The organism is Acinetobacter corruptisaponis (genome assembly GCF_030053775.1).
Classification (GTDB): Bacteria; Pseudomonadota; Gammaproteobacteria; order Pseudomonadales; family Moraxellaceae; genus Acinetobacter; species Acinetobacter corruptisaponis.
This window is the reverse complement of sequence record NZ_CP125669.1, coordinates 1,901,642-1,959,312: the sequence shown is the minus strand read 5'-3', so window position 1 is coordinate 1,959,312 and position 57,671 is coordinate 1,901,642. Positions and strand designations below refer to the sequence as shown.

General features: G+C 43.3%; 47 protein-coding genes and 3 tRNA genes (2 of these 50 running past the window's edge). 28 read left to right on the top strand and 22 right to left on the bottom strand.

Annotated elements, in window-relative coordinates; all coding sequences use genetic code 11:
- A protein-coding gene (gene fadB, locus QLH32_RS09295) for a fatty acid oxidation complex subunit alpha FadB (protein WP_283266021.1) crosses the window boundary here: on the bottom strand, nt 1-1,041 show its start. Its footprint begins 1,113 nt before the window's first position; the window shows 1,041 of its 2,154 coding nt (coding positions 1-1,041); its start codon is at nt 1,039-1,041; its stop codon lies off the left edge, out of view.
- Nucleotides 1,042-1,434: 393 nt separating this feature from the next.
- Here fadB and lpxO point away from each other — a divergent pair, with 393 nt between their 5' ends.
- From lpxO to pgsA, 5 genes are all read left to right on the top strand, one after another.
- Nucleotides 1,435-2,349, top strand: coding sequence for a lipid A hydroxylase LpxO (lpxO, locus tag QLH32_RS09290; protein ID WP_283266020.1), 915 nt, complete (start codon nt 1,435-1,437; stop codon nt 2,347-2,349).
- Between the two features lie 125 nt (nt 2,350-2,474).
- The gene (locus QLH32_RS09285; RefSeq protein WP_283266019.1) at nt 2,475-3,341 is read left to right on the top strand and encodes a hypothetical protein; all 867 of its coding nucleotides are present in this window, start codon (nt 2,475-2,477) and stop codon (nt 3,339-3,341) included.
- 107 nt (nt 3,342-3,448) lie between these two features.
- Entirely contained in the window at nt 3,449-5,248 is a 1,800-nt protein-coding gene (gene uvrC, locus QLH32_RS09280) for an excinuclease ABC subunit UvrC (protein ID WP_283266018.1), read from the top strand.
- A 95-nt stretch (nt 5,249-5,343) separates the two neighbouring features.
- The gene (locus tag QLH32_RS09275; protein WP_267981489.1) at nt 5,344-6,141 is read left to right on the top strand and encodes a thioesterase family protein; all 798 of its coding nucleotides are present in this window, start codon (nt 5,344-5,346) and stop codon (nt 6,139-6,141) included.
- 422 nt (nt 6,142-6,563) lie between these two features.
- Nucleotides 6,564-7,151 (top strand): CDP-diacylglycerol--glycerol-3-phosphate 3-phosphatidyltransferase, encoded by a 588-nt coding sequence (gene pgsA / locus QLH32_RS09270; protein ID WP_267981628.1) that lies wholly within the window; start codon nt 6,564-6,566, stop codon nt 7,149-7,151.
- A 235-nt stretch (nt 7,152-7,386) separates the two neighbouring features.
- Here pgsA and QLH32_RS09265 read toward each other — a convergent pair whose 3' ends face one another.
- Entirely contained in the window at nt 7,387-8,160 is a 774-nt protein-coding gene (locus QLH32_RS09265; RefSeq protein WP_267981488.1) for an IclR family transcriptional regulator, read from the bottom strand.
- A 428-nt stretch (nt 8,161-8,588) separates the two neighbouring features.
- Between QLH32_RS09265 and QLH32_RS09260 the strand changes: the two genes are divergently transcribed.
- The 3 genes from QLH32_RS09260 (at nt 8,589) to QLH32_RS09250 (ending at nt 11,946) form a co-directional block, all read left to right on the top strand.
- Nucleotides 8,589-10,682 (top strand): FUSC family protein, encoded by a 2,094-nt coding sequence (locus tag QLH32_RS09260; RefSeq protein WP_283266017.1) that lies wholly within the window; start codon nt 8,589-8,591, stop codon nt 10,680-10,682.
- Complete coding sequence (locus tag QLH32_RS09255; protein WP_279961128.1) at nt 10,675-10,881, top strand: DUF1656 domain-containing protein; 207 nt, start codon at nt 10,675-10,677, stop codon at nt 10,879-10,881. Before QLH32_RS09260 ends, QLH32_RS09255 begins: the two co-directional genes overlap by 8 nt.
- 63 nt (nt 10,882-10,944) lie before the next feature.
- Entirely contained in the window at nt 10,945-11,946 is a 1,002-nt protein-coding gene (locus tag QLH32_RS09250; protein WP_279961129.1) for an HlyD family secretion protein, read from the top strand.
- On the opposite strand, the gene ruvX is transcribed toward QLH32_RS09250, so the two are convergent.
- From ruvX to recN, 3 genes are all read right to left on the bottom strand, one after another.
- Nucleotides 11,947-12,390, bottom strand: coding sequence for a Holliday junction resolvase RuvX (gene ruvX / locus QLH32_RS09245; RefSeq protein WP_279961130.1), 444 nt, complete (start codon nt 12,388-12,390; stop codon nt 11,947-11,949).
- Nucleotides 12,383-12,937, bottom strand: coding sequence for a YqgE/AlgH family protein (locus QLH32_RS09240; protein ID WP_279961131.1), 555 nt, complete (start codon nt 12,935-12,937; stop codon nt 12,383-12,385). Before QLH32_RS09240 ends, ruvX begins: the two co-directional genes overlap by 8 nt.
- 135 nt (nt 12,938-13,072) lie before the next feature.
- The gene (gene recN, locus QLH32_RS09235; RefSeq protein ID WP_283266016.1) at nt 13,073-14,734 is read right to left on the bottom strand and encodes a DNA repair protein RecN; all 1,662 of its coding nucleotides are present in this window, start codon (nt 14,732-14,734) and stop codon (nt 13,073-13,075) included.
- A gap of 229 nt (nt 14,735-14,963) precedes the next feature.
- Here recN and ppnP point away from each other — a divergent pair, with 229 nt between their 5' ends.
- The 3 genes from ppnP to QLH32_RS09220 all read left to right on the top strand — a co-directional run bounded on the left by ppnP (nt 14,964) and on the right by QLH32_RS09220 (nt 17,164).
- Complete coding sequence (gene ppnP / locus QLH32_RS09230; protein WP_004680708.1) at nt 14,964-15,290, top strand: pyrimidine/purine nucleoside phosphorylase; 327 nt, start codon at nt 14,964-14,966, stop codon at nt 15,288-15,290.
- 182 nt (nt 15,291-15,472) lie between these two features.
- Nucleotides 15,473-16,222: a 23S rRNA (guanosine(2251)-2'-O)-methyltransferase RlmB gene (gene rlmB, locus QLH32_RS09225; RefSeq protein ID WP_283266015.1), complete on the top strand. Its 750-nt coding sequence runs from the start codon at nt 15,473-15,475 to the stop codon at nt 16,220-16,222.
- A gap of 30 nt (nt 16,223-16,252) precedes the next feature.
- Nucleotides 16,253-17,164: a DMT family transporter gene (locus QLH32_RS09220; RefSeq protein ID WP_283266014.1), complete on the top strand. Its 912-nt coding sequence runs from the start codon at nt 16,253-16,255 to the stop codon at nt 17,162-17,164.
- Here QLH32_RS09220 and coaE read toward each other — a convergent pair.
- From coaE to pilB, 4 genes are read right to left on the bottom strand one after another with little or no spacing between them, the layout of a single operon-like run.
- Nucleotides 17,161-17,766 carry a dephospho-CoA kinase gene (gene coaE, locus QLH32_RS09215; protein WP_283266013.1) on the bottom strand — a complete coding sequence of 202 codons (606 nt, stop codon included), beginning with the start codon at nt 17,764-17,766 and terminating at the stop codon, nt 17,161-17,163. The genes QLH32_RS09220 and coaE overlap by 4 nt on opposite strands.
- Before the next feature lies 1 nt (nt 17,767).
- Nucleotides 17,768-18,628, bottom strand: a complete 861-nt coding sequence (locus tag QLH32_RS09210) for a prepilin peptidase (RefSeq protein ID WP_283266012.1) — start codon at nt 18,626-18,628, stop codon at nt 17,768-17,770.
- Between the two features lie 12 nt (nt 18,629-18,640).
- Nucleotides 18,641-19,873 (bottom strand): type II secretion system F family protein, encoded by a 1,233-nt coding sequence (locus QLH32_RS09205; RefSeq protein WP_283266011.1) that lies wholly within the window; start codon nt 19,871-19,873, stop codon nt 18,641-18,643.
- A gap of 23 nt (nt 19,874-19,896) precedes the next feature.
- Entirely contained in the window at nt 19,897-21,609 is a 1,713-nt protein-coding gene (gene pilB / locus QLH32_RS09200; protein ID WP_283266010.1) for a type IV-A pilus assembly ATPase PilB, read from the bottom strand.
- A gap of 363 nt (nt 21,610-21,972) precedes the next feature.
- On the opposite strand from pilB, the gene tpiA reads away from it, so the two are divergent.
- From tpiA to QLH32_RS09120, 16 genes are all read left to right on the top strand, one after another.
- Nucleotides 21,973-22,764, top strand: a complete 792-nt coding sequence (gene tpiA / locus QLH32_RS09195; RefSeq protein ID WP_283266009.1) for a triose-phosphate isomerase — start codon at nt 21,973-21,975, stop codon at nt 22,762-22,764.
- A gap of 12 nt (nt 22,765-22,776) precedes the next feature.
- Nucleotides 22,777-23,106, top strand: coding sequence for a preprotein translocase subunit SecG (gene secG, locus QLH32_RS09190; RefSeq protein WP_283266008.1), 330 nt, complete (start codon nt 22,777-22,779; stop codon nt 23,104-23,106).
- A gap of 57 nt (nt 23,107-23,163) precedes the next feature.
- Nucleotides 23,164-23,248: transfer RNA gene (locus QLH32_RS09185), tRNA-Leu, on the top strand.
- Between the two features lie 41 nt (nt 23,249-23,289).
- Nucleotides 23,290-23,366: transfer RNA gene (locus QLH32_RS09180), tRNA-Met, on the top strand.
- 88 nt (nt 23,367-23,454) lie between these two features.
- Nucleotides 23,455-23,531 (top strand) — tRNA-Met (locus QLH32_RS09175).
- 203 nt (nt 23,532-23,734) lie between these two features.
- Entirely contained in the window at nt 23,735-24,259 is a 525-nt protein-coding gene (gene rimP, locus QLH32_RS09170; RefSeq protein ID WP_283266007.1) for a ribosome maturation factor RimP, read from the top strand.
- 37 nt (nt 24,260-24,296) lie between these two features.
- Entirely contained in the window at nt 24,297-25,781 is a 1,485-nt protein-coding gene (gene nusA / locus QLH32_RS09165; RefSeq protein WP_283266006.1) for a transcription termination factor NusA, read from the top strand.
- A 10-nt stretch (nt 25,782-25,791) separates the two neighbouring features.
- Nucleotides 25,792-28,506 (top strand): translation initiation factor IF-2, encoded by a 2,715-nt coding sequence (gene infB, locus QLH32_RS09160; protein WP_279961140.1) that lies wholly within the window; start codon nt 25,792-25,794, stop codon nt 28,504-28,506.
- Nucleotides 28,506-28,904 carry a ribosome-binding factor A gene (locus QLH32_RS09155; RefSeq protein WP_267981460.1) on the top strand — a complete coding sequence of 133 codons (399 nt, stop codon included), beginning with the start codon at nt 28,506-28,508 and terminating at the stop codon, nt 28,902-28,904. Before infB ends, QLH32_RS09155 begins: the two co-directional genes overlap by 1 nt.
- Nucleotides 28,905-29,163: 259 nt before the next feature.
- Nucleotides 29,164-29,919 carry a hypothetical protein gene (locus QLH32_RS09150; RefSeq protein ID WP_283266005.1) on the top strand — a complete coding sequence of 252 codons (756 nt, stop codon included), beginning with the start codon at nt 29,164-29,166 and terminating at the stop codon, nt 29,917-29,919.
- Nucleotides 29,920-29,950: 31 nt separating this feature from the next.
- Nucleotides 29,951-30,169 carry a hypothetical protein gene (locus tag QLH32_RS09145; protein WP_283266004.1) on the top strand — a complete coding sequence of 73 codons (219 nt, stop codon included), beginning with the start codon at nt 29,951-29,953 and terminating at the stop codon, nt 30,167-30,169.
- An 11-nt stretch (nt 30,170-30,180) separates the two neighbouring features.
- Complete coding sequence (locus QLH32_RS09140) at nt 30,181-30,714, top strand: hypothetical protein (RefSeq protein ID WP_283266003.1); 534 nt, start codon at nt 30,181-30,183, stop codon at nt 30,712-30,714.
- A gap of 246 nt (nt 30,715-30,960) precedes the next feature.
- Nucleotides 30,961-31,182, top strand: a complete 222-nt coding sequence (locus tag QLH32_RS09135) for a hypothetical protein (RefSeq protein ID WP_283266002.1) — start codon at nt 30,961-30,963, stop codon at nt 31,180-31,182.
- An 89-nt stretch (nt 31,183-31,271) separates the two neighbouring features.
- Nucleotides 31,272-32,096 (top strand): hypothetical protein, encoded by an 825-nt coding sequence (locus tag QLH32_RS09130; RefSeq protein ID WP_283266001.1) that lies wholly within the window; start codon nt 31,272-31,274, stop codon nt 32,094-32,096.
- A gap of 3 nt (nt 32,097-32,099) precedes the next feature.
- The gene (locus QLH32_RS09125) at nt 32,100-41,141 is read left to right on the top strand and encodes a calcium-binding protein (RefSeq protein ID WP_283266000.1); all 9,042 of its coding nucleotides are present in this window, start codon (nt 32,100-32,102) and stop codon (nt 41,139-41,141) included.
- 410 nt (nt 41,142-41,551) lie between these two features.
- Nucleotides 41,552-42,490: a 2OG-Fe(II) oxygenase gene (locus QLH32_RS09120; protein ID WP_267981255.1), complete on the top strand. Its 939-nt coding sequence runs from the start codon at nt 41,552-41,554 to the stop codon at nt 42,488-42,490.
- A gap of 109 nt (nt 42,491-42,599) precedes the next feature.
- On the opposite strand, the gene QLH32_RS09115 is transcribed toward QLH32_RS09120, so the two are convergent.
- From QLH32_RS09115 to exaC, 13 genes are all read right to left on the bottom strand, one after another.
- On the bottom strand, nt 42,600-42,986 hold the full coding sequence (locus tag QLH32_RS09115; RefSeq protein WP_267981254.1) for a Na+/H+ antiporter subunit G: 387 nt from the start codon (nt 42,984-42,986) through the stop codon (nt 42,600-42,602).
- 9 nt (nt 42,987-42,995) lie between these two features.
- Entirely contained in the window at nt 42,996-43,271 is a 276-nt protein-coding gene (locus QLH32_RS09110) for a monovalent cation/H+ antiporter subunit F (protein ID WP_267981253.1), read from the bottom strand.
- Complete coding sequence (locus QLH32_RS09105) at nt 43,268-43,795, bottom strand: Na+/H+ antiporter subunit E (RefSeq protein WP_283265999.1); 528 nt, start codon at nt 43,793-43,795, stop codon at nt 43,268-43,270. The genes QLH32_RS09110 and QLH32_RS09105 overlap by 4 nt, the downstream gene beginning before the upstream one ends.
- Nucleotide 43,796: 1 nt before the next feature.
- Nucleotides 43,797-45,608 carry a monovalent cation/H+ antiporter subunit D gene (locus QLH32_RS09100; protein WP_283269256.1) on the bottom strand — a complete coding sequence of 604 codons (1,812 nt, stop codon included), beginning with the start codon at nt 45,606-45,608 and terminating at the stop codon, nt 43,797-43,799.
- On the bottom strand, nt 45,608-45,976 hold the full coding sequence (locus tag QLH32_RS09095) for a Na+/H+ antiporter subunit C (protein ID WP_267981250.1): 369 nt from the start codon (nt 45,974-45,976) through the stop codon (nt 45,608-45,610). The genes QLH32_RS09100 and QLH32_RS09095 overlap by 1 nt, the downstream gene beginning before the upstream one ends.
- Entirely contained in the window at nt 45,977-48,820 is a 2,844-nt protein-coding gene (locus QLH32_RS09090) for a monovalent cation/H+ antiporter subunit A (RefSeq protein WP_283269254.1), read from the bottom strand.
- A gap of 252 nt (nt 48,821-49,072) precedes the next feature.
- Nucleotides 49,073-50,452 (bottom strand): AAA family ATPase, encoded by a 1,380-nt coding sequence (locus tag QLH32_RS09085; RefSeq protein WP_283269252.1) that lies wholly within the window; start codon nt 50,450-50,452, stop codon nt 49,073-49,075.
- Nucleotides 50,453-50,476: 24 nt separating this feature from the next.
- Nucleotides 50,477-51,985: an AAA family ATPase gene (locus QLH32_RS09080; protein WP_283269251.1), complete on the bottom strand. Its 1,509-nt coding sequence runs from the start codon at nt 51,983-51,985 to the stop codon at nt 50,477-50,479.
- 9 nt (nt 51,986-51,994) lie between these two features.
- Nucleotides 51,995-52,762 (bottom strand): bifunctional phosphoribosyl-AMP cyclohydrolase/phosphoribosyl-ATP diphosphatase HisIE, encoded by a 768-nt coding sequence (hisIE, locus tag QLH32_RS09075; RefSeq protein ID WP_279959802.1) that lies wholly within the window; start codon nt 52,760-52,762, stop codon nt 51,995-51,997.
- A gap of 80 nt (nt 52,763-52,842) precedes the next feature.
- Nucleotides 52,843-53,265 carry a hypothetical protein gene (locus QLH32_RS09070; RefSeq protein WP_283269250.1) on the bottom strand — a complete coding sequence of 141 codons (423 nt, stop codon included), beginning with the start codon at nt 53,263-53,265 and terminating at the stop codon, nt 52,843-52,845.
- Nucleotides 53,266-53,302: 37 nt separating this feature from the next.
- A complete protein-coding gene (locus tag QLH32_RS09065) occupies nt 53,303-53,689 on the bottom strand; it encodes a VOC family protein (RefSeq protein ID WP_283269249.1) in 387 nt (128 codons plus the stop codon).
- A 27-nt stretch (nt 53,690-53,716) separates the two neighbouring features.
- Entirely contained in the window at nt 53,717-55,030 is a 1,314-nt protein-coding gene (locus QLH32_RS09060) for an FAD-dependent oxidoreductase (protein ID WP_283269248.1), read from the bottom strand.
- A gap of 403 nt (nt 55,031-55,433) precedes the next feature.
- A complete protein-coding gene (gene exaC, locus QLH32_RS09055; protein ID WP_283269247.1) occupies nt 55,434-56,945 on the bottom strand; it encodes an acetaldehyde dehydrogenase ExaC in 1,512 nt (503 codons plus the stop codon).
- A gap of 140 nt (nt 56,946-57,085) precedes the next feature.
- On the opposite strand from exaC, the gene QLH32_RS09050 reads away from it, so the two are divergent.
- Nucleotides 57,086-57,671, top strand: partial view of a helix-turn-helix domain-containing protein gene (locus QLH32_RS09050; protein WP_283269246.1) — the start only. The gene runs 596 nt beyond the window's last position; the window shows 586 of its 1,182 coding nt (coding positions 1-586); it begins with the start codon at nt 57,086-57,088; its stop codon lies off the right edge, out of view.

Below are 57,671 nucleotides of genomic sequence, written 5' to 3'. Positions count from 1 at the left end.
ACCAATGTCTTTCATGATGATTGGTGTGCCTTTGCTTGCCGCCTGGTAAGCAATACCACCACCCATGATACCCGCACCTAATACCGCTGCTTGGTTGACTGGGTGAGCACCTTTCTCATATTTCTTGGCAGTTTTCTTCACAACTTGGTCATTGATGAATAAACCGATCAATGCGCCTGCCTGTGGTGTGATTGCTGCTTTGGCAAAACCTTGTGCTTCAGCTTTTAATGCGTCATCACGGGTTGAGTTCGCACCCGCCTGTAAAGAATCAAGCAAAAGTTTTGGCGCTGGATATTGCGCAGGGTTTGCTTTTGACAATACCGCACCTTTCGCAGTATTGAACGCCATCATTTGTTCCAATGTGTCCAACTTGATTGCGTCTAGTTTTTCCTGACGTTTTGCTTTCCAGTCAAAACGGCCAGCAATCGCTTGCTTAACCAAGTCAACCGCAGCGTCCTGTAGCTTGTCAGCAGCAACAACCGCATCTACAGCACCATCTTTCAGTGCAGCGGCAGGCTTCTTGGGATTCGCCATTGCCATCCATTCAACGGCATTGTCGATACCGATTAAACGGCTTAAACGTACGCTACCACCAAAACCAGGATAGATACCAAGTTTGATTTCTGGTAAGCCAACCTGTGCCTGTTCTGACATGACGCGATAGTCACATACCAGACACATTTCAAAACCGCCACCCAATGCTGTGCCGTTGATTGCAGCAACTTTAGGAATGTCTAAATCTTCAAAGCTGTTGAAGATTTCATGGACAGGCATAAGCCAGTCAACAATCGCCTGTTCACCTGCCGCGAAGTTGTCGCCAAATTCAGTGATGTCTGCACCCACGATAAATGTTGATTTACCAGAGGTAACAACTAAGCCTTTAATGTCGTTATTGGCTTTAACTGCAGCAATCGCTGCCTGGAAGTCTTCAATGGTTGCACGGTTAAATTTATTAACCGACTCACCTTGTAAGTCAAAGCGGAATTCTGCAATTCCGTCCGCAAGCATTTGGACGGTAATGGCATTGCCAGCGTGGATCATGCCTGATCTCCTTGTTGTGGAGGATTCTAAGTTGATGTCATAAAGCTTATGCGCCTGAAAGGGCGCAAAAATGCTTCGCTAATCTTACGATAACTATATCCAAAAAGAACATAACAAGTTGTATCAAGCCGTGACGCGAGGGTCATCAATTTGTTGTAACTCATCCATTGTGTGAATCAGCTAGGCCATAAAAATGGGATAACAATGTGTTCCACTTTCTTCAAAGATGGGTTGGGATAAAAAATGAATATCGTTTTTGTCCGATTTAAGTAAGGCAAATTGGTATTTAAATACTTAAATTTGGTAGAATAGTCGACTTATTTTTTGTGTGCGATTTGGAAGGTTTGCGATCAAATTGGCATTGGGTTTTCATCTGGGCAGATAGAGTAAGTTATGATTAAGTGGATCATATTAGCGATATTTATCATCTCTGCGCTGTATATTCAGCGCCGTGGTAAAGTGAAACATTCGTTTTATCGTCAGTTTTTTGACCATTCAACCATTCTCGCACCCATTAATTTTTTAATGTACCTTTTTTCCAGAGTGCCAAACCAACCGTATATCGACACCCAGTATTTCAAGGACCTAAAGGTTCTGGATGAAAACTGGGAAATGATTCGTGATGAGGCCAAGGCCTTATATGACAAGGGTGGCATTAAGGCATCCAGTAGCTATGATGACTTGGGTTTTAACTCTTTCTTTAAAACAGGCTGGAAACGCTTTTACCTGAAATGGTATGACTCGGCACATCCATCTGCGGCCGAACTCTGCCCGAAAACAACAGCTTTATTAAAGACATTACCTAGCATTAAGGCGGCAATGTTTACCGAGCTTGCACCAGATAGCCGTCTGGTACGCCATCGTGACCCTTATGCAGGTTCATTGCGTTACCATCTGGGTTTAATAACACCCAATGATGATCGCTGCTTTATTGATGTTGATGGGGAGCGTTATTCATGGCGTGACGGTGAAAGTGTGGTGTTCGATGAAACCTATATTCACTATGCGGAAAATACCACTGACCAGAACCGTATTATCTTTTTCGCTGACGTGGAACGCCCATTAAAAACCCGTTTTATGGAAAAGTTTAACCACTGGTTTGGAAAAAGTGTCATGACCGCAGCCAGTTCACCCAATGAAGCAGGTGACCAAACAGGTGGTTTAAACAAGGCTTTTGGCTATATTTATCAAATTCGTATCAAGGCCAAAGCGTTAAAGGCTAAAAATCGTCAGCTTTACTATTTCCTGAAATGGTTCATCATGCTGGGACTGTTTTTCCTGATCTTTATTCGACCTTACGTTTTTTAATCCTTGATTTAACGCCCAAAAGGGCGTTTTTTAATGCAGCAAATAAGTAGTAATTTGTTTAACCAGATTGTAACAGATGGTCTAATTCAGGATAATCTGACTGGTTTTTATGAAGAGAAATGATAATGAAAAAACAACTATTGATTTGCATGGGTGTGCTTGGACTTACAGCATGTGGCGGTGGAGATGACGCAATTTATGAGATCGTTGACCCATCCAGCAAGGCTTCTTTTTTTAGTTATGATATTGCCACTGCAAAGGCAGGAGATGATTTAACGAAAAAAACTTATCAGGTCGATAAAGATAAAAATTTCATCGTAAATTATTCTCAGGCACCAAAACTGCAAACGGAAGCAACCCGCAATTTCCTAACCAAAGATGAGCTATCCCAGATTTCCCCGCCGCAAAACACCACTGGTGCATATTGGGTTGGAGACAATGCAATATTCAATGATACAGTGCTGGAATATGAACCTTATAATTTTGGAAACAAAACGCCATTCAAGCTAAGTTATCAGTTGAAGAAGATTGATTTGTCTGGTCAGGAGATCGCGGATTATCTGGACTATTTCTATACACAAGCTCAGCGCTCAACGAAAGTGGGTGACACCACACTTGGCCTAATTAAAAGCTTAACCGTGGCAACCACAGACAAGTTCCCCAACAATTCTGTGTGCTGGCAGAAACAGGTACAACTGAGTACTCAGGATTATATCGAGTTTTATCCAACCCAGGCCCTTGACCATGTCAGCACCAACAGCACTGTTTTAGGTGCAGGAACTTGGCAAAATGCAGGCTGGACTGTTTACCAGCCAAGTGATACGCAGAACCTGGCCGATACACGTGTACTGTATCAAAACAAGGAGTATTGGGGATTTGCACATGCACAAAAGGAGGTGAATGATGCTCAACCGAATAGTGTGCTGGCCTGTGACTTCTTTAATGACACTGCATTCAAGAGTGTGGATAAGGTGCTGAATAAGGTTTTCTAATTCGATACTTGCCAGCTATGTCGGAAAGATGGATTTCAGTTGACCAGACTTGAAATTCATCTACTCAGGCTACATCATCAAAACATTACTGATGATGAAAGTCTGCTGTGAATTCAAACGCGCGTGAACACATTGAAAAAATCCTGACCCACATGACCCAACTGCCAGGTGTCTATAAGATGCTGGGCAAGGATGGCGAGTTGCTGTACGTGGGCAAGGCAAAAAACCTAAAAAACCGTGTATCAAGTTACTTTGTTAAAACCATTGAACATCCCAAAACACAGGCATTGGTTGCTCGTATCTATGATATTGAGACACTGGTTGTCCGTTCTGAAACCGAAGCGCTGCTGCTTGAACAAAACCTGATTAAACTGCATCGTCCGCCATACAACATTATGCTGCGCGATGATAAATCCTATGTCTATATCTTTGTTTCGGCAGACAAGCCCTATCCCCGCATTGCCAGTGGACGTGGCAAGGGCAAGCATCAGGTCGGCAAGTTTTTTGGGCCTTATCCAAGTGCCTATAGCGCAAGGGATACCTTACTGATTCTGCAAAAACTGTTTAATGTGCGTCAGTGTGAAAATAGCTATTTTTCCCAGCGCAAGCGTCCCTGCCTGCAATATCAGATCAAGCGCTGTACCGCACCGTGTGTAGGCCTGATCAGCCCAGAAGAATATAAAGAAGATGTCGATAACTCGATCCGTTTTCTACAGGGTGATACCAAGGAGCTGAATCAGGAACTGATTGGGAAAATGGAACAGGCTGCGGAAGCACTGGAATTTGAAAAAGCGGTGTTTTATCGGGACCGTTTGGCCTTGCTACGTGAGGTTCAGGCACAGCAGGCGGTATTTAAGATCAAGGGTGAGGCCGATATTTTGGCGATTGCCCATCAGGCAGGCGTAACCTGCGTCCAGATCATGTATGTGCGCAATGGACGTATGCTGGGCGGAAAAAGTTATTTTCCTGATATGTTGGGAGATGACTTGGGCCAGATGCTCAGTGATTTTATGGCCAACTTCTATTTTCAGGTGGCGGATGAGGTGCCAACTGAGTTGATTGTGAATGTCGATGTGCCTGACCGAATACAGCTTGAAGAGGCCTTGCAGCAAACCTTTAATAAAAAGGTGCAGATTAAATATAAAGTGCGTGAAACGCGGGCAGAATGGCAAGAGTTGGCACAGATGAATGTACAGCATGCCATTAAAGGCAAACTCAGCAACCATTTGGAGTTAAGTGAACGCTTTTATCAACTTGAGCAGGTGGTGGGTCGTCCCATTGACCGAATTGAGTGTTTTGATATTAGTCATACCATGGGTGAGGCACCGATTGCCTCCTGTGTGGTGTTTGATCAGGGCGGCGCGAGAAAGCGAGATTATCGTCAGTTTGCGATTCAGGATATTACAGGTGGCGATGACTATGCTGCGATGCGCCAGGCACTGATCCGCCGCTATAAAAAGAATATGTTGCCTGATCTGCTCCTGATTGATGGCGGTAAGGGGCAACTGCATATGGCAATGGACGTGATGCAGGAACTTCAGCTTGATGCTTTTATGATAGGTGTGTCCAAGGGAGAGGGGCGTAAGCCTGGTTTGGAGACACTGCACTTTACCGATGGCACCAAGATTCAGCTTTCGGAAGACCACAAGGCTCTTCACCTGATCCAGCAGGTTCGGGATGAGGCGCACCGCTTTGCCATCACCAAGCATCGGGCCAAACGGGACAAGCGCCGTAGCAGTTCTGTGCTGGAAGCCATTCCAGGGTTGGGACCTAAACGCCGTCGTGATCTTTTAACTCATTTTGGTGGGATTCAGGGTGTACTGAAAGCCTCGGAAAAAGAATTGATGCTGGTACCAGGCCTGGGAGAAGTGATGGCACGGACAATTTATAAAATTCTGCATGAGTAAATTGACTAAATTGCTCAGTGACTGGTGCGTCAATGATCATTCACAACCGTACAAAAACGTTTAAAGATAAATTTTTTAACGCTTAGGAAAAAATGATGTCATTGCTTCCGCTGTATCAACAGGTTGAACAACAGGAATGGGTTGATATTCCATCAGGCTGGCTACAGGGCCGCACCGTGTTTGGTGGTCTGATTGCTGGGCTTCTCATTCAAAAGGCGCTGAGCGTGGTGCAGGATACGGCAAAACAGTTGTTAAGCTGTAACGTGACCTTTGTTGGCCCTGTACAGGAGGGGCAGGCAAAACTCACGGCTGAGATTTTGCGGCAGGGCAAGTCAGTGACAACACTTGAGGTGCGTTTGTGGCAGGAAGATGCCGTACAAAGTATTTTGGTGGCAAGTTTTGGTTCAGCCCGTGAATCCCGCATCAATGTTCATAACCTGCCACAGGTTCCTGATTATCCGAGTCCTGAGCAACTGGATAAAACAGCCTATATTGAGGGCTTGATGCCACAATGTTTACAGCAATTTGAACTGTGTTGGGCTGAGGGAAGCTATCCAATGGCGGGAAGTAAACTGCCAGATTTTGGTGGTTGGAGCCGTTTTGCACCACATCGTCATGACAACCGTGAAATGCAGTTGGCTGACCTGTTTGCACTCATGGACGTTTGGCCACCTGGGGTGTTGCCCATGTTTAAAACCCCAGCACCTGCGAGTTCCTTAAGCTGGCAGATTACCTATCTGCATCCAATTGCCAATCAGGTTCAGGACTGGTTCAAATACAAGGTGGTGACTGAGTTTGCTGAACACGGCTATTCAACCGAATATGCCTACTTGTGGGACCGTGAAAACCGTTTAATCGCTGTGCTGAGACAGACAGTGGCTGTATTTGCCTGAACTAACGGTAGCATCGGATGAGTTAAAATATAAACGGGCGTTCATCGACACTGCGGTGTATTTCGTATAAAGTTGCTAAGGGTCTGTTGATATTTCAGCCATGCCTTGCGTTATAGGCTAAAACCACACAAACAAGGCATGAAACGCAGGCAATGGCGATTCCCTTGTCAAGTTTCATAACGAAGTTTGAGGTAGTTTTAGCCATAACCCTGCGGGACAGGGACATTTTTTGCCGCTACTGCGTTATGCCTTATTCGTTTAGAATAGCTAAATCTCATAAGTCATGCCTTGTACCGTCTAAAAAATGTCCTCTGTCGCAAGTATCTGTGAAATATCAACTGACCCTATGATGGATACAATCTCAGCACATCCTATATTTATAGCGAATATATGTATTGGATGCGAACAACATGGCGGTGTTTATGAGCACAGGGCGAATCCTGAACATTCCTAATATTTTAACTTTGGCGCGTATTGCCCTTATTCCCGTATTTTTGGCAATTGCCTATTGGCCGCCTGCCATTGGGATTGCTGAGCATCATGGGGGAATGATGCGTCATGTGATATTGACCGCCATATTTGTGCTGGCGGCTATCACTGACTGGTTTGATGGCTATCTGGCCAGAACACTGAATCAGACCTCTGCCTTTGGACGTTTCCTTGATCCTGTTGCCGATAAGTTGATGGTTGCGGCGGCATTGATTGTACTGGTGCAATGGCAACCGACCATTTCAATGGCTTTTGCGGCGATCGTGATTATTTCCCGTGAAATCACCGTGTCTGCGCTACGTGAATGGATGGCGGAACTGGGTGCCCGTACCAGTGTGGCAGTGTCGACTGTGGGTAAATATAAAACCGCTTTCCAGATGATTGCGATCAGTGTCTTTCTATTAAACTGGAAACCACTGGAAATGTGGGCCTATGCCTTGCTTTATGCGGCAGTAATTTTGACGTTGTGGTCGATGTTTATTTATATGAAAGCAGCATGGCCCTATCTGAAACAGCCTTAACTATTTTTCTGTAGAGCTGTATAAATGAAAGCCTTTCTTTTGAAAGGCTTTTTTATATTTGATCATAAAAAACAGACAAGAAAAAAGCCCATAACAACGATGAGCTTAGTTCTCTAACTCTAAGGAAAAGTCATGCTCTTTTGGGGAGAGTATGCTGAAGAAAAGAATCATCATATGAGAATTTGTTGATATTTACAACGCATAAAAATGTAAATATTTTTTAATATTCTCAGGTTTAATTTCCCTGACTTTCAGAAAGGGTGGCAAATTTATGCTCAATCTGTGCAGCATTGCCTTGCAAGATTTCAATCAGCTTTTGAATGTTCAGAAAGTCAAAACGGTTCTTTGAGGCAACCAACGTCAATGCAATGGGTGCTTCCTTGCTTGAGAAACGAATTGGCACTGAAAGGCCACAAACCATCGGGTCAATCTCACCCTGTGATAAATAAAAGCCCTGTTTCTTAATTTTTCGCATCTGCTGCATAAACTCATCAGCATTATGGGCAAAGCCAACCTGAGATAGTTCCTGGGTAAACTGTTGATAGTAGGCCTGAATCCGTTGCTTGGTTAAATGGGCAATCACGATTTTTGGAGAGGCTCCGACATATACAGGACGCGGACAGCCCCTGCCATATGAGATGAGTTCCGCTTCCTTAAAGGTTTCATGGTGCAGGTCGATGCAATAGTCATGGTTTAGGTAGGTCAGCAGGCAGCACAGTTCGGTACGTTCCACAATATCCCGCATAAAGGGGATGCTGATCTGCACCAATGGGTCGGTACTGTGTGAAATATAATCCAGTACGGCAATTTTAGAACCTAAAGTGTAGTCACCTGATGTACCACTGATCCGCTTTAACATATCAGTTGACACCAGTTCCTTGAGGTAACGGTAGGCGGTTGGTTTGGAAAGACCGAGCTCATCACAAATGATATCGACATTGATAATCGGGCGTGAAACTGAAAACAAGTCCAGCACGGTGAGAATTTTACCAAAACTCGAAATTGCCATGATGAGACATCTACTCCTTAAAATAACCTTAAAACCGAACTTTTATTGCTTTATAACAGAAAAATTTAAGGTCGGATATGGACTTTTGGACTTGATCGGCAGGCAAGATTAAATTAATGCTTCTGCTGAGAAAATCAGGGTGTTTTAAAAGTATTATTTTAAATTAAATTTGTAAATTATCAAATAGTGATAATTTGTCTTGACTAATGTGCTGGGTTTTGAAAAAATTGTCAGTGCAATGTCTTTATTGGATAATTATTTTTAGGCTCATGCTGCAAAAACTCCAATCATTGTGCATCACTTCAAATCATCAGTTCTCACCTTGTCAAAGCAATCTGGTTGTTTCCAGATTGGCTGATTCTGCCGTCACGTTTATATGTGAGGTAGATGATCGGGGCGGTAGACTGATCCTGAATTGAGACACGTTCATGTTATTTAAACAGTTGTTGGCTTTTCGCCCGAGCCGACTTGACCTCATTTTTGCCTGCAAAACATTTGTGGCAGGTATGTTGGCGCTGTTTGTCTCATTTGAGCTGGATTTGATTAATCCAATGTGGTCGATTGGAACAGTGATGATCATTGCCAATCCCTATTCAGGCATGGTGTCCTCAAAATGTGTCTACCGCCTGATTGGTACGCTTGCAGGGGCAATGATTGCCTTGCTGTTGACACCACATTTTATTAATACGCCGTGGCTGTTTACCGTTGTGCTGTCCTTATGGGTTGGCTTTGCTTTATATATTTCATTGCTGGACCGCACACCACGTAGTTACGTGTTTATGCTGGCGGGATACTCAACCGCAATGATTGTCTATAACGCCATTACCTATATGGACACTTACAATATCTTTGATATTGCTTTGGCCCGTGTACTGGAAATTTCAGTGGGGGTCATTTCAACCGCTGTGGTTTCAGCCACATTCTTTCCCGTTCATGTGGGTGCTATGATTAAGCAGCGTGTCAATAAAACCCTGAATGATCTGGAAAGTACTTTTGAGAAGCTGGTGATGATTCAGGAGTCGCCAGATAGTTACACTCAGGTTTTGTCCGTAATTACCCGTGATGCCTCGGATATCCATGCCTTGGCGGTGCATCTAGCCTATGAAAAAGGTGAACTCAAAGGCATGACCAAACCGTTGCAGGAAATGCTGCATCAGGTTTCACTGGTGGTTGCCAACCTTGTCGCCTTATCCCAGCGGGTCAAACAGCTTGAGCAAATGCAACTGACCAGTCTTTCGCCACATTTAAACGTAATTCGTCAGGATGCCTTGGCTTTTTTAAAGCAGGAACGAACATTAACGGCTATGGATTTGCAAGGCTTGCCAAACAGGTTTGAACAGGATTTTGCCGAACTGATCTTGATGGCAACGCCTGAGCAGCAAATTGTATTGGCTGCATTGAAGATGGATGTGCGCCATTTTATTACCAATATTCTGGCAGTGAAGCTGCTGTGGCAACAGATTCAGCAAGGCAATAAAGAGATTCCTGCGGAAATCACGGCAATGACCACCAAATATCCAAGTTTGCACCGCGATCATGGTATTGCGATTCGGGGTGGAATCAGTGCGGTCTTGATTACCTTTATTGTCACTGCCGCATGGATTCTTTCAGGCTGGAAAGCAGGTTTTATGATGGCGCAGATGGGTGCAATTACCGCCTGTATCTTAACGGCTTTGGACAATCCTGTGCCTGTACTGCGGATTTTCATTTGGGGCAGTATTGTCTCGGCGGGTCTGGTGTTTGTATATGCCTTTGGGATATTTCCGCATATCACGGCATTTTGGCAACTGGCCTTGGTTTTATTCCCAGTGTTTCTGGTGGCTGTCACAATGATGGCCAATCAGATGCTGATGCCGATTGGTATGGTGCTTGGAATTAACACCATGATGGGGCTGAATCTACATAATAAATACACCATTGATGCAGTGTCCTATCTGGACAGCTCATTTGCAATGATTCTGGGGGTATTGGTTTCACTGATTGTGATTGACCTTGTACGTGCCGTTTCACCCGACACCAGCGCGACCCGAATTTTGGCCCTGCATTACCAGGCCATGCGTCAGGCAATTAACCTGTCCTATGGCAGTGACTTCAAGATTCATTTACGCAGCATGCTGGACCGTGTTGGGGTGCTGAATACCAAGATGGTACAGAATCCAGAGATCAAGACCTCAATCCAGAATGCATTGATTGAGAGTAGTTCAATTATTGATTTGGTGCGTTTGCAGGAAATCAGCCAGAAGTTGCCTCAATTCGATGATTTACAGTATGCCGTCAAGCTATTGCAACAGCAGCTTGCTGAATACTTTCAATCACAGGAGGCGCAGCTTTCGCTGAATCATTTTCCAATACAGATTGTGCAGCAGATAGAGGTCTTACAGGGCATTGCAGAACAGATTGAAGATAGGCAATTGCGTCAACGGTTGCTGATTTCCCTTAACAATATTTGCAAAAGTATTGGGCATATTTCAACAGAACAGAAGTATTCGGAAATGTATGGCTTAGGTGTGTCCCATGGGTGAAATGAATATTTATGGGATCTATTTTCCTATCTTATTGGTGCAGGCCATTATTGCCTATGTGTTGTTTAAGGTCATGAGTCCATTGATTGACCGTCTAGTGGTGAAAGGCTGGATTGCACTGCCCAGTATTTTCAATCTGTGCTTCTACCTGGGGTTGCTATTGCTGGTGCATGGGCTGTTTGTCTGGTTGTGGATATAAGGTTTTTAAATAGATTCTTCATGAAATTGAACAAGCTGGAAATAAGTGTGAAAGGTGATCAACATGAATGCATTTGATGTGCGCAAAGTCATACGTCCGATTGTATTACTGGTGGCGGTTTTCATTGCGGTTTATGCGGTGGTGCATTTATGGAATTACTACAATGCCGCACCGTGGACGCGTGATGGACGTGTGCGTGGCGATGTGGTTCAGGTTGCCTCTGATGTCAATGGTCTGGTGACAGAGGTACTGGTACAGGACAACCAGACCGTGAAAAAGGGGCAGGTGCTTTTTAAGGTTGATGTTGCACGTCAGGCACTTGATGTTGAGCAGGCCAGGTCTGATCTGGCTAAAGCCAAAGCAGGATTGGCTCAGGCACATGCAAATCTGGCAGGTGCCAAAGCCAGTCTGGTCAAGACAGAAGCCAATATGAAATTGGCGGAAAAGAATGCGGCACGCTATGCCAGCCTGATGGATGGTGCGATTTCCAAAAAGGAACAGGATCAGGTTTTTGCAACGCGTGATCAGGCCATTGCCGAGCGAGAGCAACTGGTGGCAAGCATTGAGCAGGCCAATGCCGCTATTCAGCAGCAACAGGCCCTGATTGAGGTTGCCAATAGCAATCTACATTTGGCGCAGTTGAATTTACAGCGTTCAGAAGTGGTTGCACCAGCGGATGGTACCTTATCGAACTTTGATTTGCGTGTCGGTAATTATGTGAAAGTGGGGCAGGCGGTTGCGGCCTTGCTTGATCGTCATCAACTGTATGTGGTGGGTTATTTTGAGGAGACCAAACTCAATCGTATTCATGTGGGAGATCAGGCCACAGTACAGCTCATGGGAGATCACCAGAAAATTCGTGGGCATGTGCAGGGCATTGCAATGGGAATTGAAGATCGTGAGCGTTCAGGTAGCTCCAATTTATTGGCAAATGTGAATCCCACCTTTAGCTGGGTACGTTTGGCCCAGCGTGTGCCAGTGAAAATTGTGCTGGATGAGCAACCACAGAATCCGTTGGCCTTTGTTTCAGGACGAACAGCAACGGTTAGAATTATTGAAAAATGATCAAGGTATAATCCCAGCAGGATCACGATACCAGCTTTGAATCAGTAGTGCAGCAGCAAAACTATCCGCTGATAAACGTTTGGCTCGGCCTTGTTCCTGATAAAATTCGAGTTCTTGCCTTGCTTCACGGGTGGTGAGACGTTCATCCACCATCCATGTTTCAATATTGGTCTGATGGCGTAAACGCCGTGCAAACTTACGCGCACGCGCTGACAGTTCAGACTCAGTTTCATCCATATTCAATGGCAAACCCACCAAAAACAGATTTGGTTGCCATTCTCTGACCAGTTTTAACAATTGATTCCAGTCAGGAATACCATCTTTCATGGCAAATAATGGCAGGGGAGTGGCACTTTCAATAGTGGATTGACCAATTGCCATCCCCATTTTTTGGGTACCAAAATCAAAAGCCATGATGGATTGGGACGCTTGCATATCAGGCATGACCAATCTCGGAAGCAAACCAGATACGGTCTACCCCAATTTTTTTATAGGCGGCATCCCAGCGGTCGTCATAAGGCAAGTTGAAAATCAGGTCCATGTCGGATTCACAGATTAGCCAGTCACCCCGTGCAATTTCTTCCTCAAGCTGGTTTTTGCTCCAGCTCGCATAGCCTAACGCAATCTGGTAACGCCCCACACCTTCGTTATGGGCAATCGCATCCAGAATATCCTTGCTGGTGGTGATACAGACATTCTCTCCAACCGCAATCGACGAGTGCCAGGTTGGTTGGCCCGTATGCAGCACAAAGCCAGCTTCAGGACGTAAAGGGCCACCCTGCAAAACCGCATGTGGCTGTACGTTGTCTGCATCGATCTCCAAATCGTTGAGAAGTTCCCTGATCTGTAGGTTTGATGGGCGATTAATCACGATGCCCTGAGCACCATCCTCATCATGACGAGCAACATAAATGACTGTGTTTGCAAAGAAGTCATCTGCCATGTCTGGTGGAGCGATAAGACAACGGTGAGTTAAATATTGTTTCGTCACCTAGGCGGTTCTCCATCAAAACAAGTCCCACTTTAAAAAGGGGGATTTAGGGGGATTAAATAATAGGTTGTTTTTATCAACATACAAGAGTTGATCGGATTTCGCCAATCATTTTCTGATATTTTGTCGCATAAGCTAGGCTGACTGGAATTTGAGCTGACGTAACTGTCTGGCGTGCTGCAAGGTGGTTTCGCTAATTTCAACACCACCAGACATGCGGGCAAGCTCCAGAATACGCTGTTCTTCATCCAGTTCAATGATGGTGCTGCTGGCGGGGTCGGTCTGTTGTTTCTTCACCAGTAAATGCTGGTCAGACTGTGCCGCAACCTGGGCCTGATGGGTGATACAAAGCAACTGTACGTGCTGTGCCAAGTCAGCCAATAAACGCCCCACCACTTCAGCCGTACCACCACTAATCCCGACATCGATTTCGTCAAATACCAACACCTCAGATTCGGTTTTTTCAGCATTCATGACCTGCATCACCAGGGCGATACGTGACAGTTCACCGCCTGATGCAACACGGGCCAGCGGTTGTGGTGGAATACCCTTGTTGGCCGTGAATAAGAGTTGAATAAAACTTAGACCCTCGGCATTGGCTGCTTCCAGAGGTTCAAACTTAAACTCAAAATATGCTTCTGGTAATGCCAGTGGTTTGACTTGCTCAGTCAGTTGTTTCGCCAATGGAATGGCAGCTTCACGACGGATTTTATCCAGATGCCGTGCCTGTTGCATAAACTCCTGATAGGAGGTTTCAACCTGCTCCGCCAAGGTTTCAGGATCTTCCAGTTGATGTAGCTGCTCCAGTTCCTGCTGCCAGGTTTCATATTCCTGTTTGAGCAGTTCAGGCTGGGTACGGTATTTACGTGCAAGGCGGTGAAAGATTTCCAGGGTTGCATTGAGCTGTTCCATGCGCTCAGGATCAAAGCTTTGACGGTCAATAAACTGACGTAGGCTTGAGGTGGCATCATCAATCTCACTTTGTGCATTTAAGAGTGAATTGTAGATACTGGAAAGCTGTTCGCTGCGACCCGCATGCGACTCGAAACGACGAATAATGGAAGCGATTTCCTGCGTAATGTTTTGCTCAGCCTCATCCAGCACATTTAGGCCATAACCACAGTCCTGCATAATGTGTTCATGGTGGCTAAGGCGGTCAAATTCCTGTTCAATCTCTCGATAATCGGTTTGAATCACATCTTCCAGTTCTTCTATCTGTGATTCAAGGGATTGTATTCTTTGAATTCGGGTAGTTTGAGCTTCTAATGCGGTTTGATGTTGTCTAATATTTCTTTGCCATGTCGCATAGGCATCACGTACTGTATCGGCGGGAGCGGCAAAGTTGCTATAACGGTCGAGCCAGTGTTTCGGGTAGGGCGGTTCAAGTAACTGCTGTTGGCTATGCTGGCTATAGAGCTGGACCAACAAACGTCCAATTTCCTTGAGTTCAGCCAAGCTACTTGGACGGCCATTAATCCACGCCTTGCTGCGTCCAGTGGCAAAAATCACGCGTCTTAAATGAATCTCACCTGAATCCTCATCCAGTTCATGCTCAGCCAACCATTTAGCCTCTACACTATCGGGTTTATAGCTAAAAACAGCGGTCACATCGGCCTTATCCGCCCCATAGCGTACATAGTTGGTGTCGGTACGTTCCCCCAGACATGCGGAGAGTGCATCTAACAATAACGATTTGCCTGCGCCAGTTTCACCAGTCAGCACATTGAAACCCTGTTCAATGTCCAGTGCCAGATGGTCGGCAAGTGCAAAATTAATTAAAGTTAAATGGGTGAGCATAAATGCATCCAATGCACAGAATATTTTGCTTAAAGATAAAGAAGTTTTATCGTAGCGACAAGAGTGAATTACGCTTGGCAATATTAAAAAAATAAAATCAACAGGCACTAAATATGGGAATAAAAATTGCTAGTTTTGCATAAGGAAATGGATTGATTAGTTGCGATGGCACAATTAAACTACGTCCAGCATAATCTAATATAAATGCGGCATTATTTGGAGAGTACGCATGAGTTCAGTGCAGTTTGATCATGTAACGGTCATCAAAAAATCGAATGTGTATTTTGGTGGGGCATGTATCAGTCATACAGTACAGTTTGAAGACGGTACAAAAAAGACTTTAGGTGTGATTTTACCCACTGAACAGCCTTTAACCTTTGCGACCCATGTGCCAGAGCGTATGGAGATTATTTCGGGTGAATGTCGGGTTAAAATCGCTGACAGCACTGAAAGTGAATTGTTCCGTGCGGGACAGTCTTTCTATGTGCCTGGAAATAGCAAGTTTGACATTGAGACGGATGAAGTCCTTGATTACGTTTGCCATTTAGAAGGCTAACCTATTCCTGTCTAAATCGGGTACACTAGATTTAATGGAAATCCTGTAAAAGTCATTTTGCAGGATTTTTTATTAAGTTCCCTTGCGGAGCTATAACAGCTCCTTACCTGTAAAGTCACTTTGCAGGATTTTTATTTTTAGGAAATCTCCTTTTATATTCCGCTTTCTTAAAGAGGTCGTTCATGGCTAAACCTGAATATTATTATGGCGTTCATTCAGTGGAGTCATTGCTGGAGTTGGAGCCTGAACGAGTCTTGACCTTATTCACCTTGAAAGGGCGTGATGACCAGCGTTTGCAAAAGATTTTGCAGTTGGCTGAACCTTTTGGAATTAGCGTACAGAAAGCCAGCCGAGACAGTCTGGAAAAACTGGCAGGTCTGCCATTTCATCAGGGGGTGGTGGCGGCTGTACGTCCACATCCAACCTTAAATGAAAAAGATCTGGACCAGTTGATGCAGCAATCACCTGATGCCTTATTGTTGGCATTGGACCAGGTGACGGACCCGCATAATTTGGGAGCCTGTATTCGTACTGCGGCGGCAATGGGGGTGCAAGCCGTGATTGTGCCGCGTGACCGTTCAGCAAGTTTAACCCCGATAGCACGTAAAGTTGCAGCGGGCGGGGCCGAGAAAGTGAAGTTTATTCAGGTCACCAATTTGGCTCGCACTTTGGCACATCTCAAAGAGACAACACATACCCGTGTGATTGGCACAATGCTGGATGAAAAGGCATTGCCTATTCAACAGTGTGATTTTAACGGTCCAGTGGTGATTGTGATGGGGGCGGAAGATACAGGATTAAGACCTATAACCCAGTCGCAATGTGACCAAACCGTTTATATCCCTATGTCTGGTGATTTACAAAGTTTAAACGTCAGTGTGGCGACAGGGATGACACTTTATGAGGCATGCCGTCAGCGTAATGCTGTATAATTCACACAATTATCGTCAATGTAATTAAAAATGACTGCTCGCACGCAAGGCTATCTGTTTGTCTGTATCACCATGTGCATCTGGGGTGGTTTTACCATTCTCTCCCGTTTAAATCTGCACTGGCATGTCAGTGCCTGGGACTTGGTGGCAATGCGTTTTGCGATTGCTTTTATCATTCTCATGCCTGTGCTGGTGTATAAAAAAGATTTGGCATTCTTGTGGCATCCCCGTCCAATTATTTTGGCCTTAACTGGTGGGTTGGCCTACTGTCTAACGGTTTATACTGCTTTTTTACATGCACCCGCAGCGCATGCCGCAATTTTTCTCAATGGTTGTATTCCACTGTGTACTGCCGTAGCTGCTTATTTATTGTTTAAACAGCCTTTTGACAAACATACCTGGCTCAGTCTCATCATTATGTTGAGTGCTCTGGCACTGATGAGCTACCTGATGTTGCATGAGCAGGCTTCTGCTTTTGGCCTTGGCGATATTCTCTTTTTTCTGAGTGCGGTTTGGTGGGGCATCTTCACTGTATTGTTAAAACAATGGAAATTATCAGCCTGGCATTCAATGGCAAGTGTGGCGATTTGGTCAGCACTGATTTATTTACCGATCTATATCCTGTTTATTCCTAAACATTTTCAGGAAGCAGAGCCTGTCCATTTGCTGATACAGGGGGTATTTCATGGTGTTTTGGTGGTGATTATTGCAACCCTGACTTATGTTGCTGCAATTGAACGTTTGGGTGCATTTAAAACGGGAAGCATTGTGACCTTGGCGCCATTTATTGCTGCTGTCATTGCTGTACCGCTGTTAAATGAACCTTTGAGTCCAGCGATTATGTGTGGATTGGTGGGTATGGGTATTGGTGCGTTACAACCATGGCGCTGGTTCCGTAAAGATGCATTAACGGCCCAGTTGTCTCAACAGAAACAGGATTAGCCGATCTGCTCAGCCCGCTGTAAATAGTTTAGGTGCAATGGTTTGAGTTGTTTGTGCAGATGTTCAAGTAGTCCATCGTTCAGCACAATATCATTGGCGAGCTGTTGTTTTTGAGTACGGGGCATTTGAGCTGCAATAATCTTTCGTATTTGTTCTTCAGTTTGCCCATCACGCTGGCTGGCACGTTGTAACTGGGTTTGTTCGTCTGCATCAATCAGCAAGGTGTGTTGGACCAGTTCATGTTGGTTGGTTTCAAAGAGCAGGGGTGAAACCAGAATCACGTAGGGGCTTTCTGCTTGGTGTAACTGCTGGATGATGGATTGGCGAATAGCAGGATGAGTAATCTGTTCTAGGCTCTGACGAGCTTCAGGGAACTGAAAAATATGTTCACGTAGTGCTCGACGATCTAGATTACCATCTTTTAATACTACCCAGTCGCCAAACACCTGTTGAATTTTCTGTAGCGTTGGCTGGCCTGGTTCAACAATTTCCCTTGCCACAACATCAGCATCAATGACGCGAATACCTTGGGATTCAAACCATTGCGTGGCGGCTGACTTACCACTGCCAATCCCGCCTGTAATGCCCAAGATAAAACGCATATTAACCACCTAAATAGACTTTCATAATTTGATCTCCCCATAAAAATGCGATCCAGCCTGCAATCGCAATATAGGGACCAAAGGCAAAGGGCTGATTTTCACCACGTATCTTCATGAGAATAATACCAATAATCGCACCCACGACTGAGGAAAGCAGGACAATAAGCGGAAGCATCATAGGCCCCATCCATGCACCCAAGGCAGCAAGCAACTTAAAGTCACCATATCCCATACCTTCTTTACCAGTTACCAATTTAAAAAGATAGTAAACGACCCATAGGCAGAGGAAACCAATCAAATAACCCCAAATCGCTGACGTGGCAGTTGTATAAATTGCAAAACTGTTAATTCCTAAGCCTAGTGCTGCCAAAGGAAGCGTAAAGCGGTCTGGCAGCAATTGTGTATCGAAATCAATAAAAGTGAGTGTGATCAATACCCATGTGAGGACTAAACCAAAGAGCATCTGAATGGTTGCACCAAATACTGCTACAACGATTAATGAACAAACCATGGTGAGAAGTTCAATCAATGGATAGCGAATACTAATTGGATTCTGGCAGGAACCGCATTTACCACTAAGTATGATCCAACTAATTACAGGTATATTCTGATACCAGCGAATAGGGGATTTACATTGAGGACAGGTTGAGGCAGGTTGGCTTAGTGTTAACTTACTTTGATCAATAAGTGGTTGCTCTGGATGAAGCAGCATTTGGCATTCCTGATGCCATTCTTGCTCCATCATTTTTGGCGTACGAAAAATAACAACATTGAGAAAACTACCAATACATAGACTAAAAAGCCCAACTGCTAGGTACAATGCAGCTCGGTTTTCGATAAAATAAAAAATCAATTCTTGCATTCAATCACCAGATTAACTACCAACAATAGAGCCCATTTGGAAGATTGGTAGATACATGGCGATAACTAACCCTCCCACTAAAACGCCTAGAACTGCCATTATCAGTGGTTCCATCATAGAGGTTAAGCCATCCACAGCATTGTCTACTTCATTTTCGTAATGAGTTGCTACTTTGTCTAACATTGCATCAAGTGCACCCGATTCTTCACCAATTGCAACCATCTGCACGGCCATGGATGGGAAACGGTTGGATGCTCGCATCGCAAATTGTAGTTGTTGACCAGTGGCAACATCTTCACGGATTTTCATTACCGCTTCTTCATAGATAACATTGTTGGTAGCACCAGCAGTTGATTCCAATGCATCAATAAGTGGAACACCTGCTGCAAATGTGGTCGCTAAGGTGCGGCTATAACGGGCGATAATCGCCTTGTAGACTAGATCCCCAAAAATAGGTGCTTTTAGTGCCATTTTATCTAAAGTATCTCTAAATTTTTTACTTCGTTTCTTTGCCTCAAGGAAAGCTGTAAGAATGACACCGATGGCTATGATAAGAATAAACCAATATGCTTGCATCCACTTCGACATATTTACCACCATTTTAGTAAACGCTGGCAAATCTGCGCCGAAAGAACTAAATAGATCCTGAAAAACTGGCACTACCTTAACCATTAAAATAATTGTGACTATAAGTGCTGCAATAATAACAGTGATCGGATATTTCATGGCTTTTTTAATTTTTTGTTTAAGAAGCTCATTTTTCTCCTTATAAATTGCCACACGATCCAGCATCGTTTCAAGTGCACCTGATTGTTCACCTGACTCAACCAAAGAGCAGAAAAGATTATCAAAATATTGTGGATACTTTTTGAGTGCACCAGCAAAAGTATTTCCCCCCTCAACCTCACCTTTGATCCCTAATACTACTTCACGCATAGCAGGATTTTCTAATCCATCAGCAACAATTTCAAAGCCTTGAACCAATGGTACACCTGCTTTCATCATGGTTGCTAATTGACGTGTGAATATCGTAATATCCAGTGTGTTAACTTTTTTCTTTGTTAGCCCCTCGAGAATATTTTTACGTTTTTCTCGAATGTTTTTAATGGTTATTCCTTGTTTCCGTAAGGTGACTTTAGCTAAAGCCATGTTACGAGCTGGTAATTCTCCTTTAATTTTTGCCCCTTTACGGTCTACTCCGTCATAAGCAAAAGTAGGCATCATTTGCGCTTTTTTAGCTGCCATGATTGTAATCCTTTTTATTGATTTTATTCACTGGTGACTCGGTTGACTTCCTGGAGGGATGTAATCCCCTGTATCACTTTTTTCAAACCTGAGCGACGTAAATTGTTGAATCCTGCCTTTTCTGAGGCTGCTGCAATTTGTAGGGCATTACCATCTTCCATGATGATTTTAGATATTTCTGGCGTCACTTTCATGACTTCATAAATACCGACACGGCCCTTGTAGCCTTCCCTGCATTCACTACAGCCTACAGGTTGAAATATCTTAAATTCTGGGTCCGCGAGATCTTGTTCAGTAAAACCGAGTTCTAACAGACTCTGTTTTGGAATTTCCACAACTTCCTTACATTGAGCACATAAACGACGTGCCAAGCGTTGTGCAATAACCAGATTGACTGAAGTTGCGATATTAAAGGATGGTACACCCATATTACGTAAACGGGTTAGGGTTTCAGGTGCGCTATTGGTATGGAGGGTTGACATCACCATATGACCTGTCTGAGCAGCTTTAATGGCAATTTCAGCAGTTTCAAGGTCACGGATCTCCCCAACCATGATCACATCTGGATCTTGACGTAAGAATGCCTTTAGTGCGGCAGAGAAAGTTAGCCCCGTTTTAGGATTAACATTGACCTGGTTAATCCCTTCCAGGTTAATCTCGACAGGATCTTCTGCTGTGGAAATATTGGTGTCTTCAGTATTGAGTATATTGAGACCAGTATATAGGGAGACCGTTTTACCTGAGCCTGTTGGACCTGTAATAAGCAACATGCCTTGAGGTTTATCCAATGCCTCGAGGAATAGGGCTTTTTGTTCATCTTCGTAGCCAAGTGCTTCAATTCCCAACATCGCACTGGATGGATCGAGAATACGTAGTACCAGTTTTTCACCAAACAGGGTCGGTAAAGAGTTGACACGGAAGTCAATGGCCTTGGTTTTGGATAGCTTTAGCTTAATACGACCATCCTGTGGCATACGTTTTTCAGAAATGTCCATCTGTGACATGACTTTTAAACGGGATGCGAGACGATTTGCCATTTGTAAAGGGGGGGTGGCAATCTGTCGTAATACACCATCCACGCGGTATCGTACTCGATATGTTTTTTCATACGGTTCAAAATGTAGGTCGGATGCACCCATCCGAATCGCATCAATCAGCAGTTTGTTGATATATTTTACAATTGGTGATTCATCTCCCTGAGGAGCCTCATCATCGTTTTTATTCGAATCTTCAGCAACATCCACATCCAGGTCAAAATCTTCACTATCACCGAAGTCAAAACTACCACTATCACCAAACTGTTGTTCAATCAGTTTCTCAAGTTTGTTGTGTTCAACAATAATCGGTTCAATATTGAGCTTGGTATTAAAACGAATGGCATCTAATGAATCAATATTGGTCGGGTTGCTGGTCGCAACATATAGGATTTGGCCGCGTTGCACCAAAGGTACAACCCGATGTTTTTGTATCAGCTTATTGTCAGTTAGTTCCTTAGGTAATAAGGCTGTATCATATACAGCCAAGTCGAACAGAGGTTCACCGAATTCATGGGAAATACTTTCTGCAACTGTGAGTGGTGAGAGGCGCTGATGCTCAATCAGGTGAGCCACAATATCCTGTTGGGCCTTTTTTGCCGCATCAATGGAATTCTGCATGTTTGATGCAGGCAAATGCCCCTCTTCGACTAAACGCCGAATGAACCCCGAAAATTTTGGAGACGTATGTAATCCTGACATCTGTCCGCCTTGTGACAATAAATGTTTATAATAGCTATCTTACAAAATTATACTTTTGTTGCGTAAAAATACTACTAGAGAAAGTGTCGTTTTTGACTTGATTCGTATCTAAAACTTTGAACTAATCGAGTTTTTTACAAATTAATTTTCTAAAACCAAGACAATTACCTAAAAATGGAAATAATAGAATCAGTCAGGAAATGACCTATTTTCAAATAAATAGAATGCTATACCATTATAACATTAATTTTTACAAACCAACTGTAAAGTGGTTATCAGGTTAAACCAGATAAAAAAACTGAATTTTATAAAAATCCGTGTAAAATATGCAGCATTTTTTAGAAATTAGCAGTAGACCAAAGTATGTCGAGTCCGACCATTACCCCTTGGGTTGTTGGCAATTGGAAAATGAATCCAATGCATGCTGACGCTCTTCAATTAATAGAAGAATTTAAACGGCTATTACAACAGGACAATATTTTGCCTGAGCAATGCCATATTGGGATGGCACCGATTGCGATTGCCCTTACCCATGCTCAGGCACAGTTCAAGGATGCGGCTCGGACAATTTATACGGTGGCTCAGGATGTATCGCGTATAGCGGGAACGGGTGCGTATACAGGTGAAGTGAGTGCAGAATTACTCAAGGATAGCCAAATTGATTTTGTTCTGGTTGGCCATTCCGAGCGTCGTGAATTATTCGGTGATGGTGTCGAAACACTTCAGTCAAAATTGTATAATGCGCTGAATGCTGGACTTACCGCCATTTACTGTGTGGGTGAAAGCCTTGAGCAACGTGAGCAGGGACTGGCTGAGCAAGTGGTATTGCAACAAATCTGTGATATCGCCTCAGTGGTGAAGCCTGAACAGTGGCAAAACATTGTGATTGCTTATGAGCCGATCTGGGCGATTGGCACGGGTAAGACCGCTTCACCAGCAGATGCCCAAGCTATGCATGCAAAAATCCGTGAGGGGCTAAAGCAAATTACACCTGTGGGTGGGCAAATGGCAATCTTATATGGTGGCAGTGTTAAGCCTGAAAATGCAGATGAATTGGCGGCCTGCCCAGATATTAATGGCGCTTTGGTCGGTGGTGCGTCACTCAACGCACAATCTTTTTACCAAATTGCAAAAGCATTTGCACAAAATAAGTAACGGGGAATAGAAATGTATAGTTTTATACTCGTTGTACATATCATTTTAGCAATTCTAATTATTGCATTGGTTCTAGTACAACAAGGTAAGGGTGCGGAAGCGGGCGCGTCATTCGGTGGCGGTGGTGCGGCAACTGTGTTTGGTGCATCTGGGGCGGGAAATTTCCTGACCCGTTTAACTGCGATCTTTACTGCATTGTTTTTCGTCACCAGTTTAACCCTGGCGGTTTTTGCGAAAAAACAGACCACAGATGCCTATAGTTTAAAAACTGTGCAAAGTTCAACGTCTGTTCCTGCAACATCGCCTGAAACTTCATCAAATGCACCGAAAACGACAGAATAAGTCGAATTAATACTTTCCTTTTGGGATTTAAAGGAATAGAATGCGTCCCAGAAAGCTGCGGTGGTGGTGGAATTGGTAGACACGCTACCTTGAGGTGGTAGTGCTTTCGGGCGTGGGGGTTCAAGTCCCCCCTTCCGCACCAAGCTTAATAACCAGTAAGTTTGGTGTTGCAGTGATTGTTGATGCGGGATGGAGCAGTCTGGTAGCTCGTCGGGCTCATAACCCGAAGGTCGTTGGTTCAAATCCAGCTCCCGCTACCATTTGATTAAGGTGCAACTTAATCAGGCAAATGTAAAGAAAACTTAAATTGACTTTTTTTTATATTTGTATATACTTTTTGCACGTTGATGCGGGATGGAGCAGTCTGGTAGCTCGTCGGGCTCATAACCCGAAGGTCGTTGGTTCAAATCCAGCTCCCGCTACCAAGTTTCTTAAAGGAGGCTCACAGTAAGGTGGGCCTTTTTGCACAGTGGGCAATGCTTTTCTGTGTAAAATAGGGGCGATTTACGCCCTTTTTTATTGGTTGTTTGGCTGTCGTGTAGTGTCGATATGAGTCGTATGGCGTGATCAAGAACATCATGCTTCACTATACGGGATTGATTGGCTCGCATGAGAGCAACGAGAGTAAATGAAATTATCAAATAAATCTCAAGCATTATATGATCTTATCGCACCAGCTGTGGCTGCCTGTGGTGTAGATTTATGGGGGATTGAGTTCCTGCCACAAGGTAAACGTTCTTTATTACGCATTTTTATTGATAAACCGATTGATGAGAGTGCTGAACCTGTCCTGAATGAAGAGGGTGAGGTTGAACAAGGGCGTGGCATTGGTGTTGAAGACTGTGTTCGCGTGACGCAACAGGTTGGTGCCATGCTTGATGTCCATGATCCAATTTCAGGTGAGTATGCCCTGGAAGTATCCTCACCAGGTTGGGACCGTCCATTCTTTCAGTTGTCACAAATGTCTGGGTATATTGGGCAACAGGTCGCTTTACGACTCATTGCTGCCGTCGAGAACCGTCGTAAATTTCAGGCAAAACTGCTTTCCGTTGATCTGGAAAATGAAATGATTCAGGTTGAAGTGGATGCTAAGCATGTGCTTGAAATCGATAGTAATAATATTGATAAAGCAAACTTAATCTATCAAGACTAATATTAACTTAATTGTATAAGAAATCGGTAGGTGACTTATGGGCCGTGAAATTCTTACCGTTGCAGAAACGGTTAGTAATGAAAAAGGTGTTAGTCGTGAAGCAATCTTCCAAGCCCTAGAGCAAGCGCTGGTTGCGGCAACGAAGAAAAAGTTTTACGAAGGTACACATTCGGAAGAAGCTCAGCTTCGCGTTGAGATTGATCGTAAAACAGGCGATTACCGCACGTTCCGTCAATGGACTGTCGTTGCGGATGAAGATCATGAAATGCCTGCATGCCAGGATGCCATCTCAGATGTAGACCCATCGAAGTGGTCAATTGGCGATGTGCGTGAGCTGGAAGTTGAGTCGATTGAATTTGGTCGCATTGCAGCGCAAATTGCCAAGCAGGTGATTGTGCAAAAGATTCGTGAGGCAGAGCGTGCACTGGTTGCAGATGCTTATGAGTCGAAAGTGGGCGAGCTGATTTATGGTGAAGTGAAAAAGCAAACCAAAGATGGCTTTATCATTGACCTTGGTGACAATGCTGAAGCGTATTTGGCACGTGAAGAAACCATTCATAAAGAGATTTTACGTCCTAAGCAACGTATCAATGCCATTTTGTATAACGTCAACCGTGAAGGTCGTGGTGCGCAATTATTATTGTCACGTGCACGTCCTGAAATGCTGATTGCCTTGATGAAGAAAGAAATTCCAGAAATTTCTGAAGAAATCATTGAAATTAAGGCGGCAGCGCGTCAGCCAGGTGTTCGTGCTAAAATTGCAGTGAAAACCAATGACCATCGTATTGACCCTGTGGGTGCTTGTATTGGGATGCGTGGTACACGTATCCAGGCGGTACAGCAGGAGTTGAATGGTGAGCGTATTGATGTTGTGGTGTGGTCTGATGACCCAGCGCAATATATCGCAAGCGCATTGGAACCAGCTGATGTATCAGGCATTGTGCTTGATGAAGATGCACACAGTGCGGATATCATTTTCGCCACCAATGACCAGTTGGCACGTGCCATTGGTTCGCAGGGGCAAAATGTTCGTTTGGCATCGGAATTAACGGGTTATAAACTCGACATGATGCTGGAAGAAGAGTATCGTGCTCGTCAGCAAAATGAAGCACAGCAATATCTGGATATGTTTGTGTCCCGTCTCGATATTGAAGAAGATTTGGCCATGGCTTTGGTCGAAATGGGCTTCACTTCTCTGGAAGAAATTGCCTATGTGCCAGCTGAGACATTTGATGAAATCGAGCTTGAGGCTGATTTGGTCGAATTGCTGCAAAGCCGAGCAAAAGAGGCTGCTTTAACCGATGCGTTAAAACAGCAGGAAAATATTCAGGAGCCAAGTGCGGAACTTCTCGGTATGGATGGTATGACCACCGAGATTGCCTATACATTGGCGGCGCGTGGTGTGGTTACGATTGATGACTTGGCGGACCAAGCGACTGATGATATTTCAGATATCGAAGGCTTGGGCCATGACAAGGCAGGTCAATTAATCATGAAAGCACGTGAATCATGGTTTAACTAGGAGATAATAGATGACGGACAAGTCGATTCAAGAGTTAGCGCTCAGCGTAGAACGTCCTGTAGAGAAACTCCTGGAACAGGTTCGCGATGCAGGTCTACCACAGCGTAAAGCAGATGACATTATTACCACTGAACAGCAGGATACTTTGGTGAATCACCTGAAAAAAGTACATGGTCAGGGCGGTGGTAACACAGGAAAAATTGCGTTGAAACGTACAACTACCCATACAGCCAAAGTCACCAGCACTTCGGGTAAAGCAAAAAGTATCAATGTTGAGGTGCGTAAAAAGCAGGTTTTTGCCAAGCCAAATCCAGAGCAGATCGCTGCGGAAGCCAAAGCTCGTGCCGAAGCTGAGGCGAAAGCCCGTGCTGAGCAGAAAGGGCGTGAAGAAGCGGATAGCAAAGCTCGTATTCATGGTGAACAAAAAACCAATGCGACTTTGGAAGCCATGCGTGCAGCGCATACTTCTGAAAGTGCTTCACAAGCTCCTGCAAAAACCGCAGTTGTGGTGAAAAAACGTGGTAGTGACAAGGTGATTAAAGCGCCTGTTGTTAAGCCAACAGAAACACCTGAACAGAAAAAAGCCCGTGAAGCAGAAGCAGCCAAGTTAAAGGCGACTGAAGAAGCTGTACGTCGTAAAGCTGCGGAAGAAGCACAGAAGCGTACGCTGGAGCAAATGCGCCAGATGGCTTCGAAATATTCAAATGATGATGCAACCACAACCATTCGTGTGATTGATGATTCACCTTTAGCCGCTGGACTTGTTGGTCAGGCGTATGAAGATTCTTTCAATAAGGAAGACCGTGAAATCAAGCGTGGCGGTGCAACTGCAAATCCACGTGCAAGTAAGAAAGGTGGTCGTGGTGGCGATGCCCAGGCGGAGCAGAGCTTTAGCAAGAGCCATCATAAGCGTGGCTTGAAAACCAGCCAGTCAAACAAACATGGTTTTGAAAAACCTGTTAAGAAACAGATTTATGATGTAGAGATTGGTGAGAAGATCATCGTTGCCGATCTTGCACAAAAAATGGCGGTTAAGGTTCGTGAAGTCATCAAGACCCTGATGAAAATGGGTGAGCTTGTGACCCAGAACCAGGCCATTGACCAGGATACAGCAGTCCTTGTGGTTGAGGAACTAGGGCATAATCCTGTTCTTGTTTCTGATACGCAGGCAGAAGATAACTTGTTGGTTGCGGCTGAAGAAGCGCGTGGTGAGCAAACCACTCGTCCACCAGTGGTAACGATCATGGGTCACGTTGACCATGGTAAAACATCATTACTGGACCGTATCCGTCGCTCTAAGGTGGCTGCGGGTGAAGCGGGTGGTATTACCCAGCATATTGGTGCATACCACGTTGAAACTGAGAAAGGCATTATTACTTTCCTCGACACACCAGGACACGCGGCGTTTACGTCAATGCGTGCACGTGGTGCGAAAGCAACTGATATCGTGGTTCTCGTGGTTGCGGCTGATGATGGTGTGATGCCACAAACAGCCGAAGCGATTGACCATGCCCGTGCAGCAGGTACACCGATTATTGTTGCCATCAACAAGATGGACAAGGAATCAGCGGATCCAGATCGCGTACTAAATGAATTGACCACCAAAGGTATTGTGCCTGAGGAGTGGGGCGGTGATGTTCCGATTGCCAAAGTTTCAGCGCACTCTGGTGCAGGAATTGATGAACTGCTTGACTTGATCTTGATTCAGTCTGAACTGATGGAGCTTAAAGCTTCAGCAGAAGGTGCGGCGCAAGGTGTGGTGATTGAAGCGCGTGTGGATAAAGGCCGTGGTGCGGTAACATCGATTCTGGTACAAAATGGTACCTTGAACATTGGTGATCTAGTTCTTGCTGGTTCATCTTACGGTCGTGTACGTGCGATGGTTGATGAAAACGGTAAGCGTATTACGTCAGCAGGCCCTTCGATTCCAGTTGAAATCTTAGGTTTACCTGATGCACCAATGGCGGGCGATGAAGTACTTGTCGTGAATGACGAGAAGAAAGCGCGTGAAGTCGCCGATGCTCGTTCAGACCGTGAACGTCATAAGCGTTTAGAGCGTGCAAGTGCAATGCGTCTTGAAAACATCATGGCGTCTATGGGTAAAAAAGATGTTCCTTATGTGAATGTTGTACTCAAAACTGACGTGCGTGGTACTTTGGAAGCGCTTCATGTTGCACTTGATGAACTTTCTACTGATGAAGTGAAAGTACGTGTCATCGGTTCTGGCGTTGGTGCGATCACTGAGTCAGATGTAACGCTAGCTGAATCTTCTGAAGCAGTGTTATTAGGTTTCAACGTGCGTGCGGATAACACAGCGCGTCAAAAATCTGATCAGGATGGCATTGATATCCGTTATTACAGCGTGATCTATCATTTAATTGATGATGTCAAAGCTGCAATGAGCGGTAAGCTTGCACCTGAACACCGTGAAACAATTCTGGGTGTTGCAGAAGTACGTGAAGTGTTCCATTCAAGCAAGTTTGGTGCAGCAGCAGGCTGTATGGTACTTGAGGGTACATTACATCGTAACAAGCCAATTCGCGTATTACGCGATGATGTAGTGGTATTCCAGGGTGAGCTTGAATCTCTTCGTCGCTATAAAGATGTGGTGGAAGAAGTTCGTGCAGGTATGGAATGTGGTCTTGCAGTGAAAGGCTATAAAGACATCAAAGTGCAAGACAAGATCGAAGTGTATGATGTTCAATTGATTAAACGGAGTCTTTAATGGCGGGTAGCCAACGCTTAAAGCGCATGGCGGATTCGGTACAACGCGAGTTGTCTGAACTGATCCGTCAGGAGCTTAAAGATCCACGTTTGGGTGGTCTGGTGACCATCTCTGCGGTGAAAGTCAGTGCTGACATGGGATATGCTGAAGTTTATGTCACAGTGATGGGGCGTGAACTGGGTGATGATCAAAGTGAGGCAGCCAACAAGGAAACTTTAGATGTACTCAATAAAGCTTCTGGTTTTTTGCGTCATGAATTGAGCCGTCGCATCAAGACGCGTATTACGCCAAGATTGCGTTTTCATTATGATAAAACCAATGCCTATGGCAACTATATGTTTGGTTTGATTGCTGAAGCCGTGAAAGACTTGCCTGAACGTGAACAAGATAAAGAATAAGTTGTAAAGAAAGCCACCTTAGGGTGGCTTTTTTATGCTCTAAAATATTTATAAAAATAGTGGATAATATGGAAAGTTGACTTCACTCTATAATTTATAGTTTTTCGGCAACCTAAGAAATCAACTGTAAGGATAAATGTTTCTCATTTTAAAGTCATTTTGCTAGATAAATCAAAAAATTATATAGACAATTCTGTATGAAAAAAAGGCAAAACAATAGTAATATGCTTATTATGAAAAGCTTAAAACAAACTTAAAAATGCACATTCATTTTACCATTGAAGATGATCAAAAAAATATCGGGGAAGGACCAATTCAGGTTGGCTGGTTTTTAATAGAGGATAAAGCATCCATTCTATATGAACCACCTTATCGGATGCGTTCGCAATCACAAACCAAACATGCCAAGTCAGCAAGCCGTTGTCCTGCGGTATTACAGTTGGAAAGTCGCTATTTCGCGGTGAATTGTCCATTTGACTTTCACCTGCGTTTTGCAAGGGATGCACAGGGCAAGCCGACTTTAGTTAATGTATTGGGTGATCAGTCGCCTGTACGTGCCAATAAATTGAGGGAGCTGCTCACAATTGTCAATGAGAATGAATGGCGTACCCCCCAAGTCCCAATCTTACAACTGAAACTTCCGTATTGCTTTATTGCAGATGAAGTGGTGTATCTCACTCAACTGGATGCTTTTGGGCATTACCGCAAGAATCCGCTACCAGGCACGATCTTTGGTGGACGTTTTCCGATTCACATTTGGCCTCGACCACTCATGTGGGCATTTGAATGGCATGACACTTCAAAAGATTTAATTCTAAAACGTGGTGAACCTTTATTTTACTGTCAGTTTGATGGTTATGATCCATCACGAACAGTAAAACTACTTCAAGCTGAGAAAACACCTGAACTTATGCAATATATGGATCAAATAAGTGGTGTGGTGAATTATGTGAGTCAGACGTTTAGTTTGTTTAATGAGGTGGAGAAAGTGAGACCTAAAAAATTATTAAAGTAAATATAAATTTGAAATTAAGGAGGAATATAAGATGAGTATGGCAAGATATTTTCAAATATTTATGGGAATTAATTTAATTTCTATATTTTTATTGGCTTTTAGCCAAGCATCATTAGAACCAGAAAAAGGTGTGATTCCATTTACCTTTTTTTATTTAATTATTCCTTTTATTAATATTTTAGTCTTGTGGGTGTTTTGTTATCTGCCATTTTATTTTTCTAAGTTTTTTTTGATAAGGCAACTATTTTAATAAAGATTTTTATGGCTGTCTGGGCTTTTCTTATTTTATCTATATTTTTTCATAAAGATATAAATGGAAGTTTAAATATTATTAAAATAGATATTGACTATATGAGTCAACATCTTCAGGAAGATAGATTTTTATTTGTGAGTGAAGAGTTGCCGAGAAATAGAATATGGACTGGTGATAGACCTTTAGTAAAAAATATAAGAACAGGACGAGAAAACTTATTGTCATGTAATATTTATGGGGTGGCATCAAGATGTAATTATATTGGGGATAAGAAATTTAAAGGAGGAGTACATAATGTAAAGTTTTATCAAATGAGGAAGCCTTATGGTTCTAAAAGTTTAATATTTGAAATATCTGGTTATCAAGATTTCTATATTAAAGATTTTGTCAAATCTTATAAAAATACCCAAACTCGTGAGGTCTTGAATTTGGTATTTTATATTTTTTCATTTTTATTAACAATGGTTTTAATTATAGATTTAAAAATTAAGGATTGCCTTGTTTCACCATTGTACGAGACAGTATTGGATCAGTTAGAGTAATAGAAGTTAATTTGTAAGAAGAGAAATTATGGATTTTTTAACCCTACTTTCATATTTATATAAGACCCTTTTTTTTGGGGGTATATTTCTTTTGTTAACAAGTAAAAACACGCATATTTAGCTCTTTTTATTATTCTTATTTCATTTATTTTATTTTTTTATTGGTTAAAAGAGGAAACTAAGGACTATATTTATGTAAGAAAAGAGATATGTGGTGAATATGTTTATTTATCAAATAGATCATCAATGCGAGGGGCTGGAAAAACAGTTGATCTTGCTATAAAGGTAGATGGTTATGGTGATTTTATAACAGTTTGGGGTAAAAAAGAGCTTTTAGCTAAAGTAAACGAGGATAAGCTAAATGGAAAAACTCTATGTGTAAACGTAAAGATTCCTGTAGTTGATGGAGTTGAAAATTTAAAGGGTGCAACAGAAGCACAAAATTTAACTATTAAGTCTAAGGATTAAAAAAATGATGATTCAATTAACGGAAATACAAAAATTTTAACGACCCATTAACTCTAAATTAATCGGTGGTTAAATTTGTGGAATGAAATATGCAAAAATCAAAACTATTTTTATTGACAATAACACTCTTATTGCAAGGAGCATGTATGCAGAAAAGAGAACCTCCGTATATACCACAGGAGGGTGAAGTTGTGACATGGAAACAAAATGATCATTTAATTATTAAGGCTAAACTTGGAGAAAGAAGAAAACATATCATTAATGAACATTGTAAAAAATGTGAAAGAGATTTTTATAAACCACATCTTGAATATTATGTTGGACAGTTTTCGATAGATTATGTACCAGAGAAATTTGATACGATTAGTATAGCAGAAGCAAAAAGTTTATCTATGCCATACATTGATGGGCAGCTTGAGTTTGATTTAATGCTTAACAGATCTACTGTACAGGCGACGGATAGAAGTCCTTTTAGTTTACGAACAAATACTCTTGATCATATAGATCAAGTCAAAGTTTTTGTAGCTAATTTTGGAATAAATGATTTAAAGCAAAATATAAATACAAAGCAATTTTTTGAATCTAATTATATTAATAAATTAGATAGTAATCCAAGTTTTAAAAAATATAATTTAGATTGTTATAGTGATAAAAATTTTAGTGGATGGGAAAATTGTTTTGGAAAATCTAAAAATAAAATGATTTCAGGTTTTTATTTCAATATTTCACCAAATGAAGATTCTTTAATTTTGGGGAGAAGTTATGAGTTGATTTATGGAGGTATTAAGATTAATTGGTTTACAAACCAAAAAAACATAGATCACGTAAAAGATATAGATGCAGCAATATGGCGTCTTTTAGATGCATGGAATGTTTCACCAATTAAAAATATTAATGCAATTAATGAGGATTAAAAAATGACAATTCAATTAACAGCAACACAATTGGCACAAATGCAAATTCAATATAAATTAAATACTAATAAACCCGACTACGCAGGGATGTATCGATATATTTATGATAATTTTCATACTCAAATGCCGAATGCACAAGCTTATTGGTTTGAACAAGCAGCACAAATTAATAGGTACTTAAATGATACCAGTATAGAACCATCTCAATCCGCTTATTTTATCCAGCAGATCAATAAAGAAAGTTTACGTTTGGCAGGTCCACCAGCATTGTCACCAACAGATGCAAATATTGCGTTGATCAGTAATACCATCGCTAAAAACGTTTATGAAGATATTGTGAATAATAATGGCATTATTCCATCATTAGAAAATCAGGTGAGCCATGATATTCAAGCTGCGATAGATGTTGCAGGGCTCGGTGTGAGCCAATGGGGCGGTGCATTCTATTTCTGGGATACAAAAATAAATGAAACAGGCGATGTCGATGAAAATGCTGGTATAAAAATAGGGAAAAGAATTGTCGATGCTGACAAAGTCGATCAATTTGTTGAAATGACCAGTACTGCTATGGCACTTACTATTGATAAATTCAGAGATCCACAATCAGATGCAAGTGTTGACGCGGCGATAGGTGCAATAAAAACATTTTCTTATGGTGCTTCAGGTGGATTAAATATAGCAGCTGCCGCAGGTATTTTATTAGGCAGTCCTTTGCTAACAGCTATCCTCGTCCCGCATAGTGATCAATGGATTGGGATTAGGGTTTTACTCTCCACACTACAAAAAAGTGAATGGATTAATAATGGACGACTGGCTGATCTTGAACATTTATCTGATGAGGATTTATTGGAGTATTTTCATGATTATAACGAGTTGTTGGAAATTGAAAAAACAAATGAAAATATTACAGTTGAATCAAGCATTATACGATTATTTAATGATGTCATCATTGGTACTGGTAGTTCAGAAGAGCTAAATGGCGGAATAATTATTGGGTTGGGAAATGATACGATTTTTGGTCTAGGTGGTAATGATAAGCTCAATGGCGGTATAGGCTCTGATAAGCTCATTGGTGGTAAAGGTAATGATGAACTCTATGGCGGTTGGGGGGATGATAAGTTATTCGGTGGTATTGGTATAGATAAACTTTATGGAGGCAGCAATAATGATATTTTGTATGGTGGAATAGGTGCTGATGAACTCTATGGTGGGGATGGTTCTGACATTATTTATGCAAACAAAAAAACAGAAAATAATAAATTAGATTTATTGGATAATAGTAGTAATAGATTAGTAGGTGGTGATGGGGGTGATATTTTAATTGGTGGGAAAGGTAATGATATACTTATCGCTGGTGAAATAGAGTTTGATGACTTAGATAAATATTCTAATATATTATTTGGTGGTTTAGGTGCAGATACATTATATGGTGCAGCTGGGGATGACGTATTATATGCCGTAGATGGTATGAATAATGAATTAGATTTAGAAGAGAATATATTGTATGGTGGTGGAGGTAATGACACGCTCTACGGTAGTCATGGTAATGATATCATTTATACAGGTTCGACCGATCCAAATAAAACATTCTTTGGTTTTCCTGATGGCGATGACATAGGTACAAAAAATACTGCTCATGGGTATGCAGGTGACGATCAGCTTTTCGGTGAAGATGGTGAAGATACCTTGTTTGGTGGTCAAGATAATGATGAATTATATGGAAATCGTGGAAATGATGTGCTGTTCGGTGGTGAGGGGGACGATAAATTGTATGGTGGTGATGATCATGATGTACTAGCGGGTGGAACAGGTAATGATACTTTGTCTGGAGGCAAAGGTGGCGATGTCCTGATGGGGGACATAGGCTACGATACTTATAACTATACAGTTGGAGAAAATAAAATAAGCCAAGGTTGGAGTTGGGTTGACCATATTTATGATCTAGACGGAGTGGGTGAAATCCGTATGGATACAATGTTCACGTTGATGGGGCAGCAATTTTTAGCAGATAGCTATAAACTTCAGGTTGGTGAAAAAGTTGGTTTTGGTTATAACACATGGCTAAGTACCAATCAGCAATATTATATTACCAGATATGAAAAAACTCGCCTTGTATTAGATTATGACGGTTCAGATGAAACATTCAAAGATTTATATAACCCGCTTCAAAATGATAGTCGTGAATATCATTTAATTATTCAAAGTGCAAATCACTTTGAACATCAATATCATGTGTGGTTTTGGAAAAATGGTGACTTGGGTTTAGTTATACCAAACCAGCCAGCACCACCAGCACCGCAACCTCCTACACCTAGAGTCCCAAATCCACCACCTCCACCAAGAGATCCCTTAAGTCTGGATCTGGATAATGATGGCAAAATTTCAACTCTTAGCAAAAATCCTGGGGTTTACTTTGATTTAGATAATAGTAATTTTGCTGAAAAAACATCATGGATTGCGCCACAAGATGGACTCTTGGTACTGGATCGAAATGGTAATGGTAAAATAGACGGTGGTGCTGAGTTATTTGGAACAGAAACATTTCTGGCTGATGGCAGTCTTGCAGGCAATGGTTATATCGCGTTACAAGAATTGGATGATAATCACGATGGTGAAATTTCAGAAGCCGATGAAATTTATCATCAACTCCGTGTTTGGCAAGATATTAATAGCAATGGGGTATCGGAAAGCAACGAATTAAAATCATTACAAGAGTTAAATATAAAATCAATTAATCTCAATTATGAATCACATTCTACCGTTGATGAGAATAATGTTGAGCATCGTGAAAATAGTACATTCACATATTTAGATGAGACTACAGGCATAACCAATACACTTTGGTTTGATACAGATCGACAAGATAGTGTTCCTGTGGTGATTCATAATGGCGCAGAAATCCCAATTGATGAAGATATACAACTGTTACCAGAATTAGCAGGTTTTGGTAATGTTTATTCTTTACACCATGCGATGCAATTGGATACAACAGGTAAATTAAAAGAATTGGTCAAGGAGTTTGTTGCACAATTTGAAGATAATCAAGCCCGCCTAGACTTGGTCGAACAAATTATTCTTCAATGGACTGGTGTAACACAAATACAATCAGATAGTCTGGGAGTTAATATTAATGCTCAACATGTACGAGCATTAGAAAAACTATTAGGTAATCAAGCTGCTGCTACAGTCAGTCAAGCTGAGTTTGTAGGTATAGAACAAGTCTATCAACAAAATTTCAAATATGTTTATACAATGCTGATGCAGCAAAGTCATAGCGCACATTTATTCCATAAAATTGAATTTATTGACCAAGGAAATGGGCAATGGACTGCTGATTTTACCCAATTAAATCAATATATTATTAACACCGTTACGATGGAATCAATATCTGAAAACACACTCAAATTTGTGAAAGATATGTATCCTATTTTAGAGGGAATAGATCCATATAATTCAAAAATATTTAATACATTTAAACAAACATTAGACCAAGCTTTAGAAAGTAATTTAAGTCAGGAAGATTATGATCTCGTTAAAAAATATCTGAATACTAATGAAAATATTTTCGGAACGACTGAAGCTGATGAGATTTCGATTACTGAAAGTAAGGCGAATAGTCCAATATTTTTACTGGATGGAGATGATATTTTAAATGGCGGTCAGAGAAAAGACTTGGTGTATGGAAATAAAGGCAATGACCAACTATTAGGATTAGGAGGACACGATGAGCTTTATGGCGGAGAGGGAGATGATGGTCTATATGGTGGAACTGGTGAAGACATACTTTATGGAGATTCTGGTAATGACCGCTTAGAAGGTGGTGCTGATATTGACCAGCTTTATGGCGGAGCGGGTAACGATATATTAATTGGAGGGGCAGATGGAGATTATCTGTATGGTGGTATAGGAAATGATACCTATATTTTTGCCGCTAACTTTGGTCATGACATTATTAATAATCATGATGCTACTCAAGACCGCCAAGATATTATTCAATTTACAGATAGTTTTGTACAAAGTGACTTTACCTACCGACGCAATAATGATGACCTCATCATTAGTACATTAGATAATGTAAATAGCATTCGAGTGCAGTCATACTTTCAGTCAGATGCTTTGGGACAATATCGTGTTGATCAAATTCAATTTTCGGATGGGGTCATATTAGATATTGAAGCAGTGAAAGTACTGGTCTTAATTGGAACAGAAAAAGCTGATATTTTAAGAGCTTATACGACGGGTAGTGCGATTTTTGGTGAAGCTGGCGATGATGTGATTCATGGCAATATAGGTGCGGATCAATTATATGGTGGTGATGGCCTGGATAGGTTGTATGGTGGCGATGGGAATGATGAGCTAAGAGGTGGAATTGGTGACGATATCCTAGAGGGAGGGGCAGGTGATGATATTTTGGAGGGCGGACAAGGAAGTGATTTACTCCAAGGTGGTAGTGGGGATGATATTTATGTTTTGAATGTGGATTCAGGGCAAGATACGATTATTGATGGAAATGGTTCAAATCTGATTAAGTTAAATAATATCTTGCAAGAAGATATTTTAATAGATTTTGCACCTGATAATAAGAATGACATACAGATTAATTATGGACTTGATAATAAGCTAATTATAAAAAATTTCTTTAATAGTAATTTTTCCCTCGAGTTTGACAATGGAACAATTTGGAATAAATATGAAATAGCCAGTAAGATTATTGTCGAACTTATGGGAACGAATCAGATTGATCAATTACATGGACATGCCTATGTATCAGATCATATTCAGGGCTTGGAAAGTAATGATGTAATCTATGCTTACGCAGGTAATGATACATTAAACGGTGGTACAGGCAATGACTATCTAGAGGGTGGTACAGGAAACGATACCTATATCTTTGCCCCTAATTTTGGTCATGACATTATTAACAACTACGACTCAGGCCAAAACCGTCAGGATATTATCCAGTTTACAGAGGGTTTAATCCAAAGTGACTTCATATTCCGACGTAATAATGACGATTTGGTGATTCGTACCCTGAATGCTGAAAACAGCATCACGGTACAGAACTATTTTCAGTCCGATGCGCTGGGGCATTACCGAATTGACCAAATCCAGTTCTCAGACAGTACTACACTGAATATTGAGGCTGTGAAAGCCTTGGTTCTATTGGGAACAGCAGAAGCTGATGTTTTAAGAGCCTATACAACGGGTAGCACGATTTCAGGTGAGGCTGGTGATGATGTCATTCATGGAAATATCGGTTCAGACCAGCTTTATGGTGGTGATGGACAGGATCAGCTCTATGGTGACAACGGCAATGATCATTTAGAGGGTGGTGCTGATAATGACCAACTCTATGCTGGCAATGGCAATGATGTCCTTATCGGTGGTTCTGGTAACGATCTGTTGGATGCAGGTGATGGTTCAGATCAGCTCTATGGCGGGACTGGCGATGATGTTCTCAACGGTGGAGCAGGCAACGATCTTCTGGATGGAGGCGATGGTTCCGACCAACTGAATGGTGGTACTGGAGATGATATTTTAGTTGGTGGATCAGGGAATGATGTACTGATTGGTGGACAAGGAAACGATACTTATCGCTTGGATTTGGGTTGGGGGCAGGACACCATCCAGTACGAATCCAAGAATCAAACCGATATTGATACGATTGAGTTCATTAATATCAATCCAGATGACCTGATTGTCAGAAAAGTGGGTCAGGATATGATCATTATCCACCGTATTACGGGAGACCAATTGATTGTTGAGTCACAATTTAGTGACTATCTATCCAATAAGCCAATCAACAAAGTTCGCTTTGATGACCAAACAGAATGGGATGAGGCTGCACTCAATATTCAGGCGGTTAAGGGAACTGAACTAGACGATATTATTGAGGGAACAACCGATCATGATGTGATTCATGCAGGTGATGGTGATGACATTGTTTATGGCCGTTCAGTCTATTCAGAAACACCAGAAACCCAATACTTTGTGTATGGCGGAGCAGGTAACGATAAAATCTATGCCACAGGTTATCTTGATGGTGGTGCAGGTGATGATGAAATTGAAGGCGCTGGGCATTTGCTTGGTGGTGAGGGCAATGACATTCTCAATGGCCAAGGTGTCCTAGAGGGGCAGGCTGGCAATGATACCTTAACTGGACAAGGCAAATTGTATGGTGGCGATGGACAGGATCATCTTACCTTAACAGGTTTGTATGGTGATGAGCTTGGACTACTTGCTGGCGGTTCGGGTGATGATATCCTGATTGTTGATGTAAACCGAAGACAATTTGTAAATGGTTCTAATCAAAATGAATTTATACAAGATGACGATGGTTATCATGCTATTCAGGATACGGAGCTGACAGAGGCGCAGCGTGCAGTCTATGTTGAGGGTGGTCAGGGTAACGATACCATTTATGGTTCATTTGGGGATGAAGTTTACCTGTTTAATCTGGGGGATGGTCAGGACACCATTATTGAGCGTCCAGCAGGCCAGAACTATAGCAATGTCGCTGTTTCATTTGATGTATTGCGTTTTGGTCAGGGTATTGCAACAACAGACATAAACCTCCATCGTTATGGCAATGACCTAGTCATCCAGCATAGCAATCAACCAGATCAAATCACCATCCAAAACTATTTTGTGGGTGGACATCATAAGATTAATGAAATTCAGTTTGCTGACTCAACTACTTGGAACAATAGCTATATTGAAAACCATGTCACCTATCATGGTACAGCCAATAATGATGAGGTTTGGGGCTATCGTGATACCCATGAAACCTTTGAAATGGGTGCAGGTGACGATAAGGTTTATTCAGATGCAGGCAATGACATCATCTATGGTCAGGCTGGAGATGACACTCTGTGGGGGCAGGCTGGAAATGATACGCTTTATGGAGGGATAGGCGCTGATTATTTAGAAGGTAATGAGGGTGACGACATTCTGTATGGTGATCAGGACAACGACATTCTTTATGGCGGGGCTGGTAATGACATCCTTTATGGCGGGCAGGGCGACGATACACTGAGGGGCGGTACAGGTCACGATATCCTGGATGGTGGTGCAGGAAATGATAAATATTTCTATTACTTGGCTGATGGCACAGAGACCATTGACCAGACAGGTGGTGGAACTGATGTTCTGTGGTTGATGGATCAGGGTATTACCGAGGATAGGATTAAATTTACCAAAGAAAATAATGACCTGATTGTGACGATTGACAATAATCCAAATCAGTCGGTCCGAGTCAAGGACCACTTCCTGGGTGGTGAGAAAGCAATTAGCAGTGTACAGCCGAATGGTGGCTATACCATTACAGCGGCTCAAATTGCAGTCAAGGTCAATGCTTCTTCTGGAGGTTCATCAGATCCAGCAGGTGATACCATTTATCAATATAGCTCTGGTGCAATGACGATCACGGAACAATCGGGTAATGATACAGTTCTATTTAAGAATGGCATTACCTTTAGTCAGGTGGGTAATTATCTGACCAAATCAGGGGATGACCTGATCCTGAAAGTAAATGGTAGCAATACCAATAAAGTCACCATCAAGAATTTCTTTAAGGCAGGTCAGTATCTGGTTGAAACCTTGCAGTTTGAAACAGGTGGACAGTTAACGGCTGAACAAATCTTTGGTGCATTCGGCCTGACAATTCCATCAGGAACAACCCCAACGCCACCAAATCCCGTGGGAGATACAACCTATAACTATAGTTCTGGCGAATTGACCATTACTGAACAGTCGGGCAATGATAAGGTCATCTTTAAAAATGGCATTAGCTTTAGCCAGGTGGGTAACTATCTGTCTAAATCAGGTGATGATCTCATTCTTAAGGTGAATGGTAGCAACACCAATAAGGTCACGGTGAAAAACTTCTTCCTGGCAGGGAATTATCTGGTTGAGAACTTTGAATTCGAGACGGGTGGTAATTTAACGGCAGAGCAGGTTTTTGGGGCGTTTGGTTTAACATTGCCATCTACAGGTGGAGGAAATCAGGGTTCCAGTGAGGTTGCAGGTGACACTGTCTATAACTACACCACAGGTGCTTTAACCATTACTGAACATTCAGGCAATGACAAGGTCATCTTTAAAAATGGTATTACCTTTAATCAGGTGGGAAGTTATTTGACCAAATCAGGTGATGACCTGATCCTGAAAGTGAATGGTAGCAACACCAATAAGGTCACGGTGAAAAACTTCTTCCTGGCAGGTCAGTATCTGGTTGAAACATTCCAGTTTGAGACTGGTGGGCAAATTACCGCTGAGCAGATTTTTGGGGCATTTGGCATCACCATGCCACAGCAAAGTGCGCCAGCAAACACAGCACCTGAAAATACGGATTTAGATGCCTTTAACACCACCTATAACTATAGTTCAGGTGCCATGGTCATTGATGAAAAGCTGGGTACAGATCAGGTGGTTTTTGGCAATGGAATTGCCTTTAGCCAGGTGGGTAACTATCTAACTAAATCGGGTGATGACCTGATCCTTAAGGTGAATGGCAGCAATAGCAACAAGGTTACAGTAAAAGACTTCTTCCTTGGTGGTGCGCATGAGGTCGAATCTTTCAATTTCGAAACAGGTGGCAGTATTTCCTCACAGCAGATTTATCAGGTGTTTGGTGTGGATCGTCCTGTCAATGCTGAGGATGAAGTCACCAGTATTGTAATGGGTGATTCAGGTGATAACGTGCTGAGTAGTGATGCGGCGGTGAGTGAATTATTCATCTTAAACGAAGGCAATGATATTCTTGAATTGTTGATCAATGCTTCAGGTGAAACTGCTGTGGATTATGTAACTGACTTTGATATGGCGGAAGACCAGATTGATTTGTCGCAAATATTGGACAGTCATGCAACCAGTTCCAATCTTTCCAGCTATATCGAGATTATTTATGATACGGATGCAAAAACCAATACGCTGAGTGTTCGTGGCCAGTCGAATCAGGCATATAAGGATGTACTGGTGATGACCAATCAAAGTGAGCAACTGTATTTACAGGATTTGATCAATAATCAAAGTTTGATCTACTAATAAAATGTTGCCACAGGTTTCAATTCAGTAAAAAAAGGCCAACTTAAAGTTGGTCTCAAATCATGACAAACTTTACTTAGAATAAATAAGTAGAGTTTGTTAGTTTGAAAGCTATTTTATTTACTCTTTTTATGTTGAGTCAGTTTTCTATATACTTAAATCGAAAAATAAATAGTATTCTCCAAAAATATATGTACCCCTCCATATTTTGTATTGTTTTCATTGGGGATTACATTGCATTACATATGTGAGTTGTTATAAAGCGATTATTTATAAACTAAGAAAGTACTTTTAAAAAAATCTAAAGTTTTGGCGTGGAGCTTAGTAAAATGATTCTGTTGTGGTCTATGAGACAATTGTCTAAGCTATAGTTAAAATATGAACGGATTGCGGTTTGGAATATAGTAGGTATGAATAAGGAAAATTCAGTGCAAAATACAGATGAACGTTTACCTAATTGGGTAGAGGCTTTACCTATAAAGTGGAAGAATTGGTTGCTTGACCATTTAGAAGCTGAAGATAAATCTCCAGAAGAACTTGGAAAAATCTTGCTTGCGAATGGCTTGAAAATCACCGATGAAGAATTGGGTGATTTTAAAATGGCAGATTTTAATTTATCTTATTTAATTGATGTAAAAAAGAATTTTTTTGATATTCAGGAGCAAAGAATTCGTTTGGTCACGTACCTTGAACGACCAGGTATGTGTTATTTTGAAGATATGCTCAGTGAGGCGGAGTGCGATGAGTTGATCCATCTTTCTGAACAGAGTGGAGAATTCGAACGGGCTCTTATATTAAATGATGAAACTGCTTCCAATGAGATTGGATCTCATAGAAAAAGTGATTCAATGTGTTATTTACATGGTCAAAACCCATTGATTGCCACGATTGAACAGCGTATTGCCACATTGGTGAACTGGCCTGCTACTCATGGGGAATACCTACAAATTTTGCGATATCAACAAACAGGTGAATATAGGCCCCACGTAGATTTTTTTAGCTCAAATAGTCCTGGGGGAGTTAAGAGTTTATCTTATGGTGGTCAGCGTGTGGCGACTTTTATTCTTTATTTGTCAGATGTTGAGGCTGGGGGGAGTACAAAATTCCCAAATCTTGGTTTGGAGTTTAAACCGAAAAAAGGTGCAGCATTGCTTTTCACCAATATTGATATTTTGGGTAGGCCAGACCAGAATACGTTACATGCAGGAATGCCTGTGATCGATGGTACAAAGTATATTGCAACAAAATGGTTACGTGAGCGAGCTTTTGAAATTGAACCGACTAAAACACAACCCATCGATTCAAAAAAACTGAAAAATAAGAAAAGAGGTTCAAAATCTAAACGTTGAAATGATACTGTTGATGACCAACTGTATTTACAGGATTTGATCAATAATCAAAGTTTGATCTACTAATAAAATGTTGCCACAGATTTCAATTCAGTAAAAAAAGACCAACTTAAAGTTGGTCTTTTTTGTCCTCTGTCGGGAGGCGACGGTAACGTTGCCAAGGCAGTGGGCGGTTTAAAGCCTCTGGCACATCGCCACTGGTTGAGCGCAGGCGTAAGTGAATCGCTGCCTGTGCCATCAGGTTGGCGGAAACGGGTGCGGTGATAAAGGCAAACAGGGTAATCAGCAATTCGGCAAAACCAAAGCGCCCCTGAGTTGCGGAAAAAATCATGGCCGCAATCAGAAAGCTTCCCAGCCCCAGCGTACTGGATTTCGTTGGTGCATGCAGGCGCATAAACAGATCGGGCAAACGGATCATGCCGATTGATCCGACCAGCATAAAGAAAGCGCCAAATACCACAAAGAATGAAACAATCAATTCAAAAATCAAAGGCATAGCGGTCTCCTAGTCAATCACATGTCCAGTGGTGAAGTAACGGGCAAGCGCTGCTGTGGATACAAAGCCAAGCATTGCAACCAGTAAGGCTCCCTCAAACATGTTGCTACTGACCCAGTAAATGCCCAGGACTACAACCAAACAGGTGGCATTGAGGAACAGGGTATCCAATGCGAGCAGACGGTCAATCACAGACGGGCCAATAATCAGTCGGATGAGGCAAAGGAACATGGAGATGGTAATGGCAATTAAACCAATACCCAGTGCATATGGCAAAATCGTCATTTGCTTGCTCCCTTATTTAGCTTTACATCAAAGATTTCAATCAAAGGCATTTCATAGCGCTTTTTAATATCCTGAATATCCAGTTCGGTATCATCTGTGCTGAGTGCATGAACGAGGATATCCCCCCGTTCCTGATCAATCCCTGCTGAAACGGTTCCAGGGGTGGTGGTAATGATCATCGCCAGCAAAGTGTTGACCTGCTCATGTTCCGTTTCCAGTGGCACGCGATACCATTTCGGGTGTAGATGATCCAACGGACCCAGCACCAGCTTGGCAACACGAAAATTTGAAACGATGATATCCCACAGCACCACAAACACCAATCTGATCGCAGGCAGCCAGTGAATGTGGGGTGTTCTGGCAATAAAGGGACGTACCAGACGTGGGATGATAATTGCCAATAACAGTGCAAATAAAATATCGGTTAAGTCCACGCTATGCGATAGCATCAGCCAGCTCAAAAATACCAGAAATGACACAAAGGGATGGGGGAACCAACGGTCAAGCAAGCTTATTTTTTGCATGTCAGTGTTCCTCCATTGGCTTTAACTGGGTTGAATTTGGAACTGTCGGTGTATCCAGCACTTGTTCGGCAATCTGGCGCTGCTTGTATTCTGAGATATGCTCACCCTGTAGAGTTGCTTTGGAAATAACATCGGGAATCAACAAGGCATTATGATCTTCAACTTCGCCCCCATATTTTGTTTCGGGCAGGTAGGTTGGATCATAAGGCTGTACGCTGATCACGCGGCCCTGTGCATCCGTTTTTAGAATGGCCTGATTATAGAGCGCATGGTTCTGGATTTGCTGGGCGGTCAATACCGTATAGGTCTGGATTGGAGATGCAAACACGACATAACCCATCAGCCCTGCCAAAATAACATAGATCGCTTTGTCATTACGGTTGGGTGCATAGGCTGGCAATCCCTGATAAGTTTGATAGGCTGCTTCATTCGGGTCAATTTCGGGTGGACTGGCACGCCAGAACAGAATGAAACCCACACGGGTCAATGCAAGAATACTTAATAGGCTAACGATCAGGATAATGGCGATAATCCAGCCCTGATACGCCGTTTCAGCGGTGGCCTGTAAAATAAAGACCTTACCCAGAAAGCCACTAAATGGTGGTAAACCTGCCATCATCATTGCAATCAGGAAATAGGTCAGTGCCGCTGCCTTTTCATTCTTGATTTTGGGTGCAACTTTCAGGTGATCCTTGAACGTGCCCCGTTGGGCGGTGATCCAGCCACAGAACAGATAGAATGCAGCGGCAATCAGGGTACTATGCACCAGATAATACAGGCCTGCCGACCATGCCTGCGTGTTGAACATGGCAATCGCGATCAGCAATGTACCCACAGATGACAGCACCATAAAGCCGACAAAACGGCGCAGCCGTTCTGCACCAATTGCACCAATCACCCCATAAATCGAAGTGACCAGGCCAATCAACAATAGTGTGTTCTTAAAAATGCTTTGTGCCATGGCATCATCAAACACTGTGCCATTGACACGCAGAATGGCGTAAATCCCAACCTTGGTCATGATGGTGAAGATTGCGGCAACAGGTGTGCTGGCAACCGCATAGGTTTTTGGCAGCCAGAACCCGACAGGCAGCATTGCAGCCTTGATGCCAAACACCACAAACAGCAGTAAGCCACCTGCAATGGCCAACTTGTGCTGGTCATTGTCCAGTGTTGGCAGGATACGGCCCACATCCGCCATATTCAGGCTGCCAACACTGCCATAGATCATGCCCAGACCAATCAGGAACAGGGCGGAAGCCAGCAGGTTTATGGTGACGTAATGGATACCCAACTGAAATCTAGGACGGCCCTGACCATGCAACAACAGTACATAGGAAGCCATCAACAGGATTTCAAAGAATACAAACAGGTTAAACAGGTCACCTGTCAGGAATGCGCCACAGACCCCCATGAGCAGAAAGTGGAACATGGTGTGGAAATAGCGACCGCGGGTGTCCCAGTTGTCGCTAGCATACCAGATCACGGGAATGGCCAGTGCGTAGGTCAGCACCAGCATAAATGCCGATAAGCGATCCAGCACCAGCACAATACCAAACGGGGCTGACCATTCACTGAGCTGGTAAACACTAATCTGTCCTGTACTGGCAATCATCAGGTAACTGATGGCAGTCAGCAGACCCAGAATCGCGGAGGTGAGGCTGATGCCTCGTCGCCAGGGTTGACGCCAGTCCTGCTTTAATGAACCTGCACCAGGGTTACCCAGCAACAACAGCAGAAAGCTGGTCAATGCTGGAATCAAGATACTGATGATTGGAGTGTGAGTATGCCAGAAAGTATTCAAGTCAAACATTATGGCTCATCCTCACGTGGGTCATAGGTCAGGGTCGGGTCTTCTTTGGAATCGACATGATCATTTCCCGATTCATAACGGCTGCGCAGTGCCAGTTGTATAACAAATGCAGTGGTGGCAAACCCAATCACGATTGCAGTCAGGACCAGTGCCTGTGGCAATGGGTCAGTGACCTTGGTGGTTTCCGTCAAAATAGCAGGGGCATTGACCTGTAAACGTCCCATCGCAAACAGGAACAGGTTTACGGCATAGCCAATCATGGCAAGGCCAAGTACCACGGGAAAGGTTCTGGCACGCAGGATGAGGTAAATCCCTGTGGCGGTGAGTAGACCAATTGCCGAAGCCAATAAAAATTCAAGGCTGATCATTTATTCGTCTCCATTGGGAATAGGGCCAGACATGCTCGAGTGACGTGAGTCTCCCAGCACCGAGATCAACAACATGGTCGCCCCGACGACCGTGATATATACCCCTAGATCAAAGGATGCGGCGGAGGCAAGATGCATTTTGCCCAGTAAGGGTGGTTCCACATAAATGTGCGCGCTGGTCAGGAATGGGCGTGACCAGAACCATGCCGCGATACCTGTCAATCCTGCAATGGTCAATCCTGAACCAATCCAGATTTCATAGAGACGACCAGACCGAGCTCCAATCATGCGCTCAGCCTGTTCCTGACCCACCACAATATATTGGATGATCAGTGCCATCGCGGTAATCAGCCCCGCGATAAAGCCACCGCCTGGGTAGTTGTGTCCACGCATGAAGATGTAGGTGCTGACCACCAGTGCAAGTGGCAATACCCATGATGCGGTGATACGCAGCATCAATGGTGATGGATTGAAGCGATAGGTCAGGCCCTGGGTCATGGTGGTGCCATGCGCTCGCATACCATCCATTAAACAGAGTGCACCAATGGCGGCAATGCCCAAAACTGTAATTTCACCGAAAGTATCGAAACCACGGAAATCCACAAGGATGACGTTGACCACATTGGAGCCGCCACCCAGAGGAATCGACTGTTGCATAAAGAACCATGAAATTGAATTATGGTCACGGGTTAAAATCAGCCAGCTAATCCAGCCAATTCCCAAACCGCCTGCAATGGCCAGACTGGCATCGCGCCAGCGCCGTGAGCGGCTGGATTCATAAGGGGTGAGTTGTGGCAATAGTGACAAACTCATCAGCAATAAAACCGTGGTGACCACATCCACCGTGATTTGGGTCAGGGCAAGGTCAGGCGCTGACAGGGTAATGAATACCATGGTGACCACCAGACCCACTGCACCACTAATCAGCACGGCCTTGATACGCTCATGGTGGAACCAGAGCATCATCCAGCAGCCAGAGAACAGGGTGAGCCACAGTACAATCGCCACCCATGGTGCATGGGTCAGTTCGCGTGTACCTGTGGTTAAGCCTTGGTTGAACAGTGGCAAGCCAACCATGACGATGCTAAACAGCACAATCCAGAGCAGGTAGCTTTGCAAAGAGCCATTTTCAGTCGCCTGCTTAATCTTGCGGCTGTTGAGCAACAAATGTTTTAGGAATAAATCAAATAAAATTCGACCCTGTAGGCGTCCAAACAAGGGATCAAGGTCGATTTTACGCAGTCGCCCCTGTTTGGCTAGGGCAAAATAGAACAGCGTTCCACCGACCAGTGCAATTAGGCTCATGACTAAAGGGGCATTAAAACCATGCCAGATGGCAAGATGGACACCCTCAAAATTTGGCTGCATCAGGCTGGCCCTGGTGACACTGTTGACTAGCGTGCCCGCAAGCAGGGCAGGGAAAATACCCACCAGGATACATAAAGTCGCAAGGATAATTGCAGGCAGTCGCATACCAAGTGGTGGTTCATGGGCATCCTTGTTTGGCACCTGTTTACCCAGTGGGCCATCAAAAAATACGCCATGCACCAAACGAATCGAATAACTGACCGCAAAGATTCCTGCAAGGGTTGCCACAATGGCCGAGATCACCATCACTGGGCCTGACAGGTTTGCCAGCAATTCGGTAAAGAACATCTCCTTGGAAATAAAGCCATTGGTCAGTGGCACGCCCGCCATGGAGGCGGCGGTGATCATGGTCAAGGTTCCCGTAAAAGGTAGCAGTGCCCAAATCCCACTCAGTTTGCGTAAATCCCGTGTACCCGTTTCGTGATCAATAATCCCTGCAATCATAAAGAGTGCCGCCTTAAAGGTGGCATGGTTGATGATGTGGAAAATGGCTGCCGCAACTGCAAGTGGGGAACCAATCCCAAGCAGGCACACAATCAGGCCCAGATGACTGATGGTGGAGTATGCCAATAGTCCTTTTAAATCTTCTTTAAAGATGGCAAAGCCTGCTGCCATACACAATGTAAACAGGCCAACAAAGGTGACAAGGTTGTGGTACAACGCGGCACCAATAAAAATCGGTGCTAAACGCGCCAGCAGGAAAATTCCTGCTTTCACCATAGTGGCAGAGTGCAGATAGGCAGACACAGGCGTGGGTGCAGCCATTGCATTGGGTAGCCAAAAGTGAAATGGGAATTGCGCACTTTTGGTAAATGCACCCAGCAAAATCAGTAATAGAGTGGGTACAAACAGTTGATGCTGTTGGATGGTGTCTTTCATCAGCACCAGTTGGTCAATTTCATACGTTCCCGTAATCTGCCCAAGTAGCACAAAGCCCCCCAGCATGGCAAGGCCGCCCATACCTGTGAGGGTTAGGGCCATACGTGCGCCACGCTGCGCGGCGTCATACTGGCTCCAGTAACCGACCAACAGGAAAGAGGAGATACTGGTCAGTTCCCAGAACACCAATAGGATGATGAGGTTGTTCGAAAGCGAGATGCCCAGCATGGCCGCCATAAACAGCATCAGCAACAGGTAAAGTTTGCTCAGTGAGTTTTTGGGACTGAGATAGAAATAGGCATAAATATAAATGAGTGTGCCGATACCGCTAATCAGCAGGCCAAACAATAAACCGAGTGCATCCAGACGAAAACTCAGGTTGATGCCCAGTTGTGGCAGCCAATCCCAGCTTTGTAGCAGGGTATTGCCCTGAAGAACCGTTTCCGCCTGGGTCAAAAGTAAAATAAAACAACTCAGGCTGATGCCAATCGCCCCAAGTGCCGTCACGCCCCGTGAAATACGTTGCAGTTGTGAGACAAGGGTGGTGCCGAGTATGAGCGGTAATAAGATAATAATCGGTAGCACACTGGTATCCATATTGATGATTTAGGTCGGGAGACCTAAGGATGAACTTTCTTTCAGGATTCACAGGCACTCAAGGAGAATACCAAAACTTCAAATCCAGAAACCCAATCAAGTGAATAGGGACAGTCACAAGTTGTATTGCGCAACTTGAAAATAAAAAATGAGATTTATTTTACTATAAAATATCAATAAAAATCTGATGTTATTACATGAAGTTACATATCATGTTGATGTATCGTTTTCAATACTGTCCTGAACCGTATTTCAAAGTGGACTTTGTTGTGGTGTGTCATCAATCTTGAGTAAATTCAATAAATCAGACTTTTCCTGTGGATTCAGCTCCTGTATCTGGTGAAATAACGCATCCACTTTGGTTAATGTGGGTTCAGAGGGCAGGAGGGGTGTTTGGGTCTCACCCTCTGGTTCAGGCTGCACCAAATCCTGATATAAGGCGGAAAGCTGCTGTTGTGATGCCTCCAACTGAATCGGGTAAATACCGTGCTGGTCCAGTTTTAGGCACTGGTAATGCAGCGCATGTTCAAGCAACTCATCACGGTTGCCTGTCACAATGATTTGCAGACGGGGAAATGCCTCATGCAAGCGCTCAAGAATTTCGGCACATGCATCCTGGTCCAACTGCATATCCACGTGGTCAATCAGCAGGATGCCCTCGCCCTCCAGACATGGATCAAAGCTATGTTGATTGAGCAGGCATAATCGGCGGCTAATATCACCCACCAGTGCAATCCAGGTTTTTTCTGATGCAGACAGTTGCTGAAATGGCATCACCCGATCTTCATAACGCACCATCAGTTGCAGCTTGGGAACATACTGGATGTAAAGGTCTTGCAGCTTGGGAAAAACGGTATTCAGGCTGGTTTTCAGGGCATGCAGGTTGGGTGCGGAGAGCTGTTTGGGATGCTTGACCAATTCCAGTTGCAGTTCCTGCAATATTTCGGACTGGTTTTGCTGGTTAAAGTCGTTGCCCATCAGGCGTCTGACAATATGGGCCGAGTGCGCATTCTCGACATCACTGATTTCCCGTAACCATTCAAAAAAACGTGCAAAGGTGGTGTAGGGGATTGGCGTTAAATCATAGGCTGAAATGTCCTGCAAGGTGCCTGGCACATTTTTACTCTGTAGATTCACTTCCTGTACAAAACGTTCCGCAGGGTAGTAGGCAATCATTGGCAAACCCAGCAAGGGGTCCTGTTGATTCATTTTTTGGTACAGGCTCACCATCTGGTCAAGCTGCTGGCTTTCAACCTGGCTAATTCCCACCCCCTGACTGTTAAAGGTTTTGTAGAGTTTCCAACTACAGCGTTCTGTGTCGGCTGCCTGTGCAGCGCTACTTTCAGTCAAGCCATGATTGAGTTCCTCACTCATGTGTACCTGAATCTGGATTTTGGCCTGTAGCCGAGTCAGCATAATGTCCTGATCCGCAATCACCACACCCGCAGTCCGAATATCCTTATAGCGTGCCGAAAACCAGGTCAGGGCCTGATAGATGTTCTTTAGGATGGTGGTTTTGCCTGTGGACTGGTCACCCAGAATCAGGGTAATGGGATATTGTTCAGGTTGAAACTCAATGTTTAAGTCCCGAAACATGCCGACATGCTTAAATAGAACCGATTCAAGTTGCATAAGTTCACCTCAGTCACGAGCGCTTTAACCTGCGGACTGGCGAAGACTTGAGGGAGCGCTTTGTTTTAGCTTTAATTGTTGTATCAGGTCATAAAGATGATGGATATTTAAACTTACTTTAGCACGCGTACAGGCGACGTAAAGTAGTCTTAATTCCTCATCTGTAATTTTATGTTCCAGTCCGTTAATCTTGAACTGGTAATCATCTTCAATATGCACCCGATTCCATTCCAGCCCTTTGGCCTTATGCGCGGTTGAGATCACATAGTCTGCCTGTTCAATCGGGGTGATTTTCGCCAATGCCTTTTTCAGTGGTTCAGTGCCATGTTCATCCACCAGCTTGACCAAAGGCTTGATGTCACTGCCATCATTGGTTTCACAATACTCATGCACATCATGCCATGAGTTAAACCACGCCAGTTCAGGCACATCGGTAATGCGTTTGCCCTGTTTCAGTAAACTGGCGGCATCAACAAAGCGACTGAGTTTTTGATGGTCGGCTTGCAGACTGACTTTATCACCATGCACCAAACCTGAAAGCAGTAATTCCATGGCACGCGCATTGGTGCGGCATAGAATCGCATCACGCATTTTAGTATGCGGTTTATTCACCACCGTGGATTTTAAGTTTGGATTGCCAAGTAATGGCACAGTTTCATTCAGTGCACCAAGCAGGTTGTTGGCAACATCGGCGATGGCGTCACCAAAACGGAATGAGGTGGTGAGACGACTTTCGGGCAACGGCATCTGCTGCATGGCATTGATTGCGCCACGCCATGCGTAGATTTGCTGATGGGCATCACCCACATAAATCACCTGTGTGCTTTTTTGGCGTAGTAAAATGCCGAGCATCAATGGGTCTGCATCCTGAGCCTCATCAAACAGCACATAATCGGCGGGAATATTCGGTTCAGACAATGCCCAAAGTTTTAGGTAAATATCGTGTCCAATCCCTGCCTGATGGTTCTGGTCAATCGATTCCAGCCAGCGACGTTCAACGGCTGGGTATAAGTGTTGCTGTAAGGATTCAATATCATCCTGATGCAGCCAACTGGGTGCCTGAATATGACGCGGTGCAGGGTATTGCGAACTGGTGGAACAGAAATAGCTGACCGCATTGGCGACCAGATTGGCAAGGCGGCTTGGCATCAACACATATTTTTCATAACGTCCACCCATTAAACGCCGCAGGGTAATGGGTTCCAGACGATATTCTTTTGCGATAAAGCTTGGGCTAAGACGGGGCAGGCGTAGTTTATCCGTCACTCCACGCGGCGCACTGCGGAAAGCCAGCGAGTGAAAGGTACGGCAGTTCACATTGCCATGAAACTTGTTTTGTGCTTCGGACGCAATGGCCTTGTTAAATGCCAGATACATGCCACGCCGTTCAGGCATGGCATCACTGATCATTTGTAAGGTGGTGGTTTTACCTGTGCCAGCATAGGCAATCACTTTAAAGGATTGTCCTAAACGGGCGTTGTCAATGGCGACTGCCTGTTCATAGGTGGCTTTGGGTTTTTCGATACTCGACACAGGAATGGGTTACGCCTCTTTGCTGCGGTTGGCTTTTTCAACCAGGCCAGATAAGCCCTGACGACGCGCGAGTTCATCCAAAACAACGTGCGGGTCAAGATCAAAATAGCCAAGCATCACAATGCTGTGGAACCAAAGATCAGCCACTTCATAGATCAGGTCATGTTTATTTTCCAGTGAAGCATGTGTCGCATAATCTTTAGCCGCGATGATACTTTCCACGCTTTCTTCACCGACTTTTTCCAGAATTTTATTGATGCCTTTTTTATACAGGCTTGCCACATAGGAGCTGTCCGCTTCAGCCTGTTTGCGTTCCTGCATCAGGCGCCCTAAATGGCTGAGTACATCCACCTGTTCACTGTGACGGTGATCATGTGCTTCTGTTTTGGCAGATGCGCCATAAATGGCAGTTGGGTCTTTCAACTGCGCATCAACAATTTCCCAACCCTGTGGTGTAAGTTTGCGGTAGAAGCAGGACTCACGACCTGTATGGCAGGCAATGCCACCATGTTGTTCAATTTGTAGGATGATGACATCGGCATCACAATCGAGACGGATTTCATGCACGGTTTGAAAGTGTCCTGATTCTTCGCCCTTATGCCAAAGTTTTTGGCGTGAACGTGAATAATAGACTGCCTGATTTTTTTCAGCAGTCAGTTGTAATGCTTCACGATTCATCCATGCAACCATTAACACGCGACCTGTTTGATGATGTTGTGCAATGGCAGGAACAAGACCATTGGAATCAAATTTAACTTCATCTAACCAGTTTGACATGCGTGAAATCCGTTGTGGGCAAAGCAGCTAGTTTAGCGTTTGTGGCTAGGGTTGGCTATGTTTGTTGGGTAAAAAATCATTTAATGGTTGGGTTGAATATACGTTCCCATCAAATTGGTATTTTCTATTTTTAAAAAGGGCAAAGCCCAAGCAACAATGATCAGCATACCCCAAGGATAGCTTGACCAAAACCAAGCATCAACTAAAAAATAAGCACCTGTGATATAAAGCCAAATGTTTAAAATTCGAGGCAAATATTTTTGATGGATCAACAGAAGAAATATACAGGGCAAGCTGTCCCATAAGATCACCCACGGAAATAGAGGGCTGATCACCAATCTTCCTATCGTCGATTTAGGATTCACTTGCCATTCAATGAGTTGATGGTGAAAATTTAGAAAACAGAACAGGTTGGCAAAGCTTGGAAATAAAAACCAGCATCCTTTTTGAATCGCCTTGCCTTTATCCTGTCGATAGAGTGCCCATAGAAAACTATATTTCATGTTTTAGCCTTATTTTTATTGCTGGAACTTTCTATTTTTACCTATCGATATAGTTTGAGATTTCAATCAGGTTTTGATCAGGGTCACGTAAATAGATGGATAATATGTTCCCCATTGCACCTGTTCTTTCAATCGGCCCCTCAACGATTTCAATATTTAGGCTTTGCAGATGGCTGATCACTTTATTTAATGGCGTTTCGGCAATAAAACATAAATCTGCTGAACCAGCGGTGGGGTGAAAAGCTTTGGGTTCGAACTCTTTGCCCACCTGATGCAGGTTGATTTTTTGAGAACCAAATTGCAGTGCCTTTCGGTTTTCACCAAAGCTGATGACCTCAAAATTCAATGCGGACTGATAAAATTGGCAGGTGGTTTTAATATCAGCAACTGTTAGAACTAAGTGATCTAAATGACTAATTTTCATAAATAGTTTAGGTCTTAATAAATGTGGTTAATAGTCAGTAATGGATTCATTGCTGGAAACCAAAGAATCCTCCTCCTCTTGATAGTGGGCAATTTGTTGATAATCTAGTTGCTGGAACATCCCCGTTTTTAAACCTGAAATGGTGATTGCCATTTCTTTGCGGAAGTAGGGAATTTGATACATCCACGGGAACACCAGATCACGTAAACCGCCTGCCCACCAGTGATCAGATTGATAAAGTGGTGTAAGCAAACGACTGAGAAATTGATAAAACTGGATCGAGGAACGACGGTGCTGGTGATAGTGCTGCCACAACATTGCCCAGTCAATCTGCTGATTTTTCCTGGCACGCTGCAAGGACTGTGAAAAGGTCCATGCATCCAACAAAGCCATATTGGCACCTTGCCCGAGTTGAGGGCTCATGGCATGTGCTGCATCACCCATGACCCCAATTCGCCCTTGCCCAAACTGGGACATCACCACATCACGGTATTGGGCTGACAACCACTGAGGTTGATTTTGTTGATCAGCCAAAAGTTGTTTCAACCATTCAGCCACATCAGGCCAGCGATCTGAAACCTGCTTTAACCATTGCCGCTTTGCCAATTCATCCTTTAAAAATGATTGCAGTTGTGTAGTAGACAAACTCCAGAAGATGCTGGAAAGTCGCTGTTGTGGCGCAGAGGGGATTGCGCCTGTCGGTAGAATCCCCATCATGATCTTGGAACGATCATAAAATTGATGCAGGATTTCAGAGTCCAATACAGGACATTCAGGTACAATGCTCCATGCAGCACCCCACGGATAAGCCTGATCAACCTTCACCCAAGCTTGGGGACGCAATTGACTACGGGCACCATTGGCAATCAGGACAGCATCAAAACAGGCATCAAATTTCTGTTGTTGGTAAGACCCGATGAGTCGAACCTCATGGGTACTTTCCTGAATCTGATCAATGCCATGTCCCATTCTCCAGTTGATCTGACTGGAATACTCAGCCAGCTTTTGCATCAGTACATGACATAAGGTGGCACGATGTATGCCTAAACCGTAAAGATGATTTCCAGCCTGATGGTAATGGCTATTGACCAACAGACGCTGATCGGCAAGTTTTCCCTCCAAGCCTGTCACTTTTGCTCCAAGTTTTAAGGTATGGGCGAGTACGCCAAGATGCTCAAACACTGCCAGGCCAGCAGGTTGTAATAATAAACCTGCACCCACAGGCGCGAGTTCATCCACCTGTTCAAAAATGGTGACATAATGACCTTGACGGGCCAGTAAAATGGCAGTGGCGAGTCCTGCTGTACCCGCCCCAATAATCGCAAAATGGGGTGTTTTCATTGTTTGTTCTTATGCAGTCGTTATTGGGTTGTTTTTAAAGAGAAAGCAGCTTAATCCTATACCACTTCCCAACGTTTGATAATAGCTGGCAAATCAATTTTGAGGTGGAAGAACAATAACTAGTTTGACCAATAAAGATTAAAGTTGGGATGAGTTAAAAATTTTAACTATTTTAAATGTAAAAAGTAAAAATTGGATTCAAGTAAAGTAATCCGAAAATTTATAAGATCTTAATTTATTAAATCAGAAAGGATGCCTTGCTAAAATTCTATGTGTCGCCTAATTAACAATGAGTTTGAAAACATCGTTGCAACGTAGGTGGATCGTGGTCGAGTGAATAAATAAAAAGGGCAAATGTCATATACATTCGCCCTTTTCAAAAAGAATGACATGGATGTCGTGATTAGAAGAATCCAGCTGGTTTGGTTGAGTAGCTGACTAAAAGATTCTTGGTTTGTTGATAATGGTCTAACATCATGCGATGGTTTTCACGACCAATGCCTGACTTCTTATAGCCACCGAATGCCGCATGTGCAGGATAAATATGGTAACAGTTGGTCCATATACGGCCTGCTTCAACAGCACGGCCCGCACGATATGAGGTATGTGCCGAACGAGACCAGACTCCAGCACCTAAACCATAAATGGTTTCATTGGCAATTTGAATCGCTTCATCAAAGTCTTTAAAGGTCGTTACTGACAGGACAGGGCCAAAGATTTCCTCCTGGAAAATTTGCATACTGTTATGCCCTTTGAAAACGGTTGGTTCGATATAAAAACCTTCACCCACTTCTTGTCTGGCACTACCACCCGTAAGAAGTTCAGCACCTTCTTCACGGCCAGTACTGATGCAGCGTAAAATTTTCTCTTGTTGCTCTAGGGAAGCCTGGGCACCAATCATGGTTTCAGTATCTAAAGGATGACCAACCTTGATTCGTTTCACACGTTCAATGGCTTTTTCTAAAAATACATCTGCAATGCTTTCCTGAACCAATGCACGAGATGGGCAGGTACACACTTCACCCTGGTTCAATGCAAACATGGCAAAGCCTTCAAGTGCCTTGTCCAGAAAATCATCTTCCTTGTCCATAATATCTTCAAAGAAGATATTTGGAGACTTACCACCAAGTTCCAGCGTGACTGGAATAATGTTTTCTGTCGCATATTGCATAATCAATTGTCCAACCTGGGTTGAACCTGTAAATGCAATCTTGGCAATACGTGGGCTGGTTGCCAGTGGCCGACCCACTTCAGCACCATAACCATTAACCACATTGAGTACGCCTGCTGGTAAAAGGTCCTGGATGAGTTCAAGAACCAGTAAAATTCCGACTGGGGTTTGTTCGGCAGGTTTTAAAACCACACAGTTTCCTGCCGCAAGTGCGGGAGCAAGTTTCCATGCTGCCATTAAAATTGGGAAATTCCACGGAATGATCTGGCCCACCACACCCAATGGTTCATGAAAGTGATAGGCAATGGTATCGTCATCAATTTCTGAAATGCCGCCTTCCTGTGCACGGATACAACCTGCAAAATAACGGAAATGATCGATTGCCAGTGGAATGTCAGCTGCCAAGGTTTCACGAACTGGCTTGCCATTATCCCAGGTTTCCACAACCGCAAGCATTTCAAGGTTTGCCTCCATGCGATCGGCAATTTTGAGCAAGATATTTGAACGCACTGTTGGAGAGCTTTTATTCCATTCAGCCTTTGCTTTATGGGCTGCATCAAGTGCAAGTTCAATGTCTTCAACCGAGGAACGCGGTATTTTTGTAAATACTTTGCCATCGACAGGTGAAACGTTGTCGAAGTATTCTCCTCTGACAGGGGCTACCCATTGGCCACCAATAAAATTTTCATACTGTGATTTAAACTGGACTTTGGAATCTGGTTGATTCGGATTGATGTAACGCATATATATATTCCTTTGCTTATAATTGATCTTAAGCGTCTACAGCTTTGGTATAAGGTACTTTTGTACGCTATTTGACTAGGATATAAGGGTGAAGGTTGGAGAAAGGTTGGAAACCATGCTCAGACGTGAGGGATGCACAAATGTTTACAAAGCAAGAGCTAATACGGCAAAGACAGTCTATTGATCAGTTAAAGCAACAAAATAGTTTGTCTCCCCGAAGTGCTGAGAAGTTAGAGCAGAGTATCGCGAGTTCTTGGCAGCGATCAGTATTGTCCTCAATTCCAAAAGAGCGTTTGGCGGCACCGTTGCTCAACCACAATAAAAAAAATAAAACCAGTCTGGATAAGGCTTTAAATGCCTGTTCCAGTGAACTGGGCCATATTGCTGCACAATCCTCGATGGTGATCGCTGTTGGTGATGTGGGAAGTACGATTATATGGACTGCTTCGAGTACACAAATGCAAAGTGCCGCTGAAAAGGTACATTTCATTGCAGGTGGGCAGTGGGCAGAGGAGGTAGTTGGAACCAATGCTTTGGCTCTATCGCTAAAAACCCAACAATCCAGTTGTGTATTTTCCAATGAACACTATATGGAGTCCATCCATGACTGGGTCTGTTATGCAGCTCCAATTATCGACCCTTATTCCAAACAGGTATTGGGTGTGGTCGATTTATCAACCACGTGGAAAAAACACAACAGTTTAGGGGTTTTGGCGGCAGAGCGTT

Excerpts from the sequence above, each read along its gene's own strand:
- QLH32_RS09260 (WP_283266017.1), top strand. The coding sequence starts at position 8,589 with ATGTTATTTAAACAGTTGTTGGCTTTTCGCCCGAGCCGACTTGACCTC.
- tpiA (WP_283266009.1), top strand. The coding sequence starts at position 21,973 with ATGTCGAGTCCGACCATTACCCCTTGGGTTGTTGGCAATTGGAAAATG.
- QLH32_RS09120 (WP_267981255.1), top strand. The coding sequence starts at position 41,552 with ATGAATAAGGAAAATTCAGTGCAAAATACAGATGAACGTTTACCTAAT.
- QLH32_RS09285 (WP_283266019.1), top strand. The coding sequence starts at position 2,475 with ATGAAAAAACAACTATTGATTTGCATGGGTGTGCTTGGACTTACAGCA.
- rlmB (WP_283266015.1), top strand. The coding sequence starts at position 15,473 with ATGGCTAAACCTGAATATTATTATGGCGTTCATTCAGTGGAGTCATTG.
- QLH32_RS09060 (WP_283269248.1), bottom strand. The coding sequence starts at position 55,030 with ATGAAAACACCCCATTTTGCGATTATTGGGGCGGGTACAGCAGGACTC.
- lpxO (WP_283266020.1), top strand. The coding sequence starts at position 1,435 with ATGATTAAGTGGATCATATTAGCGATATTTATCATCTCTGCGCTGTAT.
- QLH32_RS09070 (WP_283269250.1), bottom strand. The coding sequence starts at position 53,265 with ATGAAATATAGTTTTCTATGGGCACTCTATCGACAGGATAAAGGCAAG.
- QLH32_RS09220 (WP_283266014.1), top strand. The coding sequence starts at position 16,253 with ATGACTGCTCGCACGCAAGGCTATCTGTTTGTCTGTATCACCATGTGC.
- QLH32_RS09150 (WP_283266005.1), top strand. The coding sequence starts at position 29,164 with ATGCACATTCATTTTACCATTGAAGATGATCAAAAAAATATCGGGGAA.
- hisIE (WP_279959802.1), bottom strand. The coding sequence starts at position 52,762 with ATGTCAAACTGGTTAGATGAAGTTAAATTTGATTCCAATGGTCTTGTT.
- QLH32_RS09115 (WP_267981254.1), bottom strand. The coding sequence starts at position 42,986 with ATGCCTTTGATTTTTGAATTGATTGTTTCATTCTTTGTGGTATTTGGC.
- QLH32_RS09205 (WP_283266011.1), bottom strand. The coding sequence starts at position 19,873 with ATGGCAGCTAAAAAAGCGCAAATGATGCCTACTTTTGCTTATGACGGA.
- recN (WP_283266016.1), bottom strand. The coding sequence starts at position 14,734 with ATGCTCACCCATTTAACTTTAATTAATTTTGCACTTGCCGACCATCTG.
- QLH32_RS09110 (WP_267981253.1), bottom strand. The coding sequence starts at position 43,271 with ATGACGATTTTGCCATATGCACTGGGTATTGGTTTAATTGCCATTACC.
- QLH32_RS09145 (WP_283266004.1), top strand. The coding sequence starts at position 29,951 with ATGAGTATGGCAAGATATTTTCAAATATTTATGGGAATTAATTTAATT.
- QLH32_RS09140 (WP_283266003.1), top strand. The coding sequence starts at position 30,181 with ATGGCTGTCTGGGCTTTTCTTATTTTATCTATATTTTTTCATAAAGAT.
- pgsA (WP_267981628.1), top strand. The coding sequence starts at position 6,564 with ATGAGCACAGGGCGAATCCTGAACATTCCTAATATTTTAACTTTGGCG.
- secG (WP_283266008.1), top strand. The coding sequence starts at position 22,777 with ATGTATAGTTTTATACTCGTTGTACATATCATTTTAGCAATTCTAATT.
- QLH32_RS09275 (WP_267981489.1), top strand. The coding sequence starts at position 5,344 with ATGTCATTGCTTCCGCTGTATCAACAGGTTGAACAACAGGAATGGGTT.
- ppnP (WP_004680708.1), top strand. The coding sequence starts at position 14,964 with ATGAGTTCAGTGCAGTTTGATCATGTAACGGTCATCAAAAAATCGAAT.
- pilB (WP_283266010.1), bottom strand. The coding sequence starts at position 21,609 with ATGTCAGGATTACATACGTCTCCAAAATTTTCGGGGTTCATTCGGCGT.
- QLH32_RS09155 (WP_267981460.1), top strand. The coding sequence starts at position 28,506 with ATGGCGGGTAGCCAACGCTTAAAGCGCATGGCGGATTCGGTACAACGC.
- QLH32_RS09095 (WP_267981250.1), bottom strand. The coding sequence starts at position 45,976 with ATGATCAGCCTTGAATTTTTATTGGCTTCGGCAATTGGTCTACTCACC.
- QLH32_RS09100 (WP_283269256.1), bottom strand. The coding sequence starts at position 45,608 with ATGTTTGACTTGAATACTTTCTGGCATACTCACACTCCAATCATCAGT.
- QLH32_RS09105 (WP_283265999.1), bottom strand. The coding sequence starts at position 43,795 with ATGCAAAAAATAAGCTTGCTTGACCGTTGGTTCCCCCATCCCTTTGTG.
- QLH32_RS09090 (WP_283269254.1), bottom strand. The coding sequence starts at position 48,820 with ATGGATACCAGTGTGCTACCGATTATTATCTTATTACCGCTCATACTC.
- QLH32_RS09210 (WP_283266012.1), bottom strand. The coding sequence starts at position 18,628 with ATGCAAGAATTGATTTTTTATTTTATCGAAAACCGAGCTGCATTGTAC.
- QLH32_RS09250 (WP_279961129.1), top strand. The coding sequence starts at position 10,945 with ATGAATGCATTTGATGTGCGCAAAGTCATACGTCCGATTGTATTACTG.
- QLH32_RS09255 (WP_279961128.1), top strand. The coding sequence starts at position 10,675 with ATGGGTGAAATGAATATTTATGGGATCTATTTTCCTATCTTATTGGTG.
- QLH32_RS09265 (WP_267981488.1), bottom strand. The coding sequence starts at position 8,160 with ATGGCAATTTCGAGTTTTGGTAAAATTCTCACCGTGCTGGACTTGTTT.
- QLH32_RS09130 (WP_283266001.1), top strand. The coding sequence starts at position 31,272 with ATGCAAAAATCAAAACTATTTTTATTGACAATAACACTCTTATTGCAA.
- QLH32_RS09135 (WP_283266002.1), top strand. The coding sequence starts at position 30,961 with ATGCGAGGGGCTGGAAAAACAGTTGATCTTGCTATAAAGGTAGATGGT.
- coaE (WP_283266013.1), bottom strand. The coding sequence starts at position 17,766 with ATGCGTTTTATCTTGGGCATTACAGGCGGGATTGGCAGTGGTAAGTCA.
- exaC (WP_283269247.1), bottom strand. The coding sequence starts at position 56,945 with ATGCGTTACATCAATCCGAATCAACCAGATTCCAAAGTCCAGTTTAAA.
- QLH32_RS09125 (WP_283266000.1), top strand. The coding sequence starts at position 32,100 with ATGACAATTCAATTAACAGCAACACAATTGGCACAAATGCAAATTCAA.
- QLH32_RS09065 (WP_283269249.1), bottom strand. The coding sequence starts at position 53,689 with ATGAAAATTAGTCATTTAGATCACTTAGTTCTAACAGTTGCTGATATT.
- QLH32_RS09085 (WP_283269252.1), bottom strand. The coding sequence starts at position 50,452 with ATGCAACTTGAATCGGTTCTATTTAAGCATGTCGGCATGTTTCGGGAC.
- nusA (WP_283266006.1), top strand. The coding sequence starts at position 24,297 with ATGGGCCGTGAAATTCTTACCGTTGCAGAAACGGTTAGTAATGAAAAA.
- ruvX (WP_279961130.1), bottom strand. The coding sequence starts at position 12,390 with ATGCCTGATATGCAAGCGTCCCAATCCATCATGGCTTTTGATTTTGGT.
- infB (WP_279961140.1), top strand. The coding sequence starts at position 25,792 with ATGACGGACAAGTCGATTCAAGAGTTAGCGCTCAGCGTAGAACGTCCT.
- rimP (WP_283266007.1), top strand. The coding sequence starts at position 23,735 with ATGAAATTATCAAATAAATCTCAAGCATTATATGATCTTATCGCACCA.